At 66.5% G+C, this 56,431-nt stretch carries 53 protein-coding genes, 1 tRNA gene and 1 pseudogene (2 of these 55 only partly in view); 36 read left to right on the forward strand and 19 right to left on the reverse strand.

Features of this window, described 5'->3' with window-relative positions; translation table 11 throughout:
• The 3 genes in view from ABQF13_RS14775 to ABQF13_RS14785 are tightly spaced (at most 49 nt apart) and all read left to right on the forward strand, a layout consistent with a single transcriptional unit that may run on beyond the window.
• Positions 1 to 687 carry the 3' portion of a metallophosphoesterase family protein gene (locus ABQF13_RS14775; RefSeq protein ID WP_448393488.1) on the forward strand. Its footprint begins 462 nt before the window's first position, so 687 of the gene's 1,149 nt are visible here — the last part of the coding sequence; its start codon lies off the left edge, out of view; the stop codon is at positions 685 to 687.
• Positions 684 to 3,326, forward strand: a complete 2,643-nt coding sequence (locus tag ABQF13_RS14780) for an AAA family ATPase (RefSeq protein ID WP_448393489.1) — start codon at positions 684 to 686, stop codon at positions 3,324 to 3,326. The genes ABQF13_RS14775 and ABQF13_RS14780 overlap by 4 nt, the downstream gene beginning before the upstream one ends.
• Before the next feature lie 49 nt (positions 3,327 to 3,375).
• Complete coding sequence (locus tag ABQF13_RS14785; RefSeq protein ID WP_448393490.1) at positions 3,376 to 4,521, forward strand: alpha/beta hydrolase family protein; 1,146 nt, start codon at positions 3,376 to 3,378, stop codon at positions 4,519 to 4,521.
• On the opposite strand, the gene ABQF13_RS14790 is transcribed toward ABQF13_RS14785, so the two are convergent.
• The 4 genes from ABQF13_RS14790 to ABQF13_RS14805 are packed head-to-tail and all read right to left on the reverse strand — an operon-like array spanning position 4,511 to position 9,898.
• Positions 4,511 to 6,178 carry an oligopeptide ABC transporter substrate-binding protein OppA gene (locus tag ABQF13_RS14790; protein ID WP_448393491.1) on the reverse strand — a complete coding sequence of 556 codons (1,668 nt, stop codon included), beginning with the start codon at positions 6,176 to 6,178 and terminating at the stop codon, positions 4,511 to 4,513. The genes ABQF13_RS14785 and ABQF13_RS14790 overlap by 11 nt on opposite strands.
• A gap of 11 nt (positions 6,179 to 6,189) precedes the next feature.
• Complete coding sequence (locus ABQF13_RS14795) at positions 6,190 to 8,034, reverse strand: oligopeptide ABC transporter ATP-binding protein OppD (RefSeq protein WP_448393492.1); 1,845 nt, start codon at positions 8,032 to 8,034, stop codon at positions 6,190 to 6,192.
• Positions 8,031 to 8,924: an oligopeptide ABC transporter permease OppC gene (locus ABQF13_RS14800; protein ID WP_448393493.1), complete on the reverse strand. Its 894-nt coding sequence runs from the start codon at positions 8,922 to 8,924 to the stop codon at positions 8,031 to 8,033. Before ABQF13_RS14800 ends, ABQF13_RS14795 begins: the two co-directional genes overlap by 4 nt.
• Entirely contained in the window at positions 8,921 to 9,898 is a 978-nt protein-coding gene (locus ABQF13_RS14805; protein ID WP_448393494.1) for an oligopeptide ABC transporter permease OppB, read from the reverse strand. Before ABQF13_RS14805 ends, ABQF13_RS14800 begins: the two co-directional genes overlap by 4 nt.
• Positions 9,899 to 10,035: 137 nt before the next feature.
• Between ABQF13_RS14805 and ABQF13_RS14810 the strand changes: the two genes are divergently transcribed.
• The 6 genes from ABQF13_RS14810 to ABQF13_RS14835 all read left to right on the forward strand — a co-directional run bounded on the left by ABQF13_RS14810 (position 10,036) and on the right by ABQF13_RS14835 (position 16,430).
• Complete coding sequence (locus ABQF13_RS14810; RefSeq protein WP_448393495.1) at positions 10,036 to 10,293, forward strand: hypothetical protein; 258 nt, start codon at positions 10,036 to 10,038, stop codon at positions 10,291 to 10,293.
• A 102-nt stretch (positions 10,294 to 10,395) separates the two neighbouring features.
• On the forward strand, positions 10,396 to 11,100 hold the full coding sequence (locus ABQF13_RS14815) for a response regulator transcription factor (protein WP_448393584.1): 705 nt from the start codon (positions 10,396 to 10,398) through the stop codon (positions 11,098 to 11,100).
• Positions 11,078 to 12,610 carry a sensor histidine kinase gene (locus tag ABQF13_RS14820; RefSeq protein WP_448393496.1) on the forward strand — a complete coding sequence of 511 codons (1,533 nt, stop codon included), beginning with the start codon at positions 11,078 to 11,080 and terminating at the stop codon, positions 12,608 to 12,610. The genes ABQF13_RS14815 and ABQF13_RS14820 overlap by 23 nt, the downstream gene beginning before the upstream one ends.
• A 124-nt stretch (positions 12,611 to 12,734) precedes the next feature.
• Positions 12,735 to 13,988: a bifunctional glycosyltransferase family 2/GtrA family protein gene (locus tag ABQF13_RS14825; protein ID WP_448393497.1), complete on the forward strand. Its 1,254-nt coding sequence runs from the start codon at positions 12,735 to 12,737 to the stop codon at positions 13,986 to 13,988.
• A gap of 16 nt (positions 13,989 to 14,004) precedes the next feature.
• Positions 14,005 to 15,894 carry an ArnT family glycosyltransferase gene (locus ABQF13_RS14830; RefSeq protein WP_448393498.1) on the forward strand — a complete coding sequence of 630 codons (1,890 nt, stop codon included), beginning with the start codon at positions 14,005 to 14,007 and terminating at the stop codon, positions 15,892 to 15,894.
• 44 nt (positions 15,895 to 15,938) lie between these two features.
• Positions 15,939 to 16,430 (forward strand): beta-class carbonic anhydrase, encoded by a 492-nt coding sequence (locus tag ABQF13_RS14835; protein WP_448393499.1) that lies wholly within the window; start codon positions 15,939 to 15,941, stop codon positions 16,428 to 16,430.
• 86 nt (positions 16,431 to 16,516) lie between these two features.
• Here ABQF13_RS14835 and ABQF13_RS14840 read toward each other — a convergent pair.
• Positions 16,517 to 16,917 (reverse strand): annotated as a pseudogene (locus ABQF13_RS14840) (PaaI family thioesterase).
• A 233-nt stretch (positions 16,918 to 17,150) separates the two neighbouring features.
• On the opposite strand from ABQF13_RS14840, the gene cysD reads away from it, so the two are divergent.
• From cysD to ABQF13_RS14860, 4 genes are all read left to right on the forward strand, one after another.
• A complete protein-coding gene (gene cysD / locus ABQF13_RS14845) occupies positions 17,151 to 18,137 on the forward strand; it encodes a sulfate adenylyltransferase subunit CysD (RefSeq protein WP_448393500.1) in 987 nt (328 codons plus the stop codon).
• Positions 18,137 to 20,029 carry a sulfate adenylyltransferase subunit CysN gene (gene cysC / locus ABQF13_RS14850; RefSeq protein WP_448393501.1) on the forward strand — a complete coding sequence of 631 codons (1,893 nt, stop codon included), beginning with the start codon at positions 18,137 to 18,139 and terminating at the stop codon, positions 20,027 to 20,029. The genes cysD and cysC overlap by 1 nt, the downstream gene beginning before the upstream one ends.
• Positions 20,030 to 20,057: 28 nt before the next feature.
• Positions 20,058 to 20,792, forward strand: a complete 735-nt coding sequence (locus tag ABQF13_RS14855) for a 3'(2'),5'-bisphosphate nucleotidase CysQ (RefSeq protein ID WP_448393502.1) — start codon at positions 20,058 to 20,060, stop codon at positions 20,790 to 20,792.
• 240 nt (positions 20,793 to 21,032) lie between these two features.
• A complete protein-coding gene (locus tag ABQF13_RS14860; protein ID WP_448393503.1) occupies positions 21,033 to 21,509 on the forward strand; it encodes an Rrf2 family transcriptional regulator in 477 nt (158 codons plus the stop codon).
• Between the two features lie 7 nt (positions 21,510 to 21,516).
• Here the strand turns inward: ABQF13_RS14860 and ABQF13_RS14865 are convergent, their stop codons facing one another.
• Positions 21,517 to 21,909, reverse strand: a complete 393-nt coding sequence (locus tag ABQF13_RS14865; RefSeq protein WP_448393504.1) for a VOC family protein — start codon at positions 21,907 to 21,909, stop codon at positions 21,517 to 21,519.
• Positions 21,910 to 21,974: 65 nt separating this feature from the next.
• Between ABQF13_RS14865 and ABQF13_RS14870 the strand changes: the two genes are divergently transcribed.
• Positions 21,975 to 22,502 carry a GNAT family N-acetyltransferase gene (locus ABQF13_RS14870; RefSeq protein WP_448393505.1) on the forward strand — a complete coding sequence of 176 codons (528 nt, stop codon included), beginning with the start codon at positions 21,975 to 21,977 and terminating at the stop codon, positions 22,500 to 22,502.
• A gap of 3 nt (positions 22,503 to 22,505) precedes the next feature.
• Here the strand turns inward: ABQF13_RS14870 and ABQF13_RS14875 are convergent, their stop codons facing one another.
• From ABQF13_RS14875 to ABQF13_RS14890, 4 genes are all read right to left on the reverse strand, one after another.
• Positions 22,506 to 23,381 carry a DUF4097 family beta strand repeat-containing protein gene (locus ABQF13_RS14875; RefSeq protein WP_448393506.1) on the reverse strand — a complete coding sequence of 292 codons (876 nt, stop codon included), beginning with the start codon at positions 23,379 to 23,381 and terminating at the stop codon, positions 22,506 to 22,508.
• A gap of 21 nt (positions 23,382 to 23,402) precedes the next feature.
• On the reverse strand, positions 23,403 to 24,047 hold the full coding sequence (locus tag ABQF13_RS14880) for a response regulator transcription factor (protein WP_448393507.1): 645 nt from the start codon (positions 24,045 to 24,047) through the stop codon (positions 23,403 to 23,405).
• Complete coding sequence (locus ABQF13_RS14885) at positions 24,035 to 25,336, reverse strand: sensor histidine kinase (protein ID WP_448393508.1); 1,302 nt, start codon at positions 25,334 to 25,336, stop codon at positions 24,035 to 24,037. Before ABQF13_RS14885 ends, ABQF13_RS14880 begins: the two co-directional genes overlap by 13 nt.
• 153 nt (positions 25,337 to 25,489) lie before the next feature.
• A complete protein-coding gene (locus ABQF13_RS14890) occupies positions 25,490 to 25,903 on the reverse strand; it encodes a VOC family protein (RefSeq protein ID WP_448393509.1) in 414 nt (137 codons plus the stop codon).
• 90 nt (positions 25,904 to 25,993) lie between these two features.
• Here ABQF13_RS14890 and ABQF13_RS14895 point away from each other — a divergent pair, with 90 nt between their 5' ends.
• Positions 25,994 to 26,875 (forward strand): LLM class flavin-dependent oxidoreductase, encoded by an 882-nt coding sequence (locus ABQF13_RS14895; RefSeq protein ID WP_448393585.1) that lies wholly within the window; start codon positions 25,994 to 25,996, stop codon positions 26,873 to 26,875.
• A gap of 7 nt (positions 26,876 to 26,882) precedes the next feature.
• Here the strand turns inward: ABQF13_RS14895 and ABQF13_RS14900 are convergent, their stop codons facing one another.
• Entirely contained in the window at positions 26,883 to 27,347 is a 465-nt protein-coding gene (locus tag ABQF13_RS14900; protein WP_448393510.1) for a hypothetical protein, read from the reverse strand.
• 90 nt (positions 27,348 to 27,437) lie between these two features.
• On the opposite strand from ABQF13_RS14900, the gene ABQF13_RS14905 reads away from it, so the two are divergent.
• The gene (locus ABQF13_RS14905) at positions 27,438 to 28,112 is read left to right on the forward strand and encodes a helix-turn-helix transcriptional regulator (protein WP_448393511.1); all 675 of its coding nucleotides are present in this window, start codon (positions 27,438 to 27,440) and stop codon (positions 28,110 to 28,112) included.
• 19 nt (positions 28,113 to 28,131) lie between these two features.
• Here the strand turns inward: ABQF13_RS14905 and ABQF13_RS14910 are convergent, their stop codons facing one another.
• Positions 28,132 to 29,583, reverse strand: coding sequence for a hypothetical protein (locus ABQF13_RS14910; RefSeq protein WP_448393512.1), 1,452 nt, complete (start codon positions 29,581 to 29,583; stop codon positions 28,132 to 28,134).
• 106 nt (positions 29,584 to 29,689) lie between these two features.
• Between ABQF13_RS14910 and ABQF13_RS14915 the strand changes: the two genes are divergently transcribed.
• The 3 genes from ABQF13_RS14915 to ABQF13_RS14925 all read left to right on the forward strand — a co-directional run bounded on the left by ABQF13_RS14915 (position 29,690) and on the right by ABQF13_RS14925 (position 31,519).
• Positions 29,690 to 29,911: a hypothetical protein gene (locus ABQF13_RS14915; protein ID WP_448393513.1), complete on the forward strand. Its 222-nt coding sequence runs from the start codon at positions 29,690 to 29,692 to the stop codon at positions 29,909 to 29,911.
• A gap of 356 nt (positions 29,912 to 30,267) precedes the next feature.
• Entirely contained in the window at positions 30,268 to 30,531 is a 264-nt protein-coding gene (locus tag ABQF13_RS14920) for a hypothetical protein (protein ID WP_448393514.1), read from the forward strand.
• 64 nt (positions 30,532 to 30,595) lie between these two features.
• Positions 30,596 to 31,519: an SDR family NAD(P)-dependent oxidoreductase gene (locus ABQF13_RS14925; RefSeq protein ID WP_448393515.1), complete on the forward strand. Its 924-nt coding sequence runs from the start codon at positions 30,596 to 30,598 to the stop codon at positions 31,517 to 31,519.
• Here ABQF13_RS14925 and ABQF13_RS14930 read toward each other — a convergent pair.
• Entirely contained in the window at positions 31,480 to 34,476 is a 2,997-nt protein-coding gene (locus ABQF13_RS14930; protein WP_448393516.1) for a PQQ-dependent sugar dehydrogenase, read from the reverse strand. The genes ABQF13_RS14925 and ABQF13_RS14930 overlap by 40 nt on opposite strands.
• Positions 34,477 to 34,826: 350 nt before the next feature.
• Between ABQF13_RS14930 and ABQF13_RS14935 the strand changes: the two genes are divergently transcribed.
• A complete protein-coding gene (locus ABQF13_RS14935; RefSeq protein ID WP_448393517.1) occupies positions 34,827 to 35,183 on the forward strand; it encodes a hypothetical protein in 357 nt (118 codons plus the stop codon).
• 220 nt (positions 35,184 to 35,403) lie between these two features.
• Complete coding sequence (locus tag ABQF13_RS14940; RefSeq protein WP_448393518.1) at positions 35,404 to 36,789, forward strand: GH1 family beta-glucosidase; 1,386 nt, start codon at positions 35,404 to 35,406, stop codon at positions 36,787 to 36,789.
• Between the two features lie 109 nt (positions 36,790 to 36,898).
• On the opposite strand, the gene ABQF13_RS14945 is transcribed toward ABQF13_RS14940, so the two are convergent.
• Positions 36,899 to 37,543 (reverse strand): TMEM175 family protein, encoded by a 645-nt coding sequence (locus ABQF13_RS14945; RefSeq protein WP_448393519.1) that lies wholly within the window; start codon positions 37,541 to 37,543, stop codon positions 36,899 to 36,901.
• A gap of 295 nt (positions 37,544 to 37,838) precedes the next feature.
• Here ABQF13_RS14945 and ABQF13_RS14950 point away from each other — a divergent pair, with 295 nt between their 5' ends.
• The 9 genes from ABQF13_RS14950 (at position 37,839) to ABQF13_RS14990 (ending at position 44,909) form a co-directional block, all read left to right on the forward strand.
• On the forward strand, positions 37,839 to 38,957 hold the full coding sequence (locus ABQF13_RS14950) for a tyrosine-type recombinase/integrase (protein ID WP_448393521.1): 1,119 nt from the start codon (positions 37,839 to 37,841) through the stop codon (positions 38,955 to 38,957).
• Positions 38,958 to 39,060: 103 nt separating this feature from the next.
• The gene (locus ABQF13_RS14955; RefSeq protein WP_448393522.1) at positions 39,061 to 39,267 is read left to right on the forward strand and encodes a helix-turn-helix domain-containing protein; all 207 of its coding nucleotides are present in this window, start codon (positions 39,061 to 39,063) and stop codon (positions 39,265 to 39,267) included.
• A 322-nt stretch (positions 39,268 to 39,589) separates the two neighbouring features.
• Positions 39,590 to 40,111 carry a hypothetical protein gene (locus ABQF13_RS14960; protein WP_448393523.1) on the forward strand — a complete coding sequence of 174 codons (522 nt, stop codon included), beginning with the start codon at positions 39,590 to 39,592 and terminating at the stop codon, positions 40,109 to 40,111.
• Between the two features lie 6 nt (positions 40,112 to 40,117).
• Positions 40,118 to 41,248 (forward strand): AAA family ATPase, encoded by a 1,131-nt coding sequence (locus ABQF13_RS14965; RefSeq protein ID WP_448393524.1) that lies wholly within the window; start codon positions 40,118 to 40,120, stop codon positions 41,246 to 41,248.
• A gap of 181 nt (positions 41,249 to 41,429) precedes the next feature.
• The gene (locus ABQF13_RS14970) at positions 41,430 to 42,062 is read left to right on the forward strand and encodes a WhiB family transcriptional regulator (protein WP_448393525.1); all 633 of its coding nucleotides are present in this window, start codon (positions 41,430 to 41,432) and stop codon (positions 42,060 to 42,062) included.
• 296 nt (positions 42,063 to 42,358) lie between these two features.
• Complete coding sequence (locus ABQF13_RS14975) at positions 42,359 to 42,853, forward strand: hypothetical protein (protein WP_448393526.1); 495 nt, start codon at positions 42,359 to 42,361, stop codon at positions 42,851 to 42,853.
• Positions 42,850 to 43,332 carry a hypothetical protein gene (locus ABQF13_RS14980; protein WP_448393527.1) on the forward strand — a complete coding sequence of 161 codons (483 nt, stop codon included), beginning with the start codon at positions 42,850 to 42,852 and terminating at the stop codon, positions 43,330 to 43,332. Before ABQF13_RS14975 ends, ABQF13_RS14980 begins: the two co-directional genes overlap by 4 nt.
• A 2-nt stretch (positions 43,333 to 43,334) precedes the next feature.
• Positions 43,335 to 43,889, forward strand: coding sequence for a hypothetical protein (locus ABQF13_RS14985; RefSeq protein ID WP_448393528.1), 555 nt, complete (start codon positions 43,335 to 43,337; stop codon positions 43,887 to 43,889).
• 174 nt (positions 43,890 to 44,063) lie between these two features.
• Positions 44,064 to 44,909, forward strand: a complete 846-nt coding sequence (locus ABQF13_RS14990) for a phage major capsid protein (RefSeq protein WP_448393529.1) — start codon at positions 44,064 to 44,066, stop codon at positions 44,907 to 44,909.
• A gap of 435 nt (positions 44,910 to 45,344) precedes the next feature.
• On the opposite strand, the gene ABQF13_RS14995 is transcribed toward ABQF13_RS14990, so the two are convergent.
• The 5 genes from ABQF13_RS14995 to ABQF13_RS15015 all read right to left on the reverse strand — a co-directional run bounded on the left by ABQF13_RS14995 (position 45,345) and on the right by ABQF13_RS15015 (position 47,922).
• The gene (locus ABQF13_RS14995; RefSeq protein ID WP_448393530.1) at positions 45,345 to 45,743 is read right to left on the reverse strand and encodes a hypothetical protein; all 399 of its coding nucleotides are present in this window, start codon (positions 45,741 to 45,743) and stop codon (positions 45,345 to 45,347) included.
• Between the two features lie 120 nt (positions 45,744 to 45,863).
• Complete coding sequence (locus ABQF13_RS15000; RefSeq protein ID WP_448393531.1) at positions 45,864 to 46,697, reverse strand: AbiJ-NTD4 domain-containing protein; 834 nt, start codon at positions 46,695 to 46,697, stop codon at positions 45,864 to 45,866.
• An 84-nt stretch (positions 46,698 to 46,781) separates the two neighbouring features.
• Positions 46,782 to 46,931, reverse strand: coding sequence for a hypothetical protein (locus tag ABQF13_RS15005; RefSeq protein WP_448393532.1), 150 nt, complete (start codon positions 46,929 to 46,931; stop codon positions 46,782 to 46,784).
• A 431-nt stretch (positions 46,932 to 47,362) separates the two neighbouring features.
• The gene (locus ABQF13_RS15010) at positions 47,363 to 47,761 is read right to left on the reverse strand and encodes a hypothetical protein (protein ID WP_448393533.1); all 399 of its coding nucleotides are present in this window, start codon (positions 47,759 to 47,761) and stop codon (positions 47,363 to 47,365) included.
• 88 nt (positions 47,762 to 47,849) lie between these two features.
• Positions 47,850 to 47,922, reverse strand: a tRNA-Arg gene (locus ABQF13_RS15015).
• A 103-nt stretch (positions 47,923 to 48,025) separates the two neighbouring features.
• Between ABQF13_RS15015 and argS the strand changes: the two genes are divergently transcribed.
• From argS to rho, 6 genes are all read left to right on the forward strand, one after another.
• Entirely contained in the window at positions 48,026 to 49,678 is a 1,653-nt protein-coding gene (argS, locus tag ABQF13_RS15020; RefSeq protein ID WP_448393534.1) for an arginine--tRNA ligase, read from the forward strand.
• On the forward strand, positions 49,675 to 51,093 hold the full coding sequence (gene lysA / locus ABQF13_RS15025) for a diaminopimelate decarboxylase (RefSeq protein ID WP_448393535.1): 1,419 nt from the start codon (positions 49,675 to 49,677) through the stop codon (positions 51,091 to 51,093). Before argS ends, lysA begins: the two co-directional genes overlap by 4 nt.
• Positions 51,094 to 51,096: 3 nt before the next feature.
• The gene (locus tag ABQF13_RS15030; protein ID WP_448393536.1) at positions 51,097 to 52,425 is read left to right on the forward strand and encodes a homoserine dehydrogenase; all 1,329 of its coding nucleotides are present in this window, start codon (positions 51,097 to 51,099) and stop codon (positions 52,423 to 52,425) included.
• On the forward strand, positions 52,418 to 53,503 hold the full coding sequence (gene thrC, locus ABQF13_RS15035; protein ID WP_448393537.1) for a threonine synthase: 1,086 nt from the start codon (positions 52,418 to 52,420) through the stop codon (positions 53,501 to 53,503). The genes ABQF13_RS15030 and thrC overlap by 8 nt, the downstream gene beginning before the upstream one ends.
• Before the next feature lie 17 nt (positions 53,504 to 53,520).
• Complete coding sequence (gene thrB, locus ABQF13_RS15040) at positions 53,521 to 54,462, forward strand: homoserine kinase (protein ID WP_448393586.1); 942 nt, start codon at positions 53,521 to 53,523, stop codon at positions 54,460 to 54,462.
• A gap of 272 nt (positions 54,463 to 54,734) precedes the next feature.
• Positions 54,735 to 56,431 carry the 5' portion of a transcription termination factor Rho gene (rho, locus tag ABQF13_RS15045; protein WP_448393538.1) on the forward strand. It continues 247 nt past the right edge of the window, so the window shows 1,697 of its 1,944 coding nt (coding positions 1–1,697); the start codon lies at positions 54,735 to 54,737; its stop codon lies off the right edge, out of view.

Raw genomic sequence — 56,431 nt, forward strand, 5'->3', positions numbered from 1 at the left:
AGGATCGTCGTCGGGCACGGCGCCGTCGACATCCACGTGCCCGACCAGGACCGGCCTTCGCTGATCCGGCTGGCGGCGCTGGAGGAGGCCGTCAACCGCGGCGCTGTGCACTATGTCGCGTTGGGCGACAAGCACTCTCGGATGCAGGTGGGCTCCACCGGCCGGATCTGGTATTCGGGGTCGCCGGAGGTCACCAACTACGACGACATCGAACCCGATCCGGGGCATGTGCTGGTGGTCGAGGTCGAAGAGGACGACCCCGCGCATCCGGTCCGGGTCGAACCGCACAAGGTGGGCCGCTGGCGGTTCGTCACGCTGCGCCGTTCGGTGGACAACAACCGCGATGTGGCCGACCTCGATATCAACCTCGACTGCCTGCCCGACAAGGAACGCACGGTCGTGCGGATCGCGTTGAACGGATCGCTGACCGTGACCGACAAGGCGGCGCTCGACGCCTGCCTGGACAAATACCTGCGGCGGTTCGCCGCGTTGACTGTGTGGGACAAGCAATCCGACATCGCGGTCGTGCCCGCCGACGGGGAATTCGACGATTTGGGCATCGGCGGCTTCGCGGCAGCCGCGGTCGACGAGTTGGTCACGACCGCGCGCGCGGACGGCGCCGCCGCCGACGACGCGCGCGCGGCGCTGGCGCTGCTGCTGCGGCTGGCCGATAGGGGAGTGGCATGAAGCTGCACCGCATGGTGTTGACGAACTACCGCGGGATCACCCGCCGCGAGATCAACTTTCCCGACCGCGGCGTCGTGGTGGTCAGCGGCGCCAACGAGATCGGCAAGTCGTCGATGATCGAGGCGCTGGACCTGCTGCTGGAGGCCAAAGACCGCTCGGCTAAAAAGGAAGTCAAACAGGTCAAGCCGACGCACGCCGACGTCGGCGCCGAGATCACGGCCGAAATATCGACCGGCCCTTACCGCTTCGAGTACCGCAAGCGGTTCCACAAGCGCTGCGAGACCGCGTTGACCGTGTTCGCCCCGCACCGCGAACAACTCACCGGTGACGAAGCGCACGACCGGGTGCGGGCCATCCTCGACGAGACGGTCGACACCGGGTTGTGGCAGGCGCACCGCGTGTTGCAGTCGACGTCGACGGCCGCCGTGGACCTGTCGGGCTGTGACGCGTTGTCGCGGGCGCTGGATGTGGCCGCCGGCGAGGCGCAGCCGGACGCCTCGCAGCCCGGGGCGACGGGCGCCGAGGCGCTGCTGATTGACCGTGTCGAGGAGGAGTACCTGCGCTACTTCACCCGCACCGGCAGGCCCACCGGCGAGTGGGCGGCGGTGACCAACCGGTTGCGCGACGCCGAACAGGAGTTGGCGCGGTGCGCGGCCGCGGTCGCTGAGGTCGACGACGCGCTACGCCGCCATAACGAGTTGACCGAAAACCTCGGCCGGGCCGCTGTGCAACGTGCTGAGGCGGCAAAGCGGCTCGCCGCGGCGCAGCAGGCCGCGGAGGCCGTCGCCGAGCTGACGCGGCAACTCAAGGAAGCCGAGCTGGTGGCCGCGGCGACCGACGCCGCGCATCAGGCCGCGATCACCGCGGTGACCGAACGACGCCGGCTGCGCGCCGACATCGACGAGCGCGCCGCCGCGATCGCCGAACTGCAGGCCTCGGTCACCGAGGCCGCCGACGAGCACGCCACCGCCACCGAGGTGGCGCAGGCCGCTGACGTCGCGGCCGATGAAGCCAGGACGGCATTGGAAGACGCCCGGACCCGCGTCGAGGCGGCCAGGCAAGCTGTGCAGGCCCTCGCCGATCGTGAGGAGGCGGGCCGGCTTACGACCCGGATCGCCAAGATCGACGCGGCGCAGCGCGACCTCGAGCGGGTGCACACCGAGCTTGTGGACAACATGCTGACCGATGAGCTGATGCGTGCGATCGAGGCCGCCGACGTCGCCGTGCAACGCGCGGCGGGGCAAGCCGAGTTGACGTCGGCGCGGGTGGAGCTCACGGCGGTCGCCGATGTCGAGCTACGCGTCGACGGTGAACCGGTCGATTTGCAAGCCGGATCGATATGGTCGTCGAACCTCGGCGCGCCGACCGACATCGAACTGCCCGGAGTGATCACCGCGCGAGTGGTCCCCGGCGCCACGGCCACCGAGACACGCGCGCAACTTGTTGCCGCCCAAGAGGATTTGGCTGAAGCACTAGCCAAGGCCGGCGTCGACGATGTCGCAACGGCGCGGCTGCGCCACCAGCGGCGTCGCGAACTGACCGCCGAGCGCGACCGGTTGCGCGCCACCGTTGACGCGCTGACCGGTGACGACACCGCCGATGCGCTGAGGTCGCGGCTTGCCGAACTCGGCGAGCATGCTGGCGCCGACGTGGACGGATCTCGCGACGCCGCGCAGGTCCGTGCCGAACTCGACGCCGCGTCGGCCGCCTACCAACGGGCGGTCTCGGAGTGCGAAACACACCGCAAGGTCGCCGAGGAGGCGGCCAAACGGCTGGGCGAACGCACGGTGCGCGCTGCGGCGCTGCGAGAGAAACTCACCGCCGTCGAGGCCGAAATCGCTGCGGCCCGTGAGCGTTTGGCCGAGCAGCGGGCGGCGGCCTCCGACGACGAGCTGGCCGTCAACGCCGAGACGCACGGTGAAAAAGCGCAGCGGGCGGCCGGGCTGGTCGCGGAGTTGGGCGAAGAACTGACGGGCACCGCGCCGGAGACCGTCGCGACGACGCTGCGTGATGCCACCCAACGCGCCGATGAGCTGGGCACCCGCCATGACGAGTTGGCCGAGACCCTGCGGGAGCTGTCGGCTCAGTTGCGGGTCTACGGCACCCAGGGCCGCAAGAGCCAACTCGACGACGCCGAGACCGAGCGGGAACACGCCCACACCGAGTACGAGCGGGTCCGCCGCCGGGCGCGCGCCGCAGAACTGCTGCGTTCGGTGATCACCCGGCACCGCGACGCGACGCGGCTTCGCTACGTCGAGCCGTTCCGCGCCGAGGTGGAACGATTGGGCCGCATCGTCTTCGGCGACACCTTCGAGGTAGAAATCGACAGCGCGCTACGGATTTGCAGCCGCACGCTGTCGGGCCGCACCGTCCCGTACGACTCGTTGTCCGGCGGCGCCAAGGAGCAGTTGGGCATCGTCGCCCGGCTTGCCAGCGCGGCGCTGGTGGCCCACGAGGACACCGTTCCGGTGGTGATCGACGATGCGCTCGGGTTCACCGACGTCGACCGGCTGGCCAAGATGGGAGCGGTGTTCAACGCCGTCGGCGGCGACGGTCAGGTGATCGTGTTGACGTGTAACGCGCAGCGCTACGCCGGTATCGAGGGCGCCCAACACATCGAGTTGGCGGCGTCGGCATAGTTCGTCACGCTGACCTGGGCCGGGTTGGCGACGGGGCACAATATTGGCAATGACGATGAACGCCAGGCGCCGGCGGATGCACGCCAAACTCGCGGCGCTGCCAGGGGTGCGTCCGGTCCGGCGCCCGGTGCGTAGCGGTGCCGACGACCGCTTCGACCTGTACTACGTGCGCGCCGGCCGTAAGTCGACGCATCCGCTGCTGCTCATCCCCGGCGGGCCCGGCGCCGCATCGGTGGCGCTGTACCGGGGTTTACGGCGTCGCGCCGCGGCCGCCGGGCTGGACGTGATCATGGTCGAGCATCGCGGCGTCGGGCTGTCCCGCCACGACGACAGCGGTGCGGACCTTCCGCCCGAGGCCATCACCATCGACTCGGTCGTCGACGATATCGCCGCGGTGCTCGACTCGCCGGTGCTGTCCGCCGCCGATATCCACGTGGTGCGCGACGCGATCCGACGGCTGCTGTGGGACGGCGAAGCCGCCGAGACCGCCGACCTGGCGCCGAAGGTGCGCCGACTCGTCGATGACGGCTTCTTGTCGCCTGCCGCCACAAACCTCGCCACCGCGCTCTACGGGTTCGCAGGCCCGGACCCGCTGGAGCGTCACCTCGATCTGCTACTCGCGGGTCGACGCCGGCTGTGGTCCGCCATGGAGCGGGCCGGCCGGTTCGTCTTCGACCGCAAGGCGCCGTATCGCAACGAACCCGACCTGGTGGCCCGCATCGCCTACCGGGAGCTCAACTACGGCGCCGCCCCCGACGGCCGACCACTGGACTCGGCGGTCGCCTACCGCGAAAACGCCTTGGGCGCGCCGGACTTCGTCGCCGAACCCTATGACCTGGCCAGCGAAATGCCGAACTTTCGCTGGCCTACGGTGGTGGTCTGCGGTGGCCGCGACCTGATCACCCCGCCGGCGGTGGCCCGCCGCATCGCCTCGCTGATACCGGATGCGGTGCTGGTCACCCTCGCGACCGCGGGCCACAGCATCGTGGACTCGCGCGAACGGGCGGCATTGGACATCATCGACGCCCTCTATGCGGGTTGGGCCCGGGGGCTGCCCGCTCGCTCGGCAACCCTGGATTCGCGACCGCCCGGGCTGGGCATCCGCGCCCTGCTATGGGGTATGGCGGCCGCGACGGCACTGGAGTCAGCGCTGCCCGGCGCAGCGCCACAAACCCCGCAGCGCGTTACTTCATGAAGCCGATCTTCGTGTAGTCCGCGTCGGCCAGGCCGAACGCGCCGAAGTTCGCCAAATCGCTTCGCACGGCGATGTTTCCGGTCGACTGTGTCAGCGGCAGGCTGAACACCTCTTCGAACAGCATCTTGTCCAGCTCGTTGGCCAGCGTGCGGGCCTTGTCCGGATCCAGTTCTGAGACCGTCTGTTCGATCTTCGCGTCGATCTCCGGGCTGCTGATCTTGCCGAAGTTGCTCTCGGCGTCGGTGCGGTAGATCTGCGTCAGGCTCGCCAACGGGAACGCGTCACCGCTCCAGGCGAATTGGGCGATGTCGAAGTTGCCGACGGTGACGAAGTCGGTGAAGAACCCGGCCGCCGGTCGGACGTCGAGCTCGAGTTTGACGCCGATCTGAGCCAGGTTGTTCTGCGCGATCTGCCCGTACTGGCGGGTGCCCAGGGAGTCGAACAGCACGTCGCGGATCACCAACTGACGACCGTCCTTCTCGCGGAACTGCCCGTTGAGTGTCCAACCCAGCTCGTCGAGTTCCTTTCTGGCCTGCTCCGGATCGAATGCGACGACCCCGCTGTTGTCCTGGTAGCCTTCCTGGCCGGCGACGAAGATGTGGTTGTTCAGCGGCACCGGGTTGTCGGCCAGCCCGCGCATGGTCACCGCGGCGATCGTCTCGCGGTCGATGCCTTTGGCGATCGCTCGGCGCAGCGCAGGATCTTCCAGGATCTTGCCGGGCGCCCCGTTGAACGTGAAGTGGTACCAGGCCAGCCCCGGTGCGCGCCGGATCGCGATATCGGCGGTGCGCCGGGCGATCTCCATCTCGTCGAGCGTGGCCAGGCCGGTGGCGTCGATGGTGTTGTTCTGCAACGCAGGTATGCGCGCGGCATCGTCGAGCACCAGGAAGGTGATGCGGTCCAGCAGCGGCGGCGCACCCCACCATTTCGGGTTGCGGGTCAACGTGATTCGCTTGGCGCCGCGGTCGAGCTCGGAAATGATGAACGGGCCGGCCGACGGGCCAGGACGGTCCAGTTGGCCGGTGTTGAACGCTTCCGGGGTGGCCGTCGTACTCTTCGGCGTCAGCACGCTGGTGCCGGCGAACATGCCCTGCCAGTCGGCCCACGGTTGGGCGAACGTGATCACGGCCTGCCGGTGGTCGACGCCCCGTTCGACCGAGGCGACCCGGTCGCTGCCGTTGGTCGCCGCGATGGCGAACTGATCGCTCTTACCGCTGGTGGCATCGATCTGGAATTTGATGTCTTCCCAGGTGATCGGTGTGCCGTCGCTCCACACCGCTTCGGGGTTGATCGTGTAGGTGACGATCTGCGGGTCGGTGCTGGTCAGCTCGACGCTGGTGAAGTAGTCGGTGTTGACCGTCGCCGAACCGTCGGCGGCGATCCGGAACGCGCGCGGCATCGTGGGCCGCATCAGCGAGGCGACATCACCGACGTTGCCGTCGATATGCAACGAGTTGAAGTTCGGCGGAAAGTCGTTGAGCGCCAGCCGCAGATTTCCGCCCTCGCGCAGGTTCTCCCGCGGTTGCGGATTGATGTCGTTGGTGGTGCCGACCTCGGCCTCCCCGCCAGCCGACGGGGCTTCCTCGTTGCCGCTGGAACAGCCGGACAGCACCAGCGCAGTTGCCAAGGTCGCCACAGCGAAGCGTCGGATCTTCATGTCGCTCGACTCTAGCCCCGATTCACCTCGGGCTGCGGCACGGCAGCCAGCAACCTGCGGGTGTAGTCGTGGCGGGGGTTGGTGAAGACCTGATCACCGTCGCCCTGTTCCACGATGCTGCCCTTGTACATCACGGCGACCCGGTGGGCGAGGTGTTTGACGACGGACAGGTCATGCGACACGAACAGGTACGACAGCCCGAAGCGGTCCTGCAGGTCCAACAGTAGGTTGATGATGCCGGCCTGAATCGACACGTCCAGCGCCGATACCGGTTCGTCGAGCGCCAGAATCTTGGGTTGCAGCGCGAGCGCCCGCGCGATCCCGATGCGCTGCTTCTGCCCGCCGGAGAACTCCGCCGGATACCGGGCGGCGTCGTGGGCGCGCAACCCGACGATATCGAGCAGCTCACGGACCCGGTCTTCGGTCTCGCTCTTGCCGAAGCCGTTGGCCCGCAACGGCTCTGACAGCACGTCGGACACCGGCATCCGCGGGTCCAGCGACGCCACCGGATCCTGGAACACCACCTGAAGATCCCCGCGCAAGGACCGACGCGCCCGCCGATCCAACGATGCGACGTCGGACCCGAGCACCTCGATCGAACCCGACTGCGGGGCAGCCAGTTCCAGGATCTCGTGCAGGGTGGTCGACTTGCCCGACCCGGATTCGCCGACGATCCCCAGCGTGCGGCCGCGCGGCAGCTCGAAGCTGACACCGTCGACCGCGCGCACCTCACCGACCTGCCTGCGCAACACCACCCCCTTGGTCAGCTTGTAGGTCTTGACCAGGTCCTGCACCCGCAGCACGACGGGTACGTCCTCGGCGGGCTCAACCGCGGGCGGCTCGGTGGACACCCCGTAGAGTTCGGCGGCGCTGCGGCCGACGACGTGTTCGGTGCGGATGCACGCGGCCAGGTGATCGGGGGCTTGCGGGTTCACCGCGGCGAGCTCCGGTTCGGCGGCGCTGCACTCCTCGATGGCCAACGGGCAGCGGGGCGTGAACGGACAACCGGGCGGCAGCGCGACCAGCGACGGCGGCGCACCCGGTATAGGCACCAGACGCGAGCCCTGCGCGGCGTCGAGGCGCGGTACCGAGCCGAGCAGCCCGGCGGTGTAGGGCATCCGGCGGTTGCGGTACAGCTCCTCGACGGAGGCCACCTCGACGGCGCGGCCCGCGTACATCACCAGCGCGCGGTCGGCGAACTCGGCCACCACGCCCAGGTCGTGGGTGATGATCAGCACCCCGGCGCCGGTGACGTCGCGCGCGGTCTTGAGCACTTCGAGGATCTGCTGCTGCACGGTGACATCCAGCGCGGTGGTCGGCTCGTCGCAGATCAACAGGTCGGGGTCGTTGGCGATGGCGATCGCGATGACCACGCGTTGGCGCTCACCGCCGGACAGCTCGTGCGGAAACGCCCGCGCCCGCTGTTCGGGCTGGGCGATGCCGACCAGCTCGAGAAGCTCGACCGCACGGGTCCGGGCCGCCCGCCGGCTGGTGTCGCGCTGGTGGACGGTGATCGCCTCGGCGATCTGGTCGCCGACGGTGTAGACCGGCGTCAACGCCGACATCGGGTCCTGAAACACCGTGCCGATGGTCTTGCCCCGGATGTTCGACATCCGCGCGTCGGGCAGCCCGATCAGCTCGTCGTCGTGCAGCCGGATCGAACCGGACACCTCGGCGTATTCGGGCAGCAGCCCGACGACTGCCATCGCGGTGGCCGACTTGCCGGCACCGGATTCACCGACGAGAGCCACCACTTCGCCCGGCTCGACGGAGAAGTTCATGCCGCGCACCGCGTTCACCGAGGCGGTGTCCGTCGGAAACGCGACGGTCAGGTCGCGCACCTGCAGCAGGCTCACTTGCGCCGGCCCTTCCGCAGTGGCTGCGCGCTGGGATCGAGGGCGTCGCGCAGCCCGTCGCCAACCAGGTTGGCGCACAAGATGATCAGCACCAGCACACCGGCGGGGAACAGGAACAGCCACGGGAAGGTGGTCGCCGATTTGGTGCCGTCGGCGATCAGCGTGCCCAGCGACACGTCGGGCGGCTGGATACCGAATCCCAGGAAGCTCAAACCTGTTTCGGCCAGCACGGCCACACCCACGTTCAGTGCGGTGTCGATGATGATGATCGATGCGACATTGGGCAGGATGTGACGCAGGATGATGCGGTGGTCGCGCACCCCCATATACCGTGCGGCGGCGACGTATTCGCGGTCGCGCAAGCTCATCGTCAAACCCCGCACGATGCGGGAGCTGATCATCCAGCTGAACAAGGCCAACAACACGATCATCCACACGATGTCGCCCCTGGTGCGCTGGACGACGATCGTGATCAGCAGGAAGCTCGGCACCACCAGCATCAAGTCGACGATCCACATCAGGCTGCGGTCACGCCAGCCGCCGAAGTAGCCGCTGATCGTGCCGACCGCCGCGGCGATCACCGTCGAGATGAACGCCACGCAGACCCCGATGAGCATCGACTTCTGCATGCCGCGAAGCGTTTGCGCCAGCAGGTCCTGGCCCAGCGCGTTGGTGCCGAACCAGTGCTCGAGGCTGGGTGGCTGGCGCAGCGCGTAGTAGTCCAGTTCGTGGTAGCTGTGCGGCAGCAGGGGCGGCAGGGCGTAACAGCCGATGAACAGCAGCACGAGCAGCACCAGCGATACCACGGCGGCCTTGTTGCGCAGGAAGCGGCGCCACACCAGGACGCGCCGCGAGGCGAACCTGCGCATGTCCACACCGGATTCGGTCATCGCACCCGCACCCTCGGGTCGAGGGCGGCCAGGATGATGTCGGAGAGCACCCCGGCCACCAGCACGATCACCCCGGCGAACACCGTGATCGCGACGGTGATGTTGGTGTCTTGGGTGTTGACGCCGTGCACGAACCATTCACCGATGCCGTGCCAGCCGAAGATCATCTCGACGAACACCGCGCCGGTGAACAGTCCGGCGACGCTGTAGGCGAACAGCGTGGCCATCGGGATCAACGCGGTGCGCAGCCCGTGTTTGAACAGCGCCTGCTGCCGGGTCAGCCCCTTGGCGCGGGCGGTGCGGATGAAATCCTGGCCCAGCACGTCGAGCATCGCGTTGCGTTGGTAGCGGCTGTAACCGGCGATTGCGGTGAGCGCCAGCGTGACCGACGGCAACACCAGATGCTGTAGCCGGTCGAGGATCTGGTTCCACGTACCGACGATGGCGTTCGGCGACGTCTCGCCGATGTATTCGAACAACTGAAACCCGACCAGGCTGTTGACCCGCTCCGCCGACAGCATCAACAGCGGCGCCAACACGAATGTCGGCGTGCTGATGAGCAGAAACGACAACAGCGTGATGACGCGGTCGCTCATCTGGTACTGCCGGATCGCGCTCCACGCGCCGGCGATGACCCCGATGGCCGCCCCGAACACCGACCCGATGACCACCAGGCGCAGGCTGACCCCGATGCGCCGCCACAGTTCGTCGGTGACCGGCTGCCCGCCGATCGTGGTGCCGAAGTCGCCGCGGATCGCCCCGGACGCCCAGTGCACGTAGCGCACGGGTATCGGCTTGTCGAGGTTCAGCTCGAGCCGCTTGTTGTCGATCACGGCCTGCGGCGGACGCGGGTTCCGCTGCAGCAGGTTCTCCAACGGGTTGAAGGCCACCGAGGCCAACCCGAACGTCAGAAACGACGCCAGGACCAGCAGCACGACATAGTTCAGCAGCCGACGGGCCAGATACCGCGTCATGCGGTCGCTCCGTCGGTCCGCGCCATGACGCACAGGTTAGGAGATGGGCGGGGTACTGGCGGTGCGACGCGGCGTGCGACGGCGTTTGACCTGGACCGGCTTGGGCTATTCGTAGCGCAGGAGATCGGAGGTGTCAGGTGAGCGCGAAGCAGATCAAAGTCGTATCCGCGGCGGTCGGGGCGGCCGCCTTGCTGAGCATGGGTGCGCTCACCGTCGCGGCGGAGCAGACCAGCGCCGCAGAACCGTTGCCGCTTCAACCCGCGACGACCACGCCGCAGGCCACGCTGGGCGAGACCAGCACGGAGGCCCCAGCGCCGCGGGCGCCGGTGACGTCGGTCGCGACACCGTCGATCACCACGCCGCCGTCGACGATCGGGCAGGAACCCGCCGAGTAGATTCACAGCCGGCACATAGGAAACGCTCAGCCACCACCCATGCGCCGTGCGAATAATGAAGCCGTGCCAGCTGCAGACGGCTCCGTCAACGAGCGCATCGTCATGCGTCGGGCAGACGGGGAACCCATCCACGTGCTGGTGGTCGACGACGAGCCGGTGCTGGCCGATCTGGTGTCGATGGCGTTGCGCTACGAGGGGTGGGAGACCCTCACGGCCGGCGACGGAGCCAGCGCCATCGCGTCCGCCCGCCAGAACCCGCCCGATGTCGTGGTGCTCGACGTGATGCTGCCCGACATGAGCGGCCTCGATGTCCTGTGCCGGCTGCGCGAGCAGCTCCCCGGGCTGCCGCTGTTATTGCTCACCGCGAGAGATTCCGTCGAGGACCGCATCGCGGGCCTTACCGCGGGCGGTGATGACTACGTGACCAAGCCGTTCAGCATCGAAGAGGTGGTGCTGAGGCTGCGGGCGTTGCTGCGCCGCACCGGGGTGGCCAGTGAAACGGGCGGGGCCCAGATCGTCGTCGGCGACCTGGTGCTCGACGAGGACAGCCACGAGGTGACCCGCGACGGTGACCTGATCTCCTTGACCGCCACCGAATTCGAGCTGCTGCGGTTCCTGATGCGCAACTCCAAGCGGGTGCTGAGCAAGGCACAGATCCTCGACCGGGTGTGGAGCTATGACTTCGGCGGCCGGTCCAACATCGTTGAGCTGTACATCTCGTATCTGCGCAAGAAGATCGACAGCGGGCGCGAGCCGATGATCCACACCCTGCGTGGTGCCGGGTATGTCCTCAAACCCGCCCGTTGAGCGACGGTTGATGCGGCATCGCACGCCGCGGACATGGTCGCTACGGGCACGGCTGCTGGCCACCCAGATCATGTTGCTAGCCGTGGTGTGTGCCGCAATCGGAGTGGGCACCGTCACCGCGCTGCAACACTTCCTGACCAACCAGCTCGACGCGCAGCTGGCGGAAACCGGCCGTCGCTCCGCGGACATCTTCCAACTGGGCCCACCCCCGCCGGCGTTTCCCCACCCGCCCGGGCTTCCGCGACGGATGATCCCCCGCGACGACCGTGGCCCGGGACCCGCCTTTCTCAACGCGCCCGGTCAGGCTGCGCGGACGGTCGGTGCGGTCGTCTCGCGAGGCGCGCCCGTCGACGCGGCCGTCATCACCGCAGACGGCACACGTGCCCCGATCAGCACGCAGGCAACGCAACAGCTGGCGCGCGTCGCGCCCGACGACACGCCGACCACCGTCGAGCTCTACGGACTCGGCCGCTACCGCGTCATCGCCATGCCTGCGCATCGCCCCGGACAGACGATCGTGACCGGGTTGCCCACCTCCGACGTCGACTCCACGTTGCTGACGGTGGTGTTGATCTTCTGCGTGGTGGGTGCGTTGGCGCTGGTCGGAGGCACGACGGCGGGGATCTTGATCATCCGTCGCCAACTGGCGCCGCTGGCACGGGTTTCGGATGCGGCCGCGCAGGTGGCCGACCTCGAGCTCGACCGCGGCGAGGTGCGGCTGCCGACGCCGATCGTCGAGGTCGATCCGGCCGCCGCGCACACCGAAGTGGGGCAACTGGGGTCGGCGCTGAACCGGATGTTGGACCGCATCGCGTCGGCGTTGTCGGCGCGGCACGCCAGCGAGACGCGGGTGCGTCAGTTCGTCGCCGACGCTAGCCACGAGTTACGCACCCCGCTAGCCGCCATCCGGGGTTACACCGAGCTGGCGCAACGCAGGCGCGACGACGTGCCCGAGGACGTCGCACACGCGATGGGCCGGGTGGAGTCCGAGGCGCGGCGGATGACTCAGCTCGTGGAAGACATGCTGCTGCTGGCCCGGCTCGACACCGGTCGGCCACTGCAGCGGGAACCGGTGGACCTGTCGCGCCTGATCGCCGACGCGGTCAGTGACGCCCACGTGGCAGGCCCAGAGCACCGGTGGTTGCTGGACCTGCCGGACCAACCGGTCCTCACCGTCGGCGACGAGGCCCGGTTGCACCAGGTCCTCGCCAACCTGCTCGCCAACGCCCGGCTGCATACTGCGGCGGGTACCTCGGTCACCACGTCGCTGACCGTCACGGACGGTTCCGCGGTGGTGACGGTGGCCGACGACGGCCAAGGCATCCCGGACTGGCTGCAGCCGGAGATCTTCGAGCGGTTCGCGCGTGGTGACTCTTCGCGATCCCGGCGCGGCGGGAGCACGGGGCTGGGACTGGCAATCGTCGCGGCCGTCGTGAAGGCCCACCAGGGTCGCATCGCGGTGCACAGCGTCCCCGGTGATACGCGGTTTGTGGTGACGTTGCCGTACTAACTGTGCCGAGCAGACGTAAAAACCAAGGAGTCTCCTGCCGCGTTGGCCGCACGCACCCGAACTCATAGCGCACACACAGGTTGGGCCAACGTGGGACAAAACCTGCGCCTCGACCATTAGTGCCATGACAGATATCGCCCTGGACGGGCCGGCCTCCGAGCGCTCACGTTTCGAATCCCGACCCAACGCCGCAGCGGCCGCGCGTGCGGCGGGCGCACCGGTGCTGGACGTCGTGATCCCGGTGTACAACGAGCAGACCACCCTGGTCGCTTCGGTGCACCGGTTGCACCGGCATCTACAGGACGACTTTCCGTTTGCCGCGCGTATCACGATTGCGGACAACGCCAGCGACGATGGCACGGCGCGTCTGGCCGCTGAGTTGGCGGATGTACTCGAAGACGTGCGGGTGGTGCGGCTCGAGCAGAAGGGTCGCGGCCGCGCACTGCACGCGGTGTGGTCCGATTCCGACGCGCAGGTACTGGCGTACATGGACGTCGACTTGTCGACCGATCTGAACGCGCTCGCGCCGCTGGTGGCGCCGCTGATCTCCGGCCACTCCGACCTCGCGATCGGCACCCGGCTGGGCCGCGGCGCCCGGGTGGTACGAGGATTGAAGCGCGAGGCCATCTCTCGCTGCTACAACTTGATCCTCAAATCCACACTGGCGGCCGGCTTCTCGGATGCGCAGTGCGGGTTCAAGGCGATCCGCGCCGATGTCGCGCGGCCACTGCTGCCGCACGTCGTCGACACCGGCTGGTTCTTCGACACCGAACTGCTAGTGCTCGCTGAACGCAGCGGGCTGCGCATCCACGAGGTGCCGGTCGACTGGGTGGACGACCCGGACAGTCGTGTCGACATCCTGGCCACTGCGGCCGCCGACCTCCGCGGGATCGCCCGGCTGGTGCGCGGGTTCGCCGACGGCTCGGTGCCGGTGCACACCATCGCCGCCCAGCTCGGTGCGGCCGGCGAGCCTGCGCGCTCATTGTTCCGCCAGGTCGTGAGATTCGGGGCCGTCGGCGTCGTCTCCACGGCCGCCTACGTCGTACTGTTCCTGCTCCTGCAAGGCTGGTGCGGTGGCCAGCTGGCCAACCTGATCGCGCTGCTTGTCACCGCGATCGGCAACACCGCCGCCAACCGGCGGTTCACGTTCGGGATCGGCGGGCTGCGAAGGATGACTCGCCACCAGGTCGAAGGCCTGATCGTGTTCGCGATCGCCCTTGTCATCACCAGCTCATCGCTCGCCGTTCTGCACGCGGTCGTGCCCGAACCGCATGATCTGATCGAGCTGACGGTGCTAGTGGCGGCCAACCTGGTGGCGACGCTGGTCCGGTTCGTGCTGTTGCGCGGCTGGGTGTTCCATCCGCACCGGACCCGTTGACAAAAAGGAACTTTCGATGATATTGACCGCCGACGCGCGACCCGCCGTCTCCGGCACACGAACGGAAACCGCCCGTTGGGTGCGCCCGGGCTTGGTCGCCCTGCTCGTGGCGACCGCGGTGCTGTACCTGTGGGGCCTCGGCTCATCCGGCTGGGCCAACAACTACTACGCCGCCGCCGTCCAGGCCGGCACCCAGGACTGGAAGGCCTGGCTTTTCGGCTCACTGGATGCCGGCAACGCGATCACCGTCGACAAGCCACCCGCGGCGCTGTGGGTGATGGCGTTGTCCGGCAGGCTGTTCGGTTTCAGCGCGTTCACCATGTTGGTGCCACAGGCGTTGATGGGCGTCGGGTCGGTCGCGGTGCTGTACGCGGCGGTGCGCCGGGTGAGCGGCCCGGCCGCTGGCCTGATCGCCGGCGCCGCGTTGGCGTTGACGCCGGTCGCCGCGTTGATGTTCCGGTTCAACAACCCCGACGCGCTGCTGGTGCTGCTTCTCGTGGTGGCGGCGTTCTGCACGGTGCGAGCGATCGAAAATGCCGGCAACCGGTGGATTGTGCTGGCCGGCTGTGCGCTCGGCTTCGCCTTCCTCACCAAGATGATGCAAGCATTTCTCGTCGTACCCGGTCTGGCGCTGGCGTTTCTCGTGGCGGCGCCGGTGGGCCTGTGGCAGCGCATCGGCAAGCTGGCCCTCGGCGCCGTCGCGATGGTGGTCTCCGCGGGGTGGTACATCGCGCTGGTCGAGCTGTGGCCCGCCGGGTCGCGACCGTATATCGGCGGTTCGACGGACAACAGCCTGCTGCAGCTGGCGTTGGGCTACAACGGAATCGAGCGGGTTATCGGCGGGCAGGGACCGGGCGATGGCCCTCCGGGAGGGCCGGGAGGGCCGGGTAGCGGGCCGGGAGGGCCGGGCAATCTGTTTTTCGGCGGTGAACCGGGCATCGGCAGGATGTTCGGCGAATCGATGGGCGCCCAGGCCTCGTGGCTGTTGCCCGCAGCACTGATCGGGCTGGTCGCCGGCCTGTGGTTCACCCGCGGTGCCGCACGGGCCTCGGCCGTGCGCGCCGCGCTACTGCTGTGGGGCGGCTGGCTGCTGGTGACCGCGGTGGTGTTCAGCTTCATGGACGGCATCATCCACCCCTACTACACGGTCGCGCTGGCACCGGCCGTGGCAGCGCTGGTCGGGATATCGGTGCGAGAGCTGTGGCGCGACAGGGACTCTCTGGCGCCACGGACAGTGTTGGCTCTGATGTCCTCCGCGACGGGGACCTGGACGTTCGGGTTGTTGAACCAAACACCCGACTGGTGGCCTGTGTTGCGTTGGATCGTGTTGTCGGGATCGATCGCCACGGCGTTGGTGCTGGTTCTGGGTGCCCACCGGCTTGGTCGCATGACCGTCGGATTGGGTGCAGCGGCAGTTCTTTTCGGTGTCGCAGGTGGCGGTGCGTACACGGTGGCGACGGTGGCCAATACTCACGTCGGTCCGATGGCGATGGCGGGGCCGAGCGGCAGCCACAGCCGCAGTGACGACACGCCCCGGTTTCCCGGTCCCGGCGAGCCAACCGGCGCTGTCGTCAACCCGGCACTGGCGGACATGATCCGGAGCGCGCGGACACGTTGGGCGGCTGCGACTGTCGGGTCGATGACGGCGGGCAGTCTCGAGCTGAAAACGGGTGCCTCCGTGATGGCGATCGGCGGCTTCACCGGTGCCGACAATTGGCCGACCCTCGCACAGTTTCAGAGCTTCGCCGCCGACAACCAGGTGCGTTATTTCATCGCCGACCACCACGACCGCCCACCCGGCCCCCGGTCGGGAAGTGCGCACGAGATCGAGACATGGGTGCAGATGAACTTCACCCCGATCGATGTCGCTGGCACCACCGTGTATGACCTCACTCGATCCACGTGATCCAATCCGGCCGCAGCGCCCCACCACCGGGTTAGAGTCCAACTGTGTCCGTGATCGATGAGTACCTGAAGAACAACGAGGAATACGCGAAGACCTTCTCGGGTCCGTTGCCGATGCCACCCAGCAAGCATGTGGCGATCGTGGCGTGTATGGATGCCCGCCTCAATGTCTACGCGATGCTCGGCATAGGCGACGGCGAGGCGCACGTCATCCGCAACGCCGGCGGTGTGATCACCGACGACGAGATCCGCTCCCTGGCGATCAGCCAGCGGCTCCTCGGCACCAGGGAGATCATCCTGATCCACCACACCGACTGCGGGATGCTGACGTTCACCGACGACGAGTTCAAGCGGTCGATCCAGGAGGAGACCGGCATCAAGCCCGGGTGGGCGCCGGAATCGTTCCCCGATCCGGCCGAGGATGTGCGTCAGTCGCTGCGCCGAATCGAGGCCAGCCCGTTCGTCACCCTGCACGAATCGGTGCGCGGCTTCGTCTTCGACGTCGCGACCGGAAAGCTCAACGAGGTCAGGTTGTAACTTCTTTGGCGCGAGTGTGCGTGTTACGCCCGACACGCCGCGAGTTTTCGAGAGTTTGCGCACGCTCACGCCAAGACGAACGCGCGCTATCCGATCTCGTAAGTCGCGATCGCCCTTTGCCGCCGGCCCGCCGTCAGTGTCGACGATGTCGACCTCGCAGTCGACCAGTGCCTGCCCGCGGCGCAGTACCCGCCCGATCGAGAGCAGATCGCATTGCCGCGCCGGGGCCAGAAAGTGCACCGACATCGAGGTCGTCACGCCGCGCAGCGAGTCGGGCAGTTCGGCCTGCGCCCACGCCGCCGCCATCACCGCGACGTCGGCGAGCGATGCGATCGCGCCGCCGTGCACCATGTCCGAGACCGTCGCATTGGACGGATCCCATGGCAGCCGCAGCCGCGCCTCCTCACCCGCGAATTGCTCGGCGACGATCCCGAGCGTGGCCACGAACGGAGACTGGGGGAGGAGACTGGGGGAGGAACTGTGCCATGACGTCGGCGCCGGTTCGCGGCGGGGTAGCGGTGCTCACAGCTCGAGTATCGGCGGAATTCCGACCGGCTCACCTACCTCACATGTAAGCGTGCGGCAACAGGTTTCCCTGCCCACGTGGCGGTCGAGCGTGCACGAACTCTCAGAATATCGCGGCGTGTCCGGCGCGGACACGCACACTCGCGCAACAGTTGGCGCACCCCGCGTTGACACCCGTGATGGCCCGGGTGTCTAATGTCGGGTAATGATCGTAAATATGGTCATTTCAACCAACTTTACGAGGAAATGATGACCGTCATCGACGAGACCGAGCGCGCCAGCGCGGGCCGCTACGAGCTCAGCCACCTGCGGGCCCTGGAGGCCGAGGCCATCCACATCTTCCGAGAGGTGGCCGCGGAGTTCGAGCGGCCCGTGCTGCTGTTCTCCGGCGGTAAGGACTCCATCGTGATGCTGCACCTGGCGATGAAGGCGTTCAAACCCGGCCGGCTGCCGTTTCCGGTGATGCACGTGGACACCGGCCACAACTTCGACGAGGTACTGCAGACCCGTGACGAACTCGTCGCCGAGCACGGGGTGCGCCTGGTCGTGGCGAAGGTGCAGGACGACATCGACGCGGGCCGGGTCGTGGAGAACGGCTCGTCGCGCAACCCGCTGCAAACCGTGACGCTGCTGCGCGGCATCCGGGAGAACAGGTTCGACGCCGCGTTCGGTGGCGCCCGCCGCGACGAGGAGAAAGCCCGCGCCAAGGAACGGGTGTTCTCCTTCCGTGACGAGTTCGGCCAGTGGGATCCCAAGGCGCAGCGACCCGAACTGTGGAACCTCTACAACGGGCGCCACCACAAAGGCGAGCACATCCGGGTGTTCCCCCTGTCGAACTGGACCGAGTTCGACATCTGGTCCTACATCGGCGCAGAGAACGTCAAGCTGCCATCGATCTACTACGCGCACCCGCGCAAGGTGTTCAAGCGCGACGGGATGTGGCTGGCCGTGCACCGGCATCTGCAGCCCCACGACGACGAGGAGATCGTCGAGAAGACCGTCCGGTTCCGCACCGTCGGCGATGTCACCTGCACCGGCTGCGTGGAATCCACGGCGGCTACGGTGGCTGAGGTGATCGCCGAGACGGCGGTGTCGCGGCTGACCGAACGCGGCGCGACCCGCGCCGACGACCGCATCTCGGAAGCCGGTATGGAAGACCGCAAGCGCGAGGGCTACTTCTGATGACCACCACCGATACGCAGCACGCCGCGGCCACTGTCGCGCTCCCGTCTGCCACCCTGCTCCGGATCGCCACGGCCGGCTCCGTCGACGACGGTAAGTCCACGCTCATCGGGCGGCTGCTGTTCGACTCCAAGGCCGTCATGGAAGACCAATTGGCTTCCGTCGAGCGGACTTCCAAGGAACGCGGACACGACTACACCGACCTCGCCCTGGTGACCGACGGCCTGCGCGCCGAACGCGAGCAGGGCATCACCATCGACGTCGCGTACCGCTACTTCGCAACGCCCAAGCGCAAGTTCATCATCGCCGACACCCCTGGCCACATCCAGTACACGCGCAACATGGTCACCGGGACCTCGACGGCACAGCTGGCGATCGTGTTGGTCGACGCGCGCCACGGCCTGCTCGAGCAGTCCCGCCGGCACGCGTTCCTGGCGTCGCTGCTGGGCATCCGCCACATCGTGCTCGCGGTGAACAAGATGGACCTGATCGACTGGGACAAGGCCAAATTCGACAAGATCCGCGACGATTTTCACGAGTTCGCCGCGCGTCTGGACGTCCACGATGTGACGACGATTCCGTTGTCGGCGCTGCTGGGCGACAACGTCGTCACCAAGTCGGAGAACACACCGTGGTACGAGGGTCCGTCGCTGATGACGCACCTGGAAGAGGTGTACATCGGCGGCGACCGCAACCTGGTCGACGTCCGCTTCCCGGTCCAGTACGTGATCCGGCCGCAGACCCACGAGCATCGCGACCACCGCAGCTACGCGGGCACGGTGGCCAGCGGCGTGATGAAGGTAGGGGACGAGGTCGTCGTGCTGCCGGGGGCCAAGTCGTCGCGCATCGCGGCGATCGAGGGTCCCGGCGGGCCGGTCGAGGAAGCGTTTCCGCCGATGGCCGTTTCGGTCAGCCTCACCGATGACCTCGACATCTCGCGCGGTGACCTGATCGCGCGGCCGAACAACCAGCCGCGGGTGGCCCAGGAATTCGACGCGACCGTGTGCTGGATGGCTGACCAGTCCTCGCTGGAGCCCGGCCGCGACTACGTGATCAAACACACCACCCGCACCACCCGGGTCAAGGTGACGGGGCTGGACTACCGGCTCGACGTCAACACGCTGCATCGCGACAAGTCCGCGACCGCACTGAAACTCAATGAGCTGGGCCGTATTTCGCTGCGCACCCACGTGCCGCTGCTGCTCGACGAGTACAGCCGTAACGCGACCACCGGGTCGTTCATCCTGATCGATCCGGCGACCAACGGCACCGTGGCGGCCGGCATGGTGCTGCCGCACGTGGCGTCGCGCACCTCGAGCCCCAACACCGTGCGCCACGAGTCGCTGTGCACGGCGACCGACCGGCTCTCGACAGGGCGCACGGTGTGGTTCACCGGGTTGTCCGGCTCGGGCAAGTCGTCGATCGCGGTGCGCGTTGAGCAGAAGCTGCTCGAAAAGGGCATTCCGGCATACGTTCTCGACGGCGACAACCTGCGGCACGGGCTCAACGCCGACCTCGGGTTCTCGATGGCCGACCGCGCCGAGAACCAGCGCAGGCTGGCCCACGTCGCCGCGCTGCTGGCCGAGTCCGGTCAGGTGGTGCTGGTGCCCGCGATCAGCCCGCTGGAAGAACACCGCGCGCTGGCGCGGCGGGTGACCAACGAAGCCGGCCTCGACTTCTTCGAGGTGTTCTGCGACACCCCGATCGAGGACTGCGAGCGGCGCGACCCGAAAGGCTTGTACGCCAAGGCACGTGCCGGTGAGATCACCCACTTCACCGGGATCGATAGCCCGTATCAGCGGCCGAAGAAGCCCGACCTGCGGCTCACCCCCGACCAGGGCGTCGACGAGCACGCGGACATGGTGGTCGAACTCCTGGAAGGCAGGCGATGAGCCGCTTGCGCGAAGAGCAGAAGGAATCGTGAGCGGCGACCACGGCGTCGCCGCGCGACTGGCCACCGGCGCGGGCAGGTTGCTGCTGAAGGTGCGCGAGGAATTCGCCGATGCCAGCCAGGCCGAACGGAAAGCCGCGGGGGACAAGCGCTCCCACGATTACCTGATGGAGGCGCTGGCCACGGAATGTCCGGGTGACGCGGTGCTGTCCGAGGAGGGCGCCGACGATGCGGTCCGCCTGAGCGCCGAGCGGGTGTGGATCGTCGACCCGCTCGACGGCACCCGGGAGTTCTCCGAGCCGGGGCGCGACGACTGGGCGGTCCACGTGGCGCTATGGGAATCCGGGGCACTGGTCGCCGGCGCTGTTGCGCTTCCGGCGCAAGGCATCACGCTGGCCACGCCGACGGTCGGTGCGCCGGAAAGCTCGGCGGCCAAGCCGAGGATCGTGGTGTCGCGCACCCGGCCGCCGGCGCTCGCGTTGGCCGTGCGCGACGCGCTCGACGGCGAACTGGTCGAGATGGGTTCGGCGGGCGCCAAAGTCGCGTCGGTAGTGCAGGGACGTTCGGACGTGTACGTACATGCCGGGGGCCAGTACGAGTGGGACTCCGCGGCGCCGGTGGCGGTGGCGCGCGCGGCGGGTCTGCACACTTCGCGTATCGATGGGTCGCCGCTGGTGTACAACCAGGCCGACCCGCTGCTGCCCGACCTGGTGGTGTGCCGACCGGAGCTGGCCGACGCGGTCCTCGCCGTGACGCGCAACTGAGGGTATTATCGCCCAACGGGACATTTGGGCGGAAAAGTGCGAGTAAAACCCGCCGAAACGTCGGTCTCGGCAACAGCCGAACACCAGTAGGCTCGGCGACATGACTGGGCTGGTCCTGATCGACTGCCAGGACACCCCGTGCCGGCTTCGGCCGTGCATACGGCCAGCCTCGCCGCGGCCGCCGACACGTTCGCCGTGGTCGTTCCGGCCGCATCGGACATCCCCGACTAGCCTGACCTGATGCGGATGTCGGCCAAGGCGGAGTACGCCGTGCGGGCGATGGTCCAATTGGCTACAGCCGACGACGGAGCTGTGGTCAAGACCGAGGATCTGGCGAAGGCGCAGGGCATCCCGCCGCAGTTCCTCGTCGACATCCTCACCGCCCTGCGCACCGACCGGCTGGTCCGTAGCCATCGCGGTCGCGAAGGCGGATACGAATTGGCCCGGCCTGCAACCAGTATCAGCATCGCCGACGTACTGCGCTGCATCGACGGGCCGCTGGCCAGCGTCCGCGATATCGGTCTCGGTGACCTGCCGTACTCGGGGCCGACGGCGGCGTTGACCGATGTGTGGCGCGCGCTGCGCGCCAGCATGCGATCGGTCCTGGAGGAAACCAGCCTGGCCGACGTCGCCGCAGGCACGTTGCCCGCCCACGTCGGCAAGCTCGCCGACGCCTACCGCCGTCAGGAGTCCACACGCGGGCACTCCGTCGAGTAGCGGCTGATCAGCCCGCGCCCGAACCGTACGGCCGGGTGAGAATCTCCAGGTAGTGGCCGGCGGGATCCAGGAAGTACACGCCGCGGCCGCCGTCGTTGTGGTTGATCTGGCCGGGGCGCGTTCGGCGGGGATCGGCCCAATGCTCCATGCCGCGCGCCTGAATACGCCCGTAGATCTCGGAGAACTCGTCTTCAGAGACCAGGAACGCGTAGTGCTGCGGACGGATCTCCTGGCCCTCCGGCATGTCGGCGTAGTCGAGGCTGACGTCGTGGTTGAGCGTCACCGCCATGAAATGACCGAACGGTTGCGGATCGGGCAGCCCGAACAATTCGGTGAGAAACGCCGCCGACTGGGTCTTGTCTCTGGCGGCGACGATGGTGTGGTTGAACGTGATAGCCATACGAGTCCAGTCAACCACCGCAGCGCACCCCGCGCCAGGAGCCGACGAAAGGCGATGATGGAGACATGACAGATCCGGCGGTGTTGCGCGGGCCACGGGTCACGCTGCGCGCGCCCACGATCGATGACGCCGAGCCGCTTTTCGAACGCGTCACCTCCCACCCGGAAGTGTCGCGCTACATGGCATGGCCTACGCATCCCGACGTCGCCGAGACTCGTCGCGTGATCACCGAAGTGTTCAACGCGGGCGGTGAAACCACGTGGCTCATCGACCTGCGCGGCGGCGGCCCCATCGGCGCGTGCGGCTGGCACCACCCGAGCCCGCACAGCATTGAGTTCGGCTACTACCTGGGCCGGTGGTGGTGGCGTCGAGGCTTGATGTCCGAGGCGGTGTCGCTGCTGCTCGGGGAGGCCCAGCGCGACCCTGCCGTGTACCGCATCTGTGCGCACTGCCACCCCGACAACACCGCGTCAGCACGGCTCCTAGAACGCAGCGGGCTGAAGCTCGAAGGCCGGCTCGCTCGATATGCCGTGCTACCCAACCTCAGCGATGAGCCACAAGACTGTCTGCTGTTCGCCAAGGCCGTGCGGTAGCCGCTAACGCGAATCGTCGACGACCACGTCGCCGTTCTCGGACCGCACGGTGACGACTGCCGCCGCGGTCTCTCGATCGGTCGCTCGGGGTACTCGCACGACGGTCTCACCGTTGTTGGTGCTCGCGTCCACCGCATACTCGTCACGCGCGGGCAATCCGATGACAATCTCACCGTTGTCACTGGTCGCATCGACCGTGCGCGGCGCCTCGGCGAAGTCCACGATGATCTTCCCGTTACCCGTGGTAGCGCTGAACGATTCGGACACGGAGATGGGATCTCTAGTCGACACTTCGCCGTTGTCGGTGTGGACCTCGATCCGGCGGGCAGATCCTTCGAGAATGACCGCCCCGTTGTCGGTGCGCGCGATGAGCCGATCGAGATCCGCCTGCGCTCTCACCACACCGTTGTTCTGCTGGGTGATGACGGTCAGTCCGCGCGCAAGGTCAGGGGGCAGCACGACGGTGATCTCGCCGGCGCGGCTCCACTGCAGGAACGCCGACGGCTCACCGTTGATGGTTATGCGAGCGTCCGCGCCGTCGGCGTTGACCGACAACGGTTCTGCACCGGCAGCCGTCGAATTGACCATCCGCAGATCGACTCTAGGCTCACGTGCTTCGCGATCGCTGGTGATGCTGATGGCAGCTGGTACGGACCCGGTGTCGACGACCAGCGATCGCACCGCGGACGGCAGCGGTTTGGAATCGGTGACGACACGAAACGAGCCGATGCCCCACGCTGCCACACCGAGCGCGACGAGCGACCCCACCACCAGCACGGCCGCCGCGACGATCAACGTGGCACGGATGGCGGTGCGCCCACCCGGGGACAGCGACGGCGGCGGGGCAGGGGTCTGCGGCGGCGGAGCGGTGGTGGTCACGATGGAAATCCTTCCAGCAGTTCAGGACTCGAGAAAGCGCAGCACCGCCAGCACGCGGCGGTTCTCGCTTTCGTCGGGAACCAGATCCAGTTTGGTGAAGATCGACGCAATGTGCTTTTCCGCCGAACCGATCGAGACGTGCAGCGCGGCCGCGATCGCCGAGTTCGTCTTGCCCTCCGCCATCAACTGCAGCACCTCACGTTCCCGAGGGGTGAGCTGATCCAGCGCGCTGTGGTGTTGTGAGCGCACCAGAATCTGCGAAACCACTTCGGGGTCGAGCACGGTGCCGCCGGCGCCGACGACCTCCACGGCGTCGAGGAAAGCGGGCACGTCGGCCACCCGGTCCTTGAGCAGATAGCCGAAACCTTTGGTGTCCGAGGCGATCAACTCGGCTGCGTAGCGTTCCTCGACGTAGTGAGATAGCACCAGCACCGCCGACTCCGGGTTCTGACTGCGCAGCAGCGCGGCGGCCCGGATGCCTTCGTCGGTGAACGTGGGTGGCATGCGCACGTCGACGATGGCCAGGTCCGGACGCTTCTCGTTGACCAGGCGCAGCAGGTTGCCGGCGTCGGGCACGCCGGCAACCACCTCATGGCCGGCGTCGATGAGAATGCGTTCGATCCCGGCCCTCAGCAGGGCGGAATCCTCGGCGATCACGATGCGCATGGCAATACCGCTGTCACGATCGTGGGGCCTGCCGCCGGGCTGGAAACGGTGAACGTGCCACGGGCCGCCCGCACCCGTTCCGCCAAACCCCGCAACCCCGTCGCGTCGTCGGCGTCGGTGATCTGCGCCCCGCCACGACCGTTGTCGAACACCGACACCGACAACTGGCTCGACGCCTCATCGAACCGCACGGTGACCACGGCCTGGTTGGCGTGCGCGTGCTTGGCGACGTTGGTCAGCGCTTCGGCGACAACGAAGTACGCACAGGCCTCGGCCTCTTCGGGCAACCGGTGCGGCAGATGGAGGTTGAGCGTGGTGGGTACCGGGGACCGTTGCACCACCGACGAAAGCGCCGCGTCGAGGCCGCGATCGGACAAGATCGTCGGTGCGATCCCGCGCACCACGTTGCGCAACTCGACGAGCGCGCTCTTGGCGTCATCGTGCGCCTCGGCGATCAGCGTCTTGGCCGCGGGCAGGTCGGTATCCAGCTTGGTCTGGGCCAGCCCGATCGTCATCGCCAGCGACACCAACCGCGGTTGCACGCTGTCATGCAGGTCGCGCTCGATGCGGTGCCGCTCCGTCTGCGCCGACGACACCGCACCCGCGCGGGCGTCGGCCAGCGCGTTCACCTGGTGCTGCAGCGCCGCCGTGGACGACGGCGAGAGCAGCCACCGGTCGATCGAGGCGTCCAGCTTCGGCGCGAAGACCAGGATCGCCAGCGCCGCGGCGACGGCGACCACGGCCAGCGCCCACGCCAACGGCACCGGCAGGAACGAGATCCCCGCGTCGTCGTCGCTCTGCTGGACGGCCATCGCACCCGCCGGGCCCACAAAGGCGAACACCAACAGAGCGAACGCGATACCGGTCGCCAACATGTCGTAGCTCATCCGCAGGTAGTGGTGGGCCACGGCCTTCCATAATCGGGAACCGCTGATGTCCAGCCACAACTGGTGCAACCACCGCTGAATGCCCTCGTGCGGCGACATCCGTCGCGGCGGAACGCCGATACCCAAGCTGAATACCGCTTCACTGCGGACCCGCTCGACCCAGTCCACGCCGCGCATCAGGTAGACGAAAACCACGACGGCCAGGGCAAATCCAATGCCGCTGGGGATCGACGAGATGCCGAGGATGAGGATGCCCAACGGGATCCAGAACCACACCAGGGCCAGCGCCGCGCCGGTCATCATCGATGCGGTCGGCACCACACCGATGTGCCTGCTCGACACGTTCGTGTGTGTGTCGACGGGCGCGGTGGCTTCGGGACTCGTGTCGGTGACGGCGACCATGCACCCAACCTATGGACTCAGCGCGGCGGGCAAAACCGCGTTATCCGTAGACTCCGGTGGGGGTAAACCCCCGCTGCGATGGTGGGGGTAAACCCCCGCTGCGATTTCGGCGCGGCCATGCCCCCTCACTCAGGGTGCATGAGCGCGCCGAAGTCACTTCGGGGCTGTCAACTCCAGCGCGATGTTGTCCGGATCGCGGAACTCCAGGATGTACATCGGCCCGATGTCCTTGACCGGCTCGTGTTCGACGCCAAGCGCATCGAGATGTTCTGCTGCCGCGTCCAATTCGCCCTTGCTGTCCAGGCGGAATGCCAGGTGATCCAGGCCGACCCGGTTCTCATCGAAACGGTCGGAGGCGACGGGCCGCAGCCCCACCAGCATGCCGCCGAGGTCATAGATGACGCCGCCGAAGAGAAAGCCGAGGGCCTCGCGGGTGGCTTCGTCGGCCTTGTCGGGTATCTCGAGCAGGACACCCCAGCCGAACACGCTTTCGTAGAACTGTCGTGACCGCTCGATATCGGTGACGGTGAGCCGAACATGTGCGACGGACCGGGTGTTGATCGCCATGGCTGCCATGCTGCCAGCGGACACGATTCGTCGAGGTCAATCCGGGGGCATCGGGTCGGGCGTGCCAGAATCGGCCTCGTGCAGATCGGGATGACCATGCCGGTGATGGAAGCCGACCTCGATGCCGCCACGCTCAAGGCGTGGGCCCGGACCATCGACAACGGACCGTTCTCGTCGCTGTGCTGGGGGGAGCGGATCGCGTTCGACAATCCCGAGAGCCTGACGTTGCTGGGTGCGCTCGCGGCGTGGACCGACCGGGTGCGGTTGGTGACGACGGTGGTCGTGCCGCAGTTGCACGACCCGGTCATGCTGGCCAAGCAGTTGGCGACCGGTGACATGCTGTGCGACGGCCGGTTGACCGTCGGCGTCGGTGTCGGCGGCAGGCACGAGGACTACCACGCTGTCGGTGCGGACCCGGCGACGCAGACCATGCGGGGGATGGCCGAGCGCGTCGCGGTGATGAAACGCGTATGGGCCGGCGAGACAGTGACCGACTCCGTCGAATCCGTCGGGCCGCCACCGGTTCAGGCCGGCGGTCCGCCGCTGCTGGTCGGCACCATCGGACCGAAAACCGTGCGCAGCGCCGCACAATGGGCCGACGGTATGGCGGGCACCACCCTGGACCTCGACGTCGCCAGCCAGAACGAACTGTTCGACGTCGCACGCGAGGCATGGGCTCATGTTGGAAAGCCCGGCCCGCACCTGGCCACCTCGTTCTGGTTCGCGATCGGTGACCGCGACGACGCGCGGGCGCAGGTGCACCGCCATCTGCGGCGTTACATGAACTGGATTCCCGCCGAGTATGTCGACGCGATGGCCCCCAGCACCGGATGGGCCGGCGCCGATGACGAGTTGGCGGAGGTGCTGCGCAGGTTCAACGAGATCGGTGCCGACGAAATCCACCTCATCCCAACCAGTTCCGACACCGACCAACTGCGACGGGTCGCCGACGTGGTGAAGGACTTCGCGTAACGTCTCGTCAGGCGTTGCCGCCCGCGGGGGGTCCGCCCAACGGCGGGTCATAGATGGAGGCCAGCCGGGCAAGCGTCAGCGCGCCGATTAGGAGCCCGAAGTCACGCAGTGCGACGTCGTAGTAGCCGGACAACGTCAGCAGGTTGACGATGATGCCGGCGAGCCAGGCGGCCACGATGTAGGCGGCGTAGCGCGGTTTGATCGCCACCGCGATGCCTGCGACGATTTCGATCACACCGACGACCGCCATCGTGTGCGCGGCGCTGAGCGGGCTCAGGTCTGCGATCCAGCCTGCCAAGTAACCCTCCCAGTTCGCCGGCGACGTGATGAGCAGGTTGAAGAACTTGTCGAGGCCCATGACGATCGGCAGCACCGTAAACCCGACCCGTAAGAGTGCGAACGCACCGTATGCGGGCTCGCGTCGGGCTCGATCGAGCATGCCGGTCGGAGCGGTTGCACGTGAAGTGGTCATGTCGAACTCCTTCTAAAAGTAGCAATATGCATTTTTAGAATCTCCCTGCGGGTTTAATTTGTCAATACCTTTTGGTGTTAGAGTTGGGGTATGCCCGTCCGCCGACCCAGTGACCTGGCGGCGCTGACCGGGTTGAGCCATCTGGAAGATCCGGTCCGGCGTCAGTTGTATGAGTGCGTGGCCGAAAGCGAGGCACCGATCTCGCGGGAGCAGGCGGCCGCGGTGGTGGGCATCGGACGCACCTTGGCCGCCTATCATCTCGACAAGTTGGCCGACGCCGGCTTGCTCACGATCAGCTATCAACGCCTCACCGGGCGAGACGGGCCAGGGGCCGGTCGTCCGGCGAAGCTGTACGCGCGCGCACCGGGGGAGATGACGATCAGCGTGCCGCCGCGCGACTACGAACTGCTGGCGAGGTTGCTGGTGGGAGCCGTCGAGAAGGATGACAGCGGCGCAGTGAAGGCGGCAGTGGACGGCGCCGCCTTCGAAGCCGGCAGGACCGTTGGAACCGAATCAGCGCCAGACATCGTCGGGGCGCTGCGTCGGTGTGGCTACCAGCCCCACGTCGACGACGATTGCGTCAGCCTGCGAAACTGCCCGTTCCATATGGTCGCTCGTGACCATTTGGAGGTGGTCTGCGGTCTGAACCTGCGACTCGTCGAGGGAATTCTCGCGGGTTGTGACCAACCGCGGGCCCACGCCGAACTCACCCCGCACCCTGACCGGTGCTGTGTGGTGGTGCGCGGCGTGGAGCCCCACGATTGAGCCACGTGTTCGAGCCGAACTAGTCAGTGCCGCCGTCGGAGTCGCTGCCTGAGTTGTCACTCGAGCCGGACTCGGAACCCGAGTTCTGGCCCGCGTCGCCGGCGTCCGTGCCCGAGCTGTCATCCCCGCCGTCAGTGCCGGAACCGACGTCGGTGGGATCGTCGGCGCCGACGGTGTCCGCGTCATCGGTGACGACTTCTTCGACATCGACGACCTCGTCGACGACCAGTGCTGTCGACGTCTCGGTGTCTGCGGCGTCGTCCACGGAAGCCTCGGAGGCCGCGCCGACGCTGTCGTCGTCGGCAGGACCGCTCGAATCCGTTTCGCCGGCACCGCTTTCGACGCTCATCGCGAATGTCTGCGCCCCGGGATCTGGAAGGTTCTCGGGCCCGCCGGCCGAGGCGCGCAATGCGGTGTCGGCGGCCGGTGTCACCATGGCATCGGGTGTGACGCCGTCGATGATCGACACCAGGGCGTCGGCGATGGCGGTGCTGAAGAACGCCCCGGTCTCAGCGGCAGCGGTGATGAGGCCGCCGAACAACTCCGCGCCCGCAGTTGCGAAGCCAGTGATCAGCTCTGCGCCGAAGGCGACCGCCGCTGCTGCTTGCGCAATCCCGAAGCCGACGAGTCCTGCGGTCTGCGCGGTGGCGAAGACCACCAACTCGGCCAGGGAGTCGACGACGAACGCGCCGACCTCCACACCTGCTGCCGTGAGGCCCGCGACTGTGGCGGCACCGGCTGCGACCAGACCGACGAACGCGTCGACGCCGGATTCCAGGCCGGTGGCCGCGGCGGCGATGCCGAAGTTCACCAGCCCCGCTCCTTGCGTCACGAGGAATTCGAGCGGCGCTGCGAAGGGCGCGGGCAGCACCGAGTTCAATGCGAACGCAACGAGTTCGGCAGCACCGCTGATGTAGAACGTGCCGGCTTCGGCCGCTGACCCGATCAGGTCGACGAAGGCATCCGCACCCGAGGCCAACAGGCCGACTAGTCCCGCTCCGGCTCCAGCCAGAGCGACCGCCGCCTGCGCGACGGCGAAGTTCACCAACCCCGCGGCCTGGGTCACGCCGAAGATGATGAGCTCAGCCAACTGGGTATTGAAATACACGCCGGCTTCCGCGCCCGCTGCCACCAACTCGGTGACCGTGGTGGCCCCCGCTGCGATGAGCCCTGCGAACTGTGTGGCGCCGAAGGTGACGCCCTCGGCGACCGAGATCAGGCCGAAGTTCACCAACTCGGCGGTCTGCGTGATCAAGAACGTCAACGCCGATGCGGCGTCGGCGGGATCAAACAGCGCGGGGCTGGGGGCGATATCCAGGATGGAGGCCAGCAACTCGTTGTTGGCCGAAACGGACGGCAATGACGGGATCGCGACCTCGGACGCAGGCGCTGCGATGGGGCTGGCGATCAAAGCGGTGGCGCCGACGATAGCGACGCCGGTGGTGATGAGTGGGCGGGCTGCGATTTCCATGAGATGTTCCTACTGTGGGGAGGGCCAGAGCAAATGTTGTACGGATCACAGTTCCCGCAATTAGCAAAGCCAAACCAGATTTATTGACGGATTTGTCGGACGGGGCATGGGCGTGTTGCATGGCTTGGTTAACACGAAACCCTTCCGCGCGATCAAGATTGGTTGTATCCAACCGATCACTGATGGTGAATGGGGCGCGGAGAAGGAAACTATGGCAAAGAGCAGTTGGCGGCATCACGGGCTTATTGGCGGCGGACACCGGTCCGCTGACGATGAGATTGCAGTGACGACGATCAGCAACCTGAATCCTTGCCAGCAAAGGCAATGAACCGTACGATCTGATCGCCGGTCAAGATCCGGCGGGGATGCTCAGCTCTCGTTATCTCGCCGATCAAACCCTCCGTCAGATGAGCTCCAATTTGTGGTACCGAATCGGTTCGGTGACCGGGGTGCGGGGTCTGTTTCCGTAGCCGAGAGCAATCAAACATCGCGGGCCCAGGCGGGCATCCATCGTGCGTGGGCGAACTGGTATCAGAGACAACCAGGCGCGCGGTGTGGTTAACGGCGTGATCCGGTGGGACGATAAACCTATTGGGAAGAATCACAGGCTTCGCCGGGTTGAGCCCGAGAACGGTGAACGTCTTCCTGATAGCGGCGGGTAAACCGGCCGATAGGAGTATTTCCATGAATAGATCAACACTGAAAGCGATCGCCGCAGGGTTCGCCCTCACCGGTGCACTGGGTCTCGCGTCCGTCGGGCTCGGCGCCGGGCAGGCTCATGCTGACCACGACTGGTGGTGGCACCCGCCATCACCTGGGCACCACCACCACGTCCTTCCGCCACCGGGGCATGTCGGGCAGCTACCGTTCGTGCCGCCACCCGGGCACCTCGCGAAACTCCCGTTTGTGCCGCCGCCTGGGCACTGGGACAAACCCTGGAAGTGGTGAAAGCAGTCGCCCGCCCGATGGCCGCCCCGCGTCAGCGAGGCGGCCAGCCGGTTAATCTGCCACCGTGTCTACAAACTGGTCGCCGGCCCGACTCGGCAATCTGAGCGGCAAGCGCATCATCGTCACCGGCGCCACCAACGGTGTAGGTCTCGCGACGGCTACCGCGCTTGCCCGCGCGGGCGCGCAGGTGATTCTCGCGGTCCGCAATCTCGAGCTCGGTGCACAACGCGCTGCGGAGATGGGCGGCGACACGTCCGTCGTCAAACTCGACCTCGCCGATCAGTCCTCGGTGCGGGCCTTCCCCAGCTTGTTCGATGGTGACGTCGACATCCTGATCAACAACGCCGGCATGGTGGCGCAGCGGCGAAGCAACACGGTCGATGGCTTCGAAATCACGCTGGGCACAAACTTCCTGGGCCCGTTCGCCCTGACCAACCTGTTGTTCGAACGGGTGCGTTCGCAGATCATTAACGTTGGCTCCGACGCGCACAAGATGGCCAGCATCGCGTTCGACGACCCGCACCTGCGCACCCGTCGCTGGTCGGCGTTTCCCGCCTACGCGCGCTCAAAACTTGCCGTGATGCTGTGGGGCCTCGAACTCGACCGACGGCTGCGCGCAGCACGTTCACCGGTCTCGACCTACTTGACGCATCCGGGCTGGGTGGCGTCGAACCTGTCTCAGGTTTCGGAGCAACGGTTGATGTCGACGTTTCATACGGTGGTCAAGTCGGTGGCCGGCGTGCTTGCAAACGACCTCGACGCAGGCGCAGCTCCGACGCTGTACTGCATCACCGAACCGATTCCGCCGGGCAGCTACGTCGGTATCGACAGCAGGCTCGCGTTGAAGGGCGGCCCGACGCTCAGCGGCCGCGCGGCAGCCGCCTGTGACTACGAAAACGCTGGGAAGCTATGGGAATTCGCTGAGCGCGAGACCGGCACCAGCCTGCCTCAGACGACCACCGCAGCGCCGGAGGGGACCAGCTCGTAGGTCACCGTGTAGGTGGTGTCGCCCTCCGGGGTGACGATGGTATGGCTCTGTGCGCCTCCGTCGGACCAGCTGACGAACACCAGCTGCCCTCCTGTGCCGGGCTGCGGCGACGGCGCGTTGAGGACGCGCTCAACGCCCACCACGGCCTGCTCCTCGACGTAGGAGCCCTTGTAGGGGATTCCGTCGATGGTGAAGGTGGCGTTGGGGTCACTGGCGTTGAACGTGAGCTTGACCAGGTTCGGCTTGATGTCCTTGTACACCGTGGTGGACAAGCCGCTGGAGTCGGTCACGGTCAGCGCTATCCGGTAGAAGGTGTTGCCGAGCTGATCGCGGGTGCGCGGGATCGTGACGGTTCCGGTCGGCCCGGTGATGTTGTCCCGGAACGGATGCACATGGTCGGCGTGGTGGAACACCACGGACCACTTGTAGGCGCTGGCAGGCAGCGCACCGTCCTGATCATCCGACCCGATGCCGCTGAACGACACGGTGTCGCCGGCATTGTACTTGTCCGGCACCTCGGTGATCTCCACGACCGGCGGCGTGCTGCCGACCACGATCCGCTGGGTCGCGGTACTGGTCTTGTCACCGTCGGTCACCGTCAAAGTCACGGTGTAGGCGGTGAAGTCGGCGCCGGTGTTGGTGAAGACGATGGTCGGGTTGGCCTCGGTCGACGTGCGGCCGTTGCCGAAGTTCCACTCGTAACTCAGCTCGTCGCCCTCGGGGTCGGTGGATTCGCCGGCCGAGAACTGGACCTCCAGGGAGTCCTCGGCGGTGTAGGTGGACGACGCGTTGAGCACGGCGGTCGGGCCCCGGTTACCGCCGGACGGCCGGATGACCGAAAGTGTGCCCGGATAGATGTTCAGCTGATAGATGTTGCCATCGGGCCCCTGATCGAGTTTGACGGTGGTGCCGGCCTGGTTGTCGAACATGCGCTCGCTGATCAGGCTGGTGAACTCCGAATCGAACGTGAGCTCTTTGATCCAGCCGACCGAGTAGTCGGCGATGAACACCTTGTTCTGGTATTCCTCGGGGAATGTGCTGCCGGTGTAAACCACGACCGACGTGATCGAGCCCGCGTTGGCCGGCGGCGTGGAGTGGCGGTAGGCGTAAATGGGATCGACGTACGCGCAGTCATCACCGGTGCAGAAGCCTTCGACCGCGGGCCAGCCGTAGTTCGCGCCGGCCGTCACGATATTGAGTTCTTCCCAATTCGCTTCGCCCACATCGCCGACCAACAGCTGGCCGTCGGGAGTGAACGTGAAGCGGAACGGGTTGCGAAGTCCGATGGCGTAGATCTGGTCGACCGCATCCGGATGGCCGACGAACGGGTTGTCTTCGGGCGCACTGCCGTCGCGGTTCAGCCGCAGGATCTTGCCGTGGATGTTCGTCAGGTCCTGAGCGTTGCCGCTCTCGGTATTGTCACCCACCGCCCAGTAGAGATGCTCGCCGGCAGGGTCGAATTGCAGTTCGCCGCCGTGGTGGAAGTTGTTGCCCAACTCGGTTGACTTCAGCAGTTCGACGGGCTCGCCCACCACCTGGAACGAGTCGTCCAGTGTCAGCTTCGAGAGCCGGTCGTAGTTGTCCGCTCCCGTGTAGGCGACGTAGATGGTGTGGTAGCCGGGCTTGTCGCTGTCCCAGAACTGCGGATCGATCTCGATGCCCACTAGTCCGCGTTCACCGTCCGCGGTCACGGTCGGAAGGTCGATCAGCGTCGCCACGTTGCCGGTGGCCGGATCGTAAACCTTGATCGCCCCCGCCTTCTCGGTGATGAAGATGCGGTGGATTTGATCGGGATGCTCTGTGTCGGTGAGGATGTCGAAGTCCGTCGGTTCGTTGAGACCCGACACGATGGCGACGCGTTCGAGCTCGGCCGGCAGCCCCGTGGAATCCGCGCATTGCGCGAGGAACTGGGTGAGCTCCGCCGAAATTGCGCGTCCCTGCGGCGAATTGCCGAAATCGGTTATGGCATCAGTGATCTGCGTTGCGACGTAGTTGACGAAGCGCCCGATCGGGGTGCGGTTCAGGGCGTCGATGACCCGGGTGACCTCTCGGCGCGCGATCTCCAGCACCGCAGCCACGATCGGCGGCGCCGACGGGGCGCCACCGCCGGAGCCCGCGCCGCCGCCTCCGTTGATCGCGCCGGTCACGACGCTGACCAATTTCGTCACGCCGTTGATGACGCCGCATACGCATTCGGTCACCTTGGCCTGGATGTGGTGCACAACCTCCTCGGGTGTGGGCAGGCTCGGCAGCGCGGCCGCAATTCGGTTGGCGGATGTGGCCGTTGGGTTTGCGGCGCCGCTCAGCAGCGCGACGGTCTCGGTTTCGGTTGACGACTGGGTGGTCGACGTATCGGCCGTCTCGGCACGGGTTTCGGAGGCTTTGGTGCTCACCGCCTGTGCGACTGTTTCGGTTTCGACGTCGGTTTCGGGCTCGTCCTTGACCTCGGGGGCTGGCGTCGACTCGGTGTCGGTCGCGTCGTTGTCATCCTCGGGCGGGGTTTCTCCTTCGGTGTCGGTGAGGTCGGTGTCGTCGACGGCCTCGTCTTCACCGTCCTCGAGGTCCTCACCGTCCTCGAGGTCCTCACCGTCCTCGAGGTCCTCTTGGTCCTCCACGTCCTCGAGGTCGTCGGTGTCCACGTCGTCGAGATCATCGGTGGGTTCTTCGGAATCGGAAGTATCGGTGTCGGCTTCGTTCGTCGACGTGTTGTTGGACTCCGATGTGTCCGACGACTGCGAGGACGCGGACGAAGAGGAGGTAGCGGAAGAGGTGGAGGTGTCTTCTGCCCACGCCACACCGGGCATGGCAACCACGCCGGCGACGCCCAATGCGACGGCGAGCGCGCCGACGCGACCGATGTATTTGGCATAGCCGGCCGCTGCCGCTCTGGTCGCGTTCCTCGAACGCGCAACTGTGGCGTGTGCGCCGTGCGCGTCGGTGTGATCGGCGGCCGGCATGGATCCCCCCAGGTTTCGTCCTCGTCACTACGACTTCGCCAGCAACTATGGCACTTTCGATCGACTGACACGTCAAAACGCTGCACACCGGCAATGTGGCGGATGTGAAGTACGTCATGCATTCATCGGAAGCATTTGCTGTCGGTGCTATGCACGCCGCATTTCTCCTTGTCGAGGGCTTGTATTACCAAGCGGGTGAGTTGCATGCAGCGGCGTGGCGAGAACCCGCCGCGCAAACTGCCACGCGCGGCAGAGCGCGCCCGCACCCGCGTCCGTCGTCGCCCGGCATGCCGACGCCGGACCCATCTCGTTTACGCTGACGTCGACAGCGAGTAGCAAAGGAGACGAGGATGGCGTGGTTTCTGGCACTGCAGGGGTCGGCCCACCAGACTCATCAGTCGTCGGCGTATGAGCTCCAGGACTCAGTGGACCGGGACAAGCTCGCGGAAGAACTCGCCGGTGCCGCAACGCTGGACCGGGTCGTTCCGGTCGCGGCGATGCTGCCGCAGTCCAAAGGCCGTCGGCAGAAGGTGACCCTGTACGTTCGTCCTGCCGCGTGGGGGATGTGGACCTTCTACGAGATGTCAGAAGAAGATCAGCGTCAGCTGGTGAAGGAAAACCCGTTGCTGAACGCGCTGGCGCAGAGTGTCGCGCAACGAACCCAAGGAAATCCTGGCGCGCAGAACCCGCTCTTCGGTCAGCAGTAGCTCGCCGACGCCGCGTCGGAGCGCTCAGCCACTCGAGGCGGGCGTTGGTCAGGACCTTGACCGCAGCCGCGCGTCGGCGATCTCCTCGTGCCCATCCTGGCTGTCAGCGGTGTATAGCCCTTGACCGTGCCCACGCCAGAGGTGACGCTTTTTCGGACAACCCGGGAGCGCATCGCCGAGGAGGTACGTCATGACGGGGACATCAACGGATTCGCCGGCGTTGGCCGGCCGCCGCTTCCCGGACGACTTCTTTTGGGGCACGGCCACGGCGGCCTTCCAGATCGAAGGCGCTTGGGCCGAAGACGACAAAGGCCCGTCGATCTGGGACACCTTCGGTCATGCCGGCAAGATCAGGGACGGCTCCACCGGTGACGTGGCCGTCGACCACTATCACCGGTACAAAGAAGACGTCCAACTGATGAAGGCGATCGGGGCGACGGCATACCGGTTCTCCATCTCGTGGCCCCGTATCTTCCCCAACGGGGTCGGCCAGCCGAACGCGAAGGGGCTGGACTTCTATCGTTGTCTGGTCGATGAACTGCTCGCAAACGGCATCGAGCCGTTCGCGACGCTCTATCACTGGGATTTGCCGCAGGCGCTACAGGACAAGGGCGGATGGCAGTCGCGCGAAACGGCCACGGCGTTCGGCGATTACGCCGGATACGTCGCCGGGCAGCTGAGCGACCGGGTGCGGCACTTCTTCACCATCAACGAATTCTCCAGCTTCGTGGAGCTGGGCCACGGGAGGGGCCTGCTCGCTCCCGGCCTGCAGCTGCCGCCCGGTCAGGTCAACCAAGTTCGTCACCATGCCGTGCTGGGCCACGGACTGGCCGTCCATGCCATTCGCGCTAACGCCCGCGCGGGGACCAAGGTCGGGCCGGCGGAGCAGATCATCGGCACCGCTCCCATCATCGAGACGGCCGAGAACATCAAGGCCGCCGCGGCCGCTTTGCGTGAGTTCAACGCGGGCTACATGACCGTGATGATGGAAGGCCGTTACACCGACACGTTCCTCGCTCAACACGGGGCGGACGCGCCCAAGTTCACATCCGAAGACCTGCAGATCATCAGTAGTCCGGTCGATTTCATCGGTACCAACATCTACATGGTTCACGCCTTCGTCCGGGCATCCGACTCCGAGCCGGGGTACGAAGTGGTCGCAGGAAGCTCCATGGTGCCTCCGCCGGCGCGGCCCTATCAGCCGGGGCATGCCCGCGCCCAGTATCCGAACTCAGAAATCGCGTTGAGGCTCAGCCCAGAGTCGATGTACTGGGGGTCGCGCCTGCTGGTCGACGTCTGGGACGCCAAGGAGATATTCATCACCGAGAACGGCATGCCGACGACAGCCGAGGAAGACGCCGAGGGGTTCGACACGGGCCGCATCGTATGGCTCCGCGCCTACCTCACCGAGCTTCAGCGAGCGACGGCTGACGGTGTGCCGCTGCGCGGCTACTTTCACTGGAGCTTGATGGACAACCTCGAATGGGGCGCGGGCATGCAGCCCAGGTTCGGGCTCTATCGCGTCGACCCCGCAACGCAGAAGCGAGTACCTAAGCTCAGCGCGCATTGGTTCCGCGAGGTGGCGCGGCAGAATGCGGTCGTATGAACCGTACGCCTTGCCGGTGCTCTGCATCGGCGGTACGCGTGACCGCGGATGAGGAGCGACGGTTAGATCAGTCGAATATCTTCCGTGAAGCGGACGGCGTGACCAGGCGTCATGAGCGTGGACCCCGCGGCCAAATCGCGCTCAGCGGCAGGATGATGTACACCGCGATCGCGAGGTAGCCGAGCACGGCCAGCAGGGGCACGAAGAGCCCGACCACCAGCATCACGACGTAGCCGGCCAGGCTCGGCACGAACTGTTTGCTCAATGCCGTCACTTCGGCGTCAGTCGTATCGGCACGAATCAGGCGCGAGCGGACGGCGTAGCGCCACAAGGCACCCAGCAGAGAAGACGCCAGCAGGAGATTCATCCCGTAGACCGTCGTTGCGACCCGCTCAGCGTCGTGCATATTGATGTGCTCAGCCACGAGTCCAGTAGGAAATGGCAAGAACGACACCACCATGAGCAACAGCAGATTCAGCCGGATCAGGACTGGCGTGGTGCTCACGAGGTACTCCGTTATTACCGTGTGTTTGATCCATACCGCCCCGATGGTCGAGAAGCTGATCAGGTATGCCACATACGACGGCCACTGGTCAGCCAACGCCTTGAGCAGATGGTCGTCAGCGCCTACTTCGACGCCAATCTGGAGAACAAGCAGCGTGATAGCGATCGCGAACACCCCGTCGCTGAACGCTTCCATCCGGGTCGTCCGCAAGCTCGGCCGTCGCCTCGGCTCGGGCTGATTGTCATCCATTACAATTCCGCCCTCCCCACAAGGACGACGCGTGGGAGTTCGATCATTGGGACGCTTGGATGTGAGGGTAGTCAGGAGGATGGCTAAAGGCCAGGTCAACGGGCGTTTCAGTGGGTGCCCCCGGCAGGATTCGAACCTGCGCGGCCCTCGCTTTCCATGACGCATGTCCCCGCAGCTCAGGACGCCGAAAATGGGGTCTGACCTGGGCGAACATGTAGATCACTCTACACCTCCTGCTACGCACGCGATAGCATGAGAGGGCACGAATTGGGGCACGCGAGAGGCACGCAGGATCATGGCTGAGAAGAAACAACGTCGCGGTTGGGGCAAGGTTCGGAAGCTACCCAGTGGGCGCTACCAGGCAAGCTACGCCGGTCCAGACCACGCGCGCCACGTCGGTCCGATCACCTACGGTGCGAAGGCCGCCGCGGACGCGTGGCTGGCGAGCGAGCGACGGCTGATCGAACTGGACGCGTGGACACCACCAGCCCAGCGCGCAGCGGCGAAGCAGGCGCAAGCCGTCACTGTCGAGCAGTACGCCCGGCAGTGGGTCGCGCAACGTCCGGTCAAGCCGCGGACCAAGCTCGGCTACGAGCGGCTGGTGGAGCGCACCCTCAGTGACACACCACTCGGGGAGCTGACGCTGCGGGAGGTCACACCCGAAGCCGTACGAGCGTGGTACGCGGCTCTTGGATCATCCACACCGACCCGAAACAGCCACGCCTACGCGATGCTTCACGCGATCTTCGCGACGGCCGCGGACGACGATTTGGTGCCGTTCAACCCGTGCAAGATCAAGGGCGCGATGAGCGCGCCGACCAAGCGGCAACCCGCTGACCTCACACCAGCGCAAGTCGCTGCCGTCGCTGCCGCGATGCCCGATCAGTACCGCTGCGCCGTGCTGGTCGCTGCGTGGTTGGGTCTGCGTTGGGGCGAGCTGAGCGAGCTGCGCCGCGCGGACGTGAGCCCCGACCGCTCGATGGTCACTGTCGCGCGAGCCGTCACGCATCGCTCTGGACAGTGCTTCGTCGCGAGCCCGAAGTCCGGACACGGGCGAAAGGTGGTCGTACCGCCGCACATTCGCGACGACCTCGCGGACCATCTCGCGCGGCACGTCGCGAGCGGACCGGACGCATTGCTGTTCGCACCAGTGCGCGATGGTTGTCACCTGAATGACCGCGTGTTCCGCGATCACTTCGTCGCAGCGCAGCAGTCCGTCGGCCTCGACGGCATCCGCACCCACGATCTGCGTCACTTCGCCGGACGGACCATCGCGCTCGTCGGCGGGTCAGCCGGTGAATCTATGCAGAGGTTGGGGCACCGCACCTACAAGGCAGCGGTCATCTATCAGAGCGCCGCGAGCGACAGCGATCAGCGCATCGCGGCAGCGCTGTCCAAGCTCGCGACGGAGTAGGCCCGACACGCCGAAAACGTAGCTTCTGAGCTGCGACGATAGCTCGTTAATGTTCTGCACGACATAACACTTGGACGACGAGCACCACATAGCGTCGCGTGGTATGAAGCAACTCCCCGGCAAGCTGCGCGAAGCGGTCGACGTGCCGACTGCTGCGCGCGTGCTGTCCGTCCACCCCGTCACCATCCGGCGATGGATCACCGCCGGCACGCTACCGGCCCACTACATCGGTGCCGGCGGGCGCCGGTACGTCCGTATCTGGGTCGACGACCTCGCGAAGATCGCTGATCAAGGTCCGGTGGTCGCATGAGTACCTCCGCGCGACCTCTACGCTCGCGCGTTCACGTCACGAAAATGGTGGCCCAACAACCGAATATCTGACAAGTCCATCGCACGCCGAGCGAAACGTCCGAGCGTGCCCACGCCGAAACGGGGTGGTTCTTTCCCATACGAGAATCCGCACCGAAAGGCGAACGATCATGTTCGACAACGAAAAGGCCGGGCGCGACCAACGCCCGGCCCCTCTAATGCCCGATCCCGCACCAACGGAATCTGCTGCGAGTGTAGCACGCCCGCAACGGTTCTCGAGTGCGAAAGAACTACTCGACAACGGTCCGTGGTCGCAAGTCGAGTTGCACGCGCTCGCGCTAGAACTCGACATGCACTACCTGGAGCTGTTCCTGCTCTGGGTGATACGCGACTCACTGCGGACTGATCCGGAGTGGGTGAAGTGGTACCCGGAGCACCCGGCTATGGTCGCGAGCTGGGAAGCAAAGCTGGACCGCAAGCTCAATCCGCCGACGCCGCAGCGGCCGGTCGTGCCGGCCTCTGAGGTCAACGCTGGACGACGACGGAGCTACGCGCTCACTGGACTGTCCAACGAGCTCGGCACGCTGTCTGAGACGCGCGAGGGCAACCGTAACGATCAGCTCAACATCAGCGCGTTCAAGATTGCACGGTTCGTCCGTGACGGCCTGCTGACGCGCGACGAGGCTGTCGGTCCGCTGCGTGAGGTCGCCGTCGCGATCGGCCTGCCCAGCGACGAGGTCGACAACACGCTCCGCAGCGCCTTCGGCGGAGCTGACGCGAAGGGCCTGACGACCACGATCCCCGACCGCGAGGGGTACGGGTCCGCGTACCAGCTCGAGAGATGAAGCGTCATGAGCAACAAAGCAATTGATCCAATCCTCGAGCAGCTCGTCAAAGCTGAGCGCGAGAAGCGACAGGTCCGGCAGATCGTCGATGCTGAGTTCGCGCGCAAGCGAGCCAACGAACTGGTGCTGCCGGTCGCTCACGACCTCGGAGACTTCCTCGACGTCGAGGACGAGCCCGCGCGTTATCGCGTGGATCAGCTCTGGACCGTCGGAGGCAATGTGCTGCTATCAGCGCAAGCGAAGGCGGGCAAGACGAACATGTTCGGCAACCTGATCCGCTCACTCGCTGACGGCGATCCATTCCTCGACCGCTTCGAGGTCACGCCGCCCGAGGGGCGAATCGTGCTGCTGGACACGGAACTTGACGAGCGCATGCTGCGTCAGTGGTTGCGCGATCAGGGCATCAAGAAAACGAGCGCGGTCAGCGTCATTCCCATGAAGGGCATGCTTCACACTCTCGCGCTGGACAATCCGGAGGTCCGCGCGAACTGGGCTGCGCGATTGCGCTCGCTGGAGTGCTCGGTGCTGCTGCTGGACTGTCTGCGCCCGTGCCTCGACGCGCTCCATCTCAACGAGCACACCGAGGCTGGTGTGTGGTTGACACACTGGGACGCGCTCAAGCTCGAGGCAAGCATCGACGAGACCGCAATCTCACATCACATGGGGCACACAGCCGCACGACCGCGAGGCGACAGCCGGATCGGAGACTGGGGCGACGACCTCTGGACGCTGCTGAAGGAGACGCAACGCAACGGCGACGACGCTGACCCGTTCGATGCGCCCGACAACGGCGGTCAGCGCTACTTCAGCGCTCTCGGCCGTGACGTTGACCTGTCGAAGCGTTTGCTGGAGTTCGATCCGGCCACGCGCCGGATGAAGCTGACCGACATCGAGCCGACCCGCCGCGGGGGCGATCCGGCTGCGGACCTCGGAGTACTCAAGCTGGTGCTCCAGACCCATCCGAACGGCTTGACCAAGAGTGCTGCGACGGCGGAGCTGACCGCGCGTGGAGTCGCTGAGAAGCGCGCTCGCGCTGCGTTCGAGACCGCTATCGCGACCGGCTTGGTGTTCGTCGAGAAGGGCGCTCATAACGCGACCGTCATGCTGCCTGGGCCGTCGTGGAAGGACTCAGAATGATGCTTTCCACACGTCAGTTCGGCAGTTCGGCAAGCTCTGCCGAACACATTGCCAAACGGGCTCGCGGTCAGTTCGGCAACCGGGTATCCCTAAAGGGATATACCCGGCTGCCGCCGAACTGCCGACCGCTCGCCTGCCCCAGCCCTGCCGAACTGATTGCCGAACTGGGCGGGTGGTCGGCATGACTCAACAGGCTGACCTCGGACCGATCCAAGCCGAACGGCTGCGCGCGACCCGCCGGACCGAGACCGATCTGCTGGCCGCGTGGACCGCTCAGATCAGCAGCGCGCCGGACCTGCGTGGAGCGCTGTGCCGCGGATCGTCCGAGTGGGACTACGACCGCGAGCGTGAGCCCGGCCCCGAGCGCGAGGCGCGACTGGCTCGCGCTGTCGCGACGTGTCAGCACTGCCCGGTCCTCGAGCAGTGCCGGACCTGGGTCGACGGTTTGCCCAAGCACCGCCGGCCGTACGGCGCTGTCGGTGGCCGGATTATCCGACCGCCGGGCGTTCGCGTCTCGACTGTGACCGCCGCGGACCGGGCTCGCGTCTGGCTGGTCGACTATCTCGGCCACGGCCAGCCGGTGCCCGTCGCGCAAGTGCTGCGTGCCGGAGCTGCCCACGGCCTGAGTCCCAACACCCTCCGTCACGTTCGCCCCAGCGTCGGAGTGGAGCGCTTGCCCGGATTACCTGCGCGCTGGGTGCTCGCAACCGTGCCCCAGACCGTCCCAGACGGCCAAACGCCCTCGCCCGAGGGGGGTTACAGCCCTGATCGGCGTGTCGGGGCTCAGAAGGCAACTGAGAGTGAGGAACTGTGAGAGCGAACTGCCCCTGCGGAGAACCAGCCGAGGCTCGCGGCCTGTGTCACGTCTGCTACACGCGAGCCCGACGAGCCGGACAGTTCACCGACTACGCGCCGTGCCTGCTCGACGGCTGCGCGAAGCCGGTCGAAGCCCGCGGGCTCTGCCACAAGCACCACGTCGCGTGGTGGCGGGCCCAGAAGCGAGCTGCGAGCGCGACCGTCGTGCAGCTCGTCGAGCAGCACCAGACCACCTTCGAACCGAACCACTGAGAGGCACTGATCATGAACTATTCCGCTGCTGCGAAAGCTCTCATGCTGTCGCTGATCGACGCTGCGAAGGACTTCGATCCGGCCAACCCGCTCGGCGCTGCGTTCGCCGTCGTCGAGCGGTCCGGCGACGAACCGTGGTATGCCCCGGCGACCGCTGCCCAACTCGCGGCGAAGCTGGCCGAGGACTACGCCGGCGAGAGCGGCGCTGCCCATCTGTGGCGACAAGCCCGGCTCAGCGTCTCGCTGGGCGAAGGGCTGTCGCGCGTTGAGCAGATCGCGATGTCCGCGGTCCTCGATATGGGCGAGGTCGAGCCCGACACCGCGCTCGCGTTCGCTGAGGACCTGCATGAGCGTCACGGCTTGATTGCCACCTATCACGCGATAGGCGTTGCGGTGCAACTAATCCGGTACGTCGCCGAACTGGTGGGCGACCCGTCCATCAGCAACGACGACGACCGCGCGCGAGCCGTGCTGGTAGAACTCGCCAACGAAATCGCACGAAAGAAACCGTCAGAGAAGGAGATTCAACCATCATGACCGCACCCAATAACATTGGACCGCAACATATCAAGGCCGCTCAGGGTAAGGACCCGCGCGGCATCCTCGTTTTCGAGTGGTTACCGCCGGACCTCCAGAACGCCGAGGACAGCACACTCGCTGCGGACAGCGAACGGCTCCGCGAAATCAACGCCAACCGCGGTGCTGCGCTGACCTACTTCCTCCGGCCCGCGACCGCCGCGGAGCGGACACTGCTGGCCCATCTGGCGTCCGAGCGCGGTATCGAGCTCGAGCTGCCGGCGCAGCTCAAGACCGCCGTCCACTGGGCCTCGGCCGGTGTCCGCGCCCGGTTCTGGCCCCAGTTGCAGACCATCACCGAGCACGGCTGGCCGCAGCAAGTCTCGGCCCATGAGCAAGCCCGCGTCGACGCGATAACTCGCGCGATGGACCAGCAGGAGGAGGTCATCCGGGTCGCGCCCGAAATCACCACGCCCACCATCGACGAACAGGAGAACTGATCATGACCGCTTTCATCGACACGACCGACACGACAACCGAAGTCACCGACGACGCCGACGAGCACGACACGCCGGAAACGCCCGAAACGGGCTCCCAGACCGCCCAGGACGAACCGGAAGGTGCTGCCGCGGTAGACGACCCCGACGACGCCCAGGGCGACGAGCAGGCCTCGAAGAAGCGCGGGGTACGGCAGAAGCTCAAGGATGCCGAAGTGGCCAACGAGAAGCTGACTGCTGCCGTCGCGCGAGCCCGCGAGTCGCTGATCGACGCAGCGATGGACCGCGCCGCGGTACCAGCCGACAAGCGCCGGGCGCTGCTGCGCGTCATCGGCGACGACGAGCTGAACGAATGCCTCGACGACGACGGCCTGCCCGATGCGGAGCTGCTGCTGGCGACGGTGGAAGCTGCCCGCGCCGAGCTGGGCCTGCCGCGCAAGCCGCAGCCCAATTCGGTGGTCGGCCACGGACGCAGCGGCAAGACCGACGATGAGCTGCCCAAGGACTTCGCCGGAGTGTTGCGCGCTCACGTCGCATCGAGCGGAATGAGTGCCGGATAAACCTGCGATAATCAGCAGTGAGCGGTCGGCTGGACTGTCGCAGTATCAGCCGATCGACTCACTAGCTGGGCCTCGGGATGAGGCACCGACGAGCAGGGCTGTCGCAGTCCGCAGTCGGGAATCGCGCCGACGACCGTCGTGCGCGAAATCGCTTATCCCGAAAGGCTATTCATCATGACGCAGCTCACCACGAATGCTGCGAGCCTGCTCAAGCCCGAGCAGGTCAATGCGCTGATCGTCGAGCCGCTGACCAAGGAGAGCACCGCTTTTCAGGTCTCGACCGTTGCTCGCACGTCCAGCACGCAGTACCGATTCCCCGTCATCACAGGCGATCCCGACACCGCATGGGTACCCGAGGGCGCTGAGATTCCAGCCGACGACGCCAACGTCGAGGAGCTGCTGGTCACGCCCAAGAAGGTCGCAGGCTTGACCGTCATCTCCAACGAGCTGGCCAACGACTCGAGCCCGCAGGCGACCGCCGTCATCGGGCAGCGTCTCGTCAACTCGCTGCGCCGTCGCGTGGACGCCGCGTTCTTCGCGAACACCACCGTCAACGGACCGGCTGGTTTGGGTTCGATCGCTCCGACCGACGTCTACGCAGGCGCAGCCGGTTACGGCAACATCGACCCGTTCCTCGAAGCTATCGCCGCGGCCGAAGGCGTTGGCGCGCAGGTGACCTCGTTTGTCACCAGCCCCGACTCCGCACTGGACCTGGCGAAGCTGAAGAAGGGCACGGGCTCGAATGAGCCACTGCTCCAGCCTGACCCGGCCAAGCCTGCCGGCCGTGTCATCGCCGGCGTACCGCTGGTGGTCTCGCCCGACGCGCCGAACAACGGCACGGTCTACGCCATTCCGAAAGCGCTGAGCTTCGTCGTGCTGCGCGAGGACGTGCAGGTCGCGCTCGACTCGAGCGCATTCTTCACGTCGGACCGCGTCGCAGTTCGAGTCACGATGCGCGTCGCGTTCGCCTGGCCCCACGAAGCCGCTGTCGTGCGGGTCTTGACCAGCGACGCCCCGTAAAGCCGGTGAGGCGGTGCGAACAGCGTGAGTGCGCTCTGTGTCTCCTGAGCCGGTCGTTTCTCCCGCGTCGGGCTCAGCGCTCCACGACACTGCTTCGCACCGCCCTCACCCCAACCTGTCGGGCTGCTTGCCTTTCGACCAAGCCATCTGGTGCGCGGACGATTCCCCGTGGGGCGACGCATTCGCACACTTGTGGTCAGGCAACAGCTCGATCCATCGGACCAGCGAGACGCAGCGAAACGCGGGCGACGCCGACCAGTGGTTCGGTGGCTGACGGCGGGCCCGGCGAGTTGAGCAAACAGCTCGTCGGTGCCGCGCTTGTCGGTGCCAGACATGCCCAGGGGGGTTGGGGTCCCCCCGGGCCATGCGGGGCCGCGGTAGGCATTGCTGCTCTACTACCGCCGGAGTCTGGGGTTTCGCCGCGCGCAGCAGTTTTCAGCGTTGCACGTACTGCGCTAAGTCCCTCGCCAACGCTTCCCGCAGCTCAGCGACTGCATCTTTTACGATCAGGCCGACGACATCGTTGCATTGCGGGTCGGTGGCGTCGCACTTCGTGAACTCGATGATAAGCGTGCTGTGCACCACGGCTTCGTCGTCTTGCTCATTTCTGAACGACGCCGCAGTCACTCGGATGTTGCGGTCACGCACCCGCTCCTGCTCGTCGAGCTGGGCCCGCAGCTCCCCTTCGAAGTCCATGAACTCGCCCTGAGCGATCGAAGAGACGGACTCTGCGTCCCGCAGATGGCTGACGTTGATGGACGAGTCGATCGCCGCTGACGCGCGCCACTTGCCGCTCCCGAGATTGGTGATCTCGATGGTCGGGTAGTTTGTCATGCTTGCTCCGTTTTTCTCACACGTGCCGTCGATAACTCGGCCGCTCGCCCGGGTTGGGATTTCGGCTACAGGTCCAGAAGCGACGTGCAATCCCGACGGCCGATTCGTGAAGATGTTCTACTAGCTGGCCTTCTGACTAGTCAGAAGATTCACAAAAGCCGAGCAGCTGACGAGGAAGTACTGGGCGTGCTCTGGGGTCGGTTGCACTGTCCCCTCGTGGGCGGCGTGACGTATGCCGCCGCTCTGACTTGTGAACCCATAGATACTCTTCCAGCCTGCGATCAGGGCCGGATGCACGTCGTCCAAGTCACCGTTTCTCCTTGCGGTTTCGAGTGCGTCACCGAGAGGCTTCTTGACCCCCGCCAAGTCCTGCGCTGCCGCCTCAACGGCAAGGATCGACTCTTGGATGGACTTGGCGTAGTTCGGGTTCTCTCGGTTCGCCATCAGAGACAACGCGTTTTTGATGTGAGTGGCTGCAGGAGTCATTGCAGCTCCGATCGCCTCGGAGATTGATTGCAGTTCAGCATCATTTGTGATCGGCACGAGGTGATCGTCGACGATCCGCCACCCTGCACGGTTGCGGGTGAGGATTCGATTGAAGTCGTTAGCGATGGACCAGCCGCGCTGCGAGGCCTGAACCAAAAATTGAACGAGGTCGTACACCTTATTCCACTCGCGAGCGCGTACGGTCTGCTCCATCTCGGTAAACAACTCCCCGAAATTTCGCAAATGATTGGCCGGGCGCGCGTAGAACTCTGTCCAGATGCGCTCTACAGCAAGAGGTTCGACACCGTACCGTGTGTTGATGTAAGCCCCGTAGATGTAGTTCCAAAGATCAGTACGGATGCGGTCATCGAGGTCTTCGTACTGGATCTCGGTCGGATAATCTTCGTATCCGTATCGCTGGGAGAAAGTCGGCGGCCGCGCGCCGCCATAGTCATCCGGATCTGTCACGGAAATACACACCTTGTCGGTCGAGGTTTGGTTTCGAGAAGGCGGCACCACCTTGCCGGGTGGTGCCGCCTCTCCCGTCCGCCGCTAGGCGTACTGGATGAGCTGCCAAGTCACAGCTTTACCGTTGTGCGGCGGCATCCGGTTGCCCTTGGCGATCGGAGCGGTGGTGCTGGGGTAGTCCAAGGACTGCCATACACCACTCGCCGGACAGGTTTGACCAGTGGATGCGGTCATGACGCAATACCTCCTTCCTCGCCGTCGGTCGTGGGCCGAGCCTCGCGACGACCGCAGCCCACAACGCAAGCAAGGAAAAGGCTTTGGTCACAATGCGCCGAGTCGTATCGACCGGCGCCAGCTGACCTGATAGCTTGGCTGTCTACCACCACGTAGGATGCAAGCCTCAGGTTCCAAAGCCTCCCAGGCGTTTGGGCCTGGGGCCTTGCTTCCGTTGGGCAGAAGCTTACCTGCGAATCCGACATAGCCCGCGTTTGCGCGAGCGTGTCTTCGAAAAAGTCCCAAATAGGCCATCATGCAGCGCGAGGGCGTTTGTCGAAGCCGCGACACGCCGAGCGGTCGCGATGCAATTGTGAATGTTGGGGCAGGAGTGACTCATCCCGCCATATGCCGCAGTGGCAGTAGCGGCCCAAGCCCGGGTGCCGGAGATTTCAACCGGCGTCCCAAGCGGGTGCGTGTCCGCAAGTTTCTGGACCGTTGACCCCATCGATCATCCCGAGCACGTCGCACCACGGACACTCCGCGATCAGGGCCCGCTGCGCTGCCGTGGGCTGACCCGGCGACAGTAGCCGCTCTTCGATGCGCAGGTTCTCGAGTTGGGCGGTGTAGACGGTGTCCATGAGTAGGTCCGCGAGCTGCTCGCAATGCGCCAAGTCGAGAAAAGCATCGAGATAGGCCTCGTCGTCGCCCGCGCCTTGGCGCAGCCGCAACCACACGCCGTCTGGGCGGCGCATCAACAGCACGTCGGAGCCAGGGTGTCCGCCGGGCGTGGTTGTTGAGAACAGCAGTTGCATCACGCCATACGCAAACCCGCGGTCATCGTTCGTCATCGTGCCTCCCAGCTCAATCGGAGCAGTGTGTGAGGTCCGGGAGAGGCACGAGGTTGCCAAAAATCTGCGTTTCCGCAGTTCAGATGAGTGCCCCCGGCAGGATTCGAACCTGCGGCCTTCTGCTCCGGAGGCAGACGCTCTATCCCCTGAGCTACGGGGGCGCACTCGAAGAGCTGCGCCAATTGGGCCTGCACAGCCTAACGCATCGGCGGGACGGGAAACGGATTCGGGGGCTGACCACCCCAGACCATAGGATGGACCCCCGTGACCCCCGCTGACCTCGCCGAGCTACTCAAGACCACCACCACCGCGGTGCTGGCCGAGCGTGGCCTGGACGCGTCGGCGCTGCCGGTCACCGTCACCGTCGAGCGCCCGCGCAACCCCGACCACGGCGACTACGCCACCAACATTGCCCTACAACTCGGCAAGAAGGTCGGCGTCAACCCCCGTGAGCTGGCCGAATGGCTGGCCGGCGCGCTGGCCGAGCGCGACGGTATCGCCGCCGCCGACGTCGCCGGGCCCGGGTTCGTCAACCTGCGCCTGGAGGCATCCGCCCAGAACGCGATCGTCGACAACGTGCTGGCCGCCGGATCCGGCTACGGGCACTCCGACGCCCTGACCGGTCAGCGGATCAACCTCGAGTTCGTCTCGGCCAACCCCACCGGGCCCATCCACATCGGCGGCACCCGCTGGGCAGCCGTCGGCGACGCGCTGGGCCGGCTGCTGTCCACCCAGGGCGCCGACGTCACCCGCGAGTACTACTTCAACGACCACGGCGCCCAGATCGACCGGTTCACCAGCTCGCTGATCGCGGCCGCCCAAGGAGAGCCCACCCCCGACGACGGCTACGCGGGCGACTACATCAAGGAAATCGCCGCGCAGGTGCTCGCCAAGGATTCCGACGCGCTGAGCCTGCCCGACGACCAGATGCGCGAGACCTTCCGCGCGATCGGCGTCGACCTGATGTTCAGCCACATCAAACAGTCACTGCACGACTTCGGCACCGACTTCGACGTCTACACCCACGAAGAGTCGATGCACACCTCCGGCCGGGTCGACCAAGCCGTCGCCAAGCTCCGCGAGGCGGGCAGCATCTACGAAAAAGACGGCGCCGTCTGGTTGCGCACCACCGACCACGGCGACGACAAGGACCGCGTCGTCATCAAGAGCGACGGTGCTCCGGCTTACATCGCCGCCGATATCGCCTACTACCTCGACAAGCGTGAGCGCGGCTTCGACCTGTGCATCTACATGCTCGGCGCCGACCACCACGGCTACATCGCCCGGCTCAAGGCCGTCGCCGCGGCCCTAGGTGAGGATCCCGCCACCGTCGAGGTGCTCATCGGCCAGATGGTCAACCTGGTCCGAGATGGCCAGCCGGTGCGGATGAGCAAGCGCGCGGGCACCGTGATCACCCTCGACGACCTGGTGGAGGCTATCGGCGTGGACGCCGCCCGGTACTCGCTGATCCGGTCTTCGGTGGACAGCCCGATCGACATCGACCTCGCGCTGTGGTCCTCGGCGTCTAACGAAAACCCGGTCTACTACGTGCAATACGCGCACGCACGGCTGTCGGCGCTGGCGCGCAACGCCGCCGAACTCGGCGTCTCCGCCGACGCCTCGAGCCTGCAGCTGCTGACCCACGAAAAGGAAGGCACCCTGATCCGCAACATCGGCGAGTTTCCACGCGTGCTGAAAACCGCTGCGGCCCTTCGGGAACCGCATCGGGTATCGCGCTACCTCGAGGATCTGGCCGGCGACTACCATCGGTTCTACGACTCCTGTCGCGTTCTGCCGCAAGGCGACGAAGCCCCCAACGAACTGCACGGAGCCCGGCTGGCGCTGTGCGAAGCCACCCGCCAGGTCGTTGCCAACGGCCTCGGCATCCTCGGCGTCACCGCACCGGAGCGCATGTGATCGCCCATCCCGCCGGACCCCGCCACGCCGAAGAGGTACACCACGGCGACGCCCCGCCGCGTCCGCAGTCGGCCGGCGAGGTGTTGATGCTCGCGCCGAACGTCTGGCCGCGTAACGCTGTTCGCGGCGACGACGGCGTGGTGTCCATCGCCGGGGTGCCGGTCACCGACATTGCCGCCGAGTTCGGAACGCCAGTCTTCGTCGTCGACGAGGACGACTTCCGGTCCCGCTGCCGCGAGATCGCCGATGCGTTCGACGGGGGAGAGTACGTGCGCTACGCCGCCAAGGCGTTTTTGTGCACCGAGATCGCCCGCTGGGTCGACGAGGAAGGTCTGGCGCTCGACGTGGCCAGCGGTGGTGAGCTCGCTGTCGCCCTCCATGCCGGATTTCCCGCTGATCGAATCGCGTTGCACGGCAATAACAAATCCATCGACGAGCTGACCGCCGCCGTCAAGGCCGGCGTTGGTCACGTAGTCGTGGACTCGATGATCGAGATCGACCGCCTCGACGAGATCGCCGGTGCCGCGGGCGTGGTGCAGGACGTCCTGGTGCGCGTCACTGTCGGCGTCGAAGCCCACACCCACGAGTTCATCTCCACCGCACACGAGGACCAGAAGTTCGGCCTGTCGTTGGCGACCGGCGCCGCGATGGAGGCGGTGCGCCGAATCTTCGCCGCCGACCACCTGCGGTTAGTCGGCCTGCACAGCCACATCGGGTCCCAGATCTTCGACGTCGCAGGCTTCGAACTGGCCGCGCACCGCGTCATCGGGCTGCTGCGTGACGTGGTCGCCGAATTCGGTGTCGACAAGACCTCCCAGATGTCGACCGTCGACCTCGGCGGCGGCCTGGGGATCTCGTATGTGCCGCACGACGATCCACCGCCGGTGGCCGAACTGGCCGCCAAGCTCAGCGCCATCGTCCGTGACGAATCGGCGGCGGTCGGGCTGCCGACCCCGCGGCTGGTCGTCGAACCCGGCCGGGCGATCGCCGGACCCGGCACCATCACGTTGTACCAAGTGGGCACGGTCAAAGACGTCGCTGTCGCCGCTGACCGCTACCGCCGCTACGTGAGCGTCGACGGCGGGATGAGCGACAACATCCGCACGTCGCTGTACGACGCCGAATACGATGCCCGGCTGCTGTCCCGGGTCGGCGACACCGCGCCTGCGCTCGCCCGAATCGTCGGAAAGCACTGCGAGAGCGGCGATATCGTGGTACGCGATACATGGGTGCCCGACGACATTGCGCCCGGCGACCTGCTCGGGGTGGCGGCCACCGGCGCCTATTGCTATTCGATGTCTAGCCGCTACAACTTGATCGGTCGCCCCGCCGTGGTAGCCGTGCGCGACGGGCGGGCACGCCTGATCCTGCGCCGGGAAACGGTCGAGGACCTACTGAGCCTGGAAGTGAGGTAAGCGATGAGCAGCTACGAAAAGCCAGTCGGCGTAGCGGTCCTCGGACTCGGCAACGTCGGCAGCCAGGTGGTGCGCATCATCGAGGACAGCGCTGATGACCTCGCCGCGCGCATCGGTGCTCCGCTGGTGCTGCGCGGTGTCGGCGTCCGCCGGGTGGCTGACGACCGGGGGGTGCCGGTGGAGATGCTCACCGACAACATCGAAGAACTCGTCTCCCGCGACGACGTCGACGTCGTCGTCGAGTTGATGGGCCCGGTCGAACCCGCCCGCAAGGCCATCCTGTCGGCGCTGGAACAGCGCAAGTCGGTGGTCACCGCGAACAAGGCGCTGATGGCGATGTCGACCGGTGAACTCGCCCAAGCGGCCGAAAACGCCCACGTCGACCTGTATTTCGAAGCGTCGGTCGCAGGAGCGATCCCGGTGATCCGTCCGCTGACCCAGTCGCTGGCCGGCGACACCGTGCTGCGGGTGGCCGGCATCGTCAACGGCACCACCAACTACATCCTCTCCGAGATGGACAGCACCGGCGCCGACTACGAAAGCGCCCTCGCGGACGCCGTCGCGCTGGGCTATGCCGAAGCCGACCCGACCGCCGACGTCCAGGGCTACGACGCCGCTGCCAAGGCAGCGATACTGGCCTCGATCGCCTTCCACACCCGCGTCAGTGCCGACGACGTATACCGCGAAGGCATCACCAAGGTCAGCCCGGCGGACTTCGCCTCGGCGCGTGCCCTTGGCTGCACCATCAAACTGCTCGCGATCTGTGAGCGGTTGACCACCGACGAAGGTAAACAACGGGTTTCCGCCCGGGTGTATCCCGCGCTGGTGCCGTCGGACCACCCGCTGGCCACCGTCAACGGCGCCTTCAACGCGGTGTTCGTGGAAGCCGAGGCCGCAGGCCAGTTGATGTTCTACGGCCAGGGCGCCGGGGGAGCCCCTACCGCGTCTGCGGTGATGGGTGATCTCGTGATGGCCGCGCGCAACCGGGTGCAGGGCGGCCGCGGACCCCGCGATTCCAAATACGCCAAGCTGCCGATCGCCCCGATCGGCTTCATCCCGACCCGCTACTACGTCAACATGAACGTCTCCGACCTGCCTGGCGTATTGTCCTCTGTCGCAGCGGAATTCGCGAAGCGAGAGGTGAGCATCGCCGAGGTCCGCCAGGAGGGGATGGTCGACGAGGGCGGTCAACGTTGCGGCGCCCGCATCGTCGTCGTCACCCACCAGGCCACCGACGCGGCGCTGTCGGAGACGGTCGCCGCCCTCGCCGACCTCGACGTCGTGCGGAGCATCAACAGCGTGCTCCGGATGGAAGGGACCACGAATGAGTAGCGCACCGCCCACGGCCGTGCACCAGCCCTGGCCCGGGCTGATCGCCGCCTACCGGGACCGGCTTCCGGTGCAGGACGGTTGGATCCCGATCACGCTGCGCGAAGGCGGCACCCCGCTGGTGCCGGCACCCAGGCTGTCCGAATACACCGGCTGCACCGTGCATCTCAAGGTTGAGGGGCTCAACCCGACCGGCTCGTTCAAGGACCGCGGTATGACGATGGCCGTCACCGAGGCGGTGGCCCGCGGACAACAAGCGGTGCTGTGCGCGTCCACCGGCAACACCTCGGCGTCGGCCGCCGCCTACGCCGCACGGGCGGGCATCACCTGTGCTGTGCTGGTGCCTCAGGGCAAGATCGCGATGGGCAAGCTCGCCCAAGCCGTCATGCACGGCGCCAAGATCATCCAGATCGACGGCAACTTCGACGACTGCCTGGAACTCGCCCGCAAGGTCACCAACGACTTCCCGACCGTCTCGCTGGTCAACTCCGTCAACCCGTTTCGCATCGAAGGGCAGAAGACCGCGGCGTTCGAGATCGCCGACGCGCTGGGAACCGCGCCGGACGTGCACGCGCTGCCCGTCGGCAACGCCGGAAACATCACGGCGTACTGGAAGGGGTACACCGAGTATCACCGCGACGGCCTGTCCGACCGGTTGCCTCGGATGCTGGGCACCCAGGCTGCCGGCGCCGCGCCGCTGGTGCACGGCGCGCCGGTGAGCAACCCCGAGACCATCGCCACCGCGATCCGGATCGGCTCGCCGGCCTCGTGGACCACCGCGGTCGAGGCCCAGGAACAGTCCGGCGGCCGCTTCCTGGCCGCCACCGACGAAGAGATCCTGGCCGCCTACCATTTGGTGGCGCGCACAGAGGGCGTCTTCGTCGAGCCCGCCTCCGCGGCCAGCATCGCCGGGTTGCTCAAATCCGTCGAGGATGGCTGGGTGGCCAAGGGCTCCACGGTGGTGTGCACGGTCACCGGTAACGGCCTCAAGGACCCCGACACCGCGCTGAAAGGGATGCCGGCCGTCACGCCGCTACCCGTCGACCCCGTTGCCGTGGTCGAGAAGCTCGGTCTGGTTTAGCAGGTGACGTGCCAGTGATGCCGACGCTGCCGGCCGGTTTGACGGCGACCGCCGTGGTCGCCGCATCTAGCGCCAACCTCGGTCCCGGTTTCGACAGCCTGGGCGTCGCACTGGGTCTGTACGACGAGATCGTCGTGGAGACAGTCCCGTCCGGGCTCAGCGTTGAGGTGGAGGGTGAAGGTTCCGGCCAGGTGCCGCTGGACGCATCGCACTTGGTGGTGCGCGCGATCGAGCGCGGACTACGGGCGGCCGGCGTCACCGTTCCCGGCATGATCGTGCGCTGCCGCAACGACATTCCGCATTCGCGCGGGCTGGGCTCATCTGCCGCAGCGGTGGTCGGCGGCCTTGCGGCCGTCAATGGCCTTGTCAGCCAAGCAGGTTCGACACCGCTGACCGAAGGACAGTTGATACAGCTGTCCTCGGAGTTCGAGGGCCATCCCGATAACGCGTCGGCTGCGGTGCTCGGCGGCGGGGTGGTGTCGTGGACCGAGCATGACGGGCCCACGACACGCTATGCCGCCGCGCCGCTACGGCTGCACCGCGACATCCGCCTGTTCACCGCCATACCGCGGCAGCGTTCGTCGACCGCCGAAACCCGCGTCCTGCTGCCCGACCGGGTCGACCACACCGACGCCCGGTTCAACGTCAGCCGCGCCGCCCTACTGGTGGTCGCGCTCACCGAGCGGCCCGATCTGTTGATGGCGGCGACCGAGGACGTGCTGCACCAACCGCAGCGCGCCGTGGCCATGCCGGCATCCACGGAATACTTGCAGACGCTACGGCGTTGTGGCATTGCAGCGGTGCTTTCTGGGGCGGGACCGTCGGTGTTGGCGCTGAGCACACAGCCCGATTTGCCGGCCGAAGCCCTGGAATTGGGCGCCGCGACCGGGTTCACCGTCAATGAAATCGCAGTTGGCGACGGCGTCCGCTGGACGTCGGGTGTCGCCGTTCGGAGTTAAATTGCAACACCGGCCGCACGTGTCGTTCTTGCTTCCGGCTCCGATGCGCGTTATTCTCGCTTTTGTCCAGCAATCGCAGCGTCTCTGCCTGCGCCGACACTAGGACACCACTCATTTTCCCCGTGATTTACCCATGGGCTGACGGTTCGTCATACCGGCGAATCCCGGCAATCGCCGTTGCAACCACAGCGGTGGCGCCCACGCGTTGAGCGGATCAGCTGAGCGCAACCAATCCCCGCATGCTTGAACAGCGAGGGAGAGAAAGGACATCCGTGACTGAAACGGACCTCATCACGGCTGACGGCAGCAGCGACAACAACGCGCTGTCGAACACCGTGAACTCAGACAACCCCGCGGCAGTCGATGCGCCCAACAGCGCGTCCTCCGCGGAGGCCGTATCCACCGCGGGTGGTGCATCCGCCGCCCGTGGTGGCTCGTTATCCAGCATGGTGCTTCCGGAGCTGCGCGCGCTGGCCAAGGAGATCGGCATCGAGGGCGCCTCGGGTATGCGCAAGAGCGAGCTCGTCGCCGCAATTCGTGACCGGCGTGGCCAGGCCAACGGCCGCGGCGGCGGGGATGCAGCGCCCGCCGCGACCGACACGCCGGCCGCCGAGAAGGCGGAGAAGTCTGCCGACCAGCCCGCTGAGAACGCCGACAACCCCGGCTCTGGCGACGGCAACGACGCACCGACGCGGCAGCGTCGCGAACGTCGCGGCAGCAACCGCGGCTCAGGTGCGCCGGGCGGCTCCGAACAGAGCGGTCAGGACACCAAGTCCGACGGCGACACCAAGCAAGACTCCAAGTCCGACAACAAGGGCCAGCAGGACGCCAAGTCCGGCGGCGATACCAAGCAGGACGCCAAACAGGACTCCAAGTCCGATTCCAAGCAGGACAACAAGTCCGATAACGACCAGCAAGGCGGCCAGCAGAACCGCGGCGGCGGCTCGAACTCCGATGACGACGGCGGCGACGGCCGAGGTGGACGGCGGGGCCGCCGGTTCCGTGACCGCAGGCGCCGCGAGCGCGGTGGCGGCGACGGCGGCGGTGACACCGAACTCCGCGAAGACGACGTCGTACAGCCCGTCGCGGGAATCCTCGACGTGCTCGACAACTACGCGTTCGTGCGGACCTCCGGCTACCTGGCCGGACCCAACGACGTCTACGTCTCGATGAACATGGTGCGCAAGAACGGTTTGCGCCGCGGCGACGCCGTCACCGGTGCGGTGCGCGTGCCCAAGGACGGTGAACAGCCCAACCAGCGGCAGAAGTTCAATCCGCTGGTGCGCCTGGACACCGTCAACGGCAAACCCGTCGACGAGGCCAAGAAGCGGCCGGAGTTCAACAAGCTCACCCCGCTCTACCCGAACCAGCGGCTGCGCCTGGAGACCTCGCCCGACCGGCTGACCACCCGCGTGATCGACCTGATCATGCCGATCGGCAAGGGGCAGCGCGCGCTGATCGTGTCGCCGCCCAAGGCCGGTAAGACCACGATCCTGCAGGACATCGCCAACGCGATCACGCAGAACAACCCGGAATGCCACCTGATGGTGGTGCTCGTCGACGAGCGTCCGGAAGAGGTCACCGACATGCAGCGGTCGGTCAAGGGTGAGGTCATCGCCTCGACCTTCGACCGTCCGCCCTCAGACCACACCCAGGCCGCCGAGCTCGCGATCGAACGGGCCAAGCGACTGGTCGAGCAGGGCAAGGACGTCGTCGTCCTGCTCGACTCGATCACCCGGCTGGGCCGCGCGTACAACAACGCGTCGCCGGCCTCGGGACGCATCCTGTCCGGTGGCGTGGACTCGACCGCGCTGTATCCGCCCAAGCGGTTCCTCGGCGCCGCCCGCAACATCGAAGAGGGCGGCTCGCTGACCATCATCGCCACCGCGATGGTGGAGACCGGCTCCACGGGCGACACGGTGATCTTCGAGGAGTTCAAGGGCACCGGCAACGCCGAGCTCAAGCTGGA

Source organism: Mycolicibacterium sp. XJ879, assembly GCF_053483935.1.

Excerpts from the sequence above, each read along its gene's own strand:
- ABQF13_RS14780 (WP_448393489.1), top strand. The coding sequence starts at position 684 with ATGAAGCTGCACCGCATGGTGTTGACGAACTACCGCGGGATCACCCGC.
- ABQF13_RS14785 (WP_448393490.1), top strand. The coding sequence starts at position 3,376 with ATGACGATGAACGCCAGGCGCCGGCGGATGCACGCCAAACTCGCGGCG.
- ABQF13_RS14790 (WP_448393491.1), bottom strand. The coding sequence starts at position 6,178 with ATGAAGATCCGACGCTTCGCTGTGGCGACCTTGGCAACTGCGCTGGTG.
- ABQF13_RS14800 (WP_448393493.1), bottom strand. The coding sequence starts at position 8,924 with ATGACCGAATCCGGTGTGGACATGCGCAGGTTCGCCTCGCGGCGCGTC.
- ABQF13_RS14805 (WP_448393494.1), bottom strand. The coding sequence starts at position 9,898 with ATGACGCGGTATCTGGCCCGTCGGCTGCTGAACTATGTCGTGCTGCTG.
- ABQF13_RS14815 (WP_448393584.1), top strand. The coding sequence starts at position 10,396 with ATGCGTCGGGCAGACGGGGAACCCATCCACGTGCTGGTGGTCGACGAC.
- ABQF13_RS14820 (WP_448393496.1), top strand. The coding sequence starts at position 11,078 with ATGTCCTCAAACCCGCCCGTTGAGCGACGGTTGATGCGGCATCGCACG.
- ABQF13_RS14825 (WP_448393497.1), top strand. The coding sequence starts at position 12,735 with ATGACAGATATCGCCCTGGACGGGCCGGCCTCCGAGCGCTCACGTTTC.
- ABQF13_RS14830 (WP_448393498.1), top strand. The coding sequence starts at position 14,005 with ATGATATTGACCGCCGACGCGCGACCCGCCGTCTCCGGCACACGAACG.
- cysD (WP_448393500.1), top strand. The coding sequence starts at position 17,151 with ATGTCGGGTAATGATCGTAAATATGGTCATTTCAACCAACTTTACGAG.
- cysC (WP_448393501.1), top strand. The coding sequence starts at position 18,137 with ATGACCACCACCGATACGCAGCACGCCGCGGCCACTGTCGCGCTCCCG.
- ABQF13_RS14860 (WP_448393503.1), top strand. The coding sequence starts at position 21,033 with ATGCGGATGTCGGCCAAGGCGGAGTACGCCGTGCGGGCGATGGTCCAA.
- ABQF13_RS14865 (WP_448393504.1), bottom strand. The coding sequence starts at position 21,909 with ATGGCTATCACGTTCAACCACACCATCGTCGCCGCCAGAGACAAGACC.
- ABQF13_RS14870 (WP_448393505.1), top strand. The coding sequence starts at position 21,975 with ATGACAGATCCGGCGGTGTTGCGCGGGCCACGGGTCACGCTGCGCGCG.
- ABQF13_RS14880 (WP_448393507.1), bottom strand. The coding sequence starts at position 24,047 with ATGCGCATCGTGATCGCCGAGGATTCCGCCCTGCTGAGGGCCGGGATC.
- ABQF13_RS14885 (WP_448393508.1), bottom strand. The coding sequence starts at position 25,336 with ATGGTCGCCGTCACCGACACGAGTCCCGAAGCCACCGCGCCCGTCGAC.
- ABQF13_RS14890 (WP_448393509.1), bottom strand. The coding sequence starts at position 25,903 with ATGGCGATCAACACCCGGTCCGTCGCACATGTTCGGCTCACCGTCACC.
- ABQF13_RS14895 (WP_448393585.1), top strand. The coding sequence starts at position 25,994 with ATGACCATGCCGGTGATGGAAGCCGACCTCGATGCCGCCACGCTCAAG.
- ABQF13_RS14900 (WP_448393510.1), bottom strand. The coding sequence starts at position 27,347 with ATGACCACTTCACGTGCAACCGCTCCGACCGGCATGCTCGATCGAGCC.
- ABQF13_RS14905 (WP_448393511.1), top strand. The coding sequence starts at position 27,438 with ATGCCCGTCCGCCGACCCAGTGACCTGGCGGCGCTGACCGGGTTGAGC.
- ABQF13_RS14910 (WP_448393512.1), bottom strand. The coding sequence starts at position 29,583 with ATGGAAATCGCAGCCCGCCCACTCATCACCACCGGCGTCGCTATCGTC.
- ABQF13_RS14915 (WP_448393513.1), top strand. The coding sequence starts at position 29,690 with ATGGGCGTGTTGCATGGCTTGGTTAACACGAAACCCTTCCGCGCGATC.
- ABQF13_RS14920 (WP_448393514.1), top strand. The coding sequence starts at position 30,268 with ATGAATAGATCAACACTGAAAGCGATCGCCGCAGGGTTCGCCCTCACC.
- ABQF13_RS14930 (WP_448393516.1), bottom strand. The coding sequence starts at position 34,476 with ATGCCGGCCGCCGATCACACCGACGCGCACGGCGCACACGCCACAGTT.
- ABQF13_RS14935 (WP_448393517.1), top strand. The coding sequence starts at position 34,827 with ATGGCGTGGTTTCTGGCACTGCAGGGGTCGGCCCACCAGACTCATCAG.
- ABQF13_RS14945 (WP_448393519.1), bottom strand. The coding sequence starts at position 37,543 with ATGGATGACAATCAGCCCGAGCCGAGGCGACGGCCGAGCTTGCGGACG.
- ABQF13_RS14950 (WP_448393521.1), top strand. The coding sequence starts at position 37,839 with ATGGCTGAGAAGAAACAACGTCGCGGTTGGGGCAAGGTTCGGAAGCTA.
- ABQF13_RS14955 (WP_448393522.1), top strand. The coding sequence starts at position 39,061 with ATGAAGCAACTCCCCGGCAAGCTGCGCGAAGCGGTCGACGTGCCGACT.
- ABQF13_RS14965 (WP_448393524.1), top strand. The coding sequence starts at position 40,118 with ATGAGCAACAAAGCAATTGATCCAATCCTCGAGCAGCTCGTCAAAGCT.
- ABQF13_RS14970 (WP_448393525.1), top strand. The coding sequence starts at position 41,430 with ATGACTCAACAGGCTGACCTCGGACCGATCCAAGCCGAACGGCTGCGC.
- ABQF13_RS14975 (WP_448393526.1), top strand. The coding sequence starts at position 42,359 with ATGCTGTCGCTGATCGACGCTGCGAAGGACTTCGATCCGGCCAACCCG.
- ABQF13_RS14980 (WP_448393527.1), top strand. The coding sequence starts at position 42,850 with ATGACCGCACCCAATAACATTGGACCGCAACATATCAAGGCCGCTCAG.
- ABQF13_RS14985 (WP_448393528.1), top strand. The coding sequence starts at position 43,335 with ATGACCGCTTTCATCGACACGACCGACACGACAACCGAAGTCACCGAC.
- ABQF13_RS14990 (WP_448393529.1), top strand. The coding sequence starts at position 44,064 with ATGACGCAGCTCACCACGAATGCTGCGAGCCTGCTCAAGCCCGAGCAG.
- ABQF13_RS14995 (WP_448393530.1), bottom strand. The coding sequence starts at position 45,743 with ATGACAAACTACCCGACCATCGAGATCACCAATCTCGGGAGCGGCAAG.
- ABQF13_RS15005 (WP_448393532.1), bottom strand. The coding sequence starts at position 46,931 with ATGACCGCATCCACTGGTCAAACCTGTCCGGCGAGTGGTGTATGGCAG.
- ABQF13_RS15010 (WP_448393533.1), bottom strand. The coding sequence starts at position 47,761 with ATGACGAACGATGACCGCGGGTTTGCGTATGGCGTGATGCAACTGCTG.
- ABQF13_RS15030 (WP_448393536.1), top strand. The coding sequence starts at position 51,097 with ATGAGCAGCTACGAAAAGCCAGTCGGCGTAGCGGTCCTCGGACTCGGC.
- thrC (WP_448393537.1), top strand. The coding sequence starts at position 52,418 with ATGAGTAGCGCACCGCCCACGGCCGTGCACCAGCCCTGGCCCGGGCTG.
- thrB (WP_448393586.1), top strand. The coding sequence starts at position 53,521 with ATGCCGACGCTGCCGGCCGGTTTGACGGCGACCGCCGTGGTCGCCGCA.